Source organism: Streptomyces sp. H27-D2 (assembly GCF_035828615.1).
GTDB lineage: Bacteria > Actinomycetota > Actinomycetes > Streptomycetales > Streptomycetaceae > Streptomyces.
Genome location: NZ_JAYMZR010000037.1, coordinates 1 through 56023, shown reverse-complemented (window position 1 = coordinate 56023; position 56023 = coordinate 1). Strand labels below are relative to the sequence as shown.

General features: G+C 71.5%; 52 protein-coding genes and 1 pseudogene (1 of these 53 cut by a window edge). 24 read left to right on the top strand and 29 right to left on the bottom strand.

Translation table 11 applies throughout. The features are described 5' to 3' along the window. The 4 genes from QMK28_RS16530 to QMK28_RS16515 all read right to left on the bottom strand — a co-directional run. On the bottom strand, positions 1–795 hold the 5' portion of the coding sequence (locus QMK28_RS16530; protein WP_326438563.1) for an MFS transporter. The gene continues 432 nt to the left of window position 1, outside the view; only the first 795 of its 1227 coding nucleotides appear in the window; the start codon lies at positions 793–795; its stop codon lies beyond the left edge, outside the window. A 278-nt stretch (positions 796–1073) separates the two neighbouring features. Then, complete coding sequence (locus QMK28_RS16525) at positions 1074–1991, bottom strand: endonuclease/exonuclease/phosphatase family protein (RefSeq protein ID WP_443050743.1); 918 nt, start codon at positions 1989–1991, stop codon at positions 1074–1076. Between the two features lie 350 nt (positions 1992–2341). Further along, a complete protein-coding gene (locus QMK28_RS16520; RefSeq protein ID WP_326438559.1) occupies positions 2342–2947 on the bottom strand; it encodes a TetR/AcrR family transcriptional regulator in 606 nt (201 codons plus the stop codon). After that, positions 2944–4563 carry an MFS transporter gene (locus QMK28_RS16515; RefSeq protein ID WP_326438558.1) on the bottom strand — a complete coding sequence of 540 codons (1620 nt, stop codon included), beginning with the start codon at positions 4561–4563 and terminating at the stop codon, positions 2944–2946. The genes QMK28_RS16520 and QMK28_RS16515 overlap by 4 nt, the downstream gene beginning before the upstream one ends. A gap of 364 nt (positions 4564–4927) precedes the next feature. On the opposite strand from QMK28_RS16515, the gene panB reads away from it, so the two are divergent. From panB to QMK28_RS16500, 3 genes are all read left to right on the top strand, one after another. Beyond that, positions 4928–5800 (top strand): 3-methyl-2-oxobutanoate hydroxymethyltransferase, encoded by an 873-nt coding sequence (panB, locus tag QMK28_RS16510; protein ID WP_326438556.1) that lies wholly within the window; start codon positions 4928–4930, stop codon positions 5798–5800. A gap of 202 nt (positions 5801–6002) precedes the next feature. Then, positions 6003–7025: an ATP-binding cassette domain-containing protein gene (locus QMK28_RS16505; protein WP_326438554.1), complete on the top strand. Its 1023-nt coding sequence runs from the start codon at positions 6003–6005 to the stop codon at positions 7023–7025. Then, positions 7022–7849 carry an ABC transporter permease gene (locus QMK28_RS16500; protein ID WP_326438553.1) on the top strand — a complete coding sequence of 276 codons (828 nt, stop codon included), beginning with the start codon at positions 7022–7024 and terminating at the stop codon, positions 7847–7849. Before QMK28_RS16505 ends, QMK28_RS16500 begins: the two co-directional genes overlap by 4 nt. A gap of 51 nt (positions 7850–7900) precedes the next feature. On the opposite strand, the gene QMK28_RS16495 is transcribed toward QMK28_RS16500, so the two are convergent. Continuing rightward, the gene (locus tag QMK28_RS16495; RefSeq protein WP_326438552.1) at positions 7901–8911 is read right to left on the bottom strand and encodes a hypothetical protein; all 1011 of its coding nucleotides are present in this window, start codon (positions 8909–8911) and stop codon (positions 7901–7903) included. Positions 8912–9462: 551 nt separating this feature from the next. After that, positions 9463–9889: pseudogene (locus tag QMK28_RS16490) on the bottom strand (AfsR/SARP family transcriptional regulator); the annotation flags it as partial. Between the two features lie 538 nt (positions 9890–10427). Between QMK28_RS16490 and QMK28_RS16485 the strand changes: the two are divergent. Then, positions 10428–11225, top strand: a complete 798-nt coding sequence (locus tag QMK28_RS16485) for a site-2 protease family protein (RefSeq protein ID WP_326438550.1) — start codon at positions 10428–10430, stop codon at positions 11223–11225. A 35-nt stretch (positions 11226–11260) separates the two neighbouring features. Here the strand turns inward: QMK28_RS16485 and QMK28_RS16480 are convergent, their stop codons facing one another. The 6 genes from QMK28_RS16480 to QMK28_RS16455 form a co-directional block, all read right to left on the bottom strand. Continuing rightward, complete coding sequence (locus QMK28_RS16480; RefSeq protein ID WP_326438548.1) at positions 11261–11464, bottom strand: hypothetical protein; 204 nt, start codon at positions 11462–11464, stop codon at positions 11261–11263. A 160-nt stretch (positions 11465–11624) separates the two neighbouring features. Continuing rightward, positions 11625–12383: an NADPH-dependent F420 reductase gene (gene npdG / locus QMK28_RS16475; protein WP_326438546.1), complete on the bottom strand. Its 759-nt coding sequence runs from the start codon at positions 12381–12383 to the stop codon at positions 11625–11627. Positions 12384–12465: 82 nt separating this feature from the next. Beyond that, complete coding sequence (locus tag QMK28_RS16470) at positions 12466–13410, bottom strand: carbohydrate ABC transporter permease (RefSeq protein ID WP_326438544.1); 945 nt, start codon at positions 13408–13410, stop codon at positions 12466–12468. Further along, entirely contained in the window at positions 13407–14303 is an 897-nt protein-coding gene (locus tag QMK28_RS16465) for a carbohydrate ABC transporter permease (protein WP_326438573.1), read from the bottom strand. Before QMK28_RS16465 ends, QMK28_RS16470 begins: the two co-directional genes overlap by 4 nt. Before the next feature lie 245 nt (positions 14304–14548). Then, on the bottom strand, positions 14549–15919 hold the full coding sequence (locus tag QMK28_RS16460) for an ABC transporter substrate-binding protein (protein WP_326438542.1): 1371 nt from the start codon (positions 15917–15919) through the stop codon (positions 14549–14551). Further along, the gene (locus QMK28_RS16455; protein ID WP_326438540.1) at positions 15916–17061 is read right to left on the bottom strand and encodes a sialidase family protein; all 1146 of its coding nucleotides are present in this window, start codon (positions 17059–17061) and stop codon (positions 15916–15918) included. Before QMK28_RS16455 ends, QMK28_RS16460 begins: the two co-directional genes overlap by 4 nt. Positions 17062–17276: 215 nt before the next feature. Between QMK28_RS16455 and QMK28_RS16450 the strand changes: the two genes are divergently transcribed. Both QMK28_RS16450 and QMK28_RS16445 read left to right on the top strand, forming a co-directional pair. Beyond that, a complete protein-coding gene (locus QMK28_RS16450; protein WP_326438538.1) occupies positions 17277–17897 on the top strand; it encodes a hypothetical protein in 621 nt (206 codons plus the stop codon). Positions 17898–18159: 262 nt separating this feature from the next. Next, positions 18160–18927 carry a CAP domain-containing protein gene (locus tag QMK28_RS16445; protein ID WP_326438536.1) on the top strand — a complete coding sequence of 256 codons (768 nt, stop codon included), beginning with the start codon at positions 18160–18162 and terminating at the stop codon, positions 18925–18927. A gap of 92 nt (positions 18928–19019) precedes the next feature. Here QMK28_RS16445 and QMK28_RS16440 read toward each other — a convergent pair whose 3' ends face one another. Genes QMK28_RS16440 through QMK28_RS16430 form a run of 3 tightly spaced genes read right to left on the bottom strand, consistent with a single transcriptional unit; the run spans position 19020 to position 21684 of the window. Next, positions 19020–20459, bottom strand: coding sequence for a sensor histidine kinase (locus QMK28_RS16440; RefSeq protein WP_326438534.1), 1440 nt, complete (start codon positions 20457–20459; stop codon positions 19020–19022). Continuing rightward, entirely contained in the window at positions 20456–21232 is a 777-nt protein-coding gene (locus QMK28_RS16435; protein ID WP_326438532.1) for a response regulator transcription factor, read from the bottom strand. The genes QMK28_RS16440 and QMK28_RS16435 overlap by 4 nt, the downstream gene beginning before the upstream one ends. A gap of 53 nt (positions 21233–21285) precedes the next feature. Continuing rightward, positions 21286–21684 carry a hypothetical protein gene (locus QMK28_RS16430; RefSeq protein WP_326438530.1) on the bottom strand — a complete coding sequence of 133 codons (399 nt, stop codon included), beginning with the start codon at positions 21682–21684 and terminating at the stop codon, positions 21286–21288. Between QMK28_RS16430 and QMK28_RS16425 the strand changes: the two genes are divergently transcribed. After that, complete coding sequence (locus QMK28_RS16425) at positions 21674–21895, top strand: hypothetical protein (protein ID WP_326438528.1); 222 nt, start codon at positions 21674–21676, stop codon at positions 21893–21895. The two genes, QMK28_RS16430 and QMK28_RS16425, sit on opposite strands and share 11 nt — an antisense overlap. A 217-nt stretch (positions 21896–22112) precedes the next feature. Here the strand turns inward: QMK28_RS16425 and QMK28_RS16420 are convergent, their stop codons facing one another. Then, complete coding sequence (locus tag QMK28_RS16420) at positions 22113–22358, bottom strand: hypothetical protein (protein WP_326438526.1); 246 nt, start codon at positions 22356–22358, stop codon at positions 22113–22115. A gap of 84 nt (positions 22359–22442) precedes the next feature. Here QMK28_RS16420 and map point away from each other — a divergent pair, with 84 nt between their 5' ends. From map to QMK28_RS16405, 3 genes are all read left to right on the top strand, one after another. Next, positions 22443–23300 carry a type I methionyl aminopeptidase gene (gene map, locus QMK28_RS16415; RefSeq protein WP_326438523.1) on the top strand — a complete coding sequence of 286 codons (858 nt, stop codon included), beginning with the start codon at positions 22443–22445 and terminating at the stop codon, positions 23298–23300. Between the two features lie 154 nt (positions 23301–23454). Then, positions 23455–24117, top strand: coding sequence for a biliverdin-producing heme oxygenase (locus QMK28_RS16410; protein ID WP_326438522.1), 663 nt, complete (start codon positions 23455–23457; stop codon positions 24115–24117). A 447-nt stretch (positions 24118–24564) separates the two neighbouring features. Then, positions 24565–26025 (top strand): sugar transferase, encoded by a 1461-nt coding sequence (locus QMK28_RS16405; protein ID WP_443050742.1) that lies wholly within the window; start codon positions 24565–24567, stop codon positions 26023–26025. Positions 26026–26039: 14 nt separating this feature from the next. On the opposite strand, the gene QMK28_RS16400 is transcribed toward QMK28_RS16405, so the two are convergent. Beyond that, the gene (locus tag QMK28_RS16400; protein ID WP_326438518.1) at positions 26040–26987 is read right to left on the bottom strand and encodes a GDP-L-fucose synthase family protein; all 948 of its coding nucleotides are present in this window, start codon (positions 26985–26987) and stop codon (positions 26040–26042) included. A gap of 113 nt (positions 26988–27100) precedes the next feature. Between QMK28_RS16400 and gmd the strand changes: the two genes are divergently transcribed. The 4 genes from gmd (at position 27101) to QMK28_RS16380 (ending at position 31843) form a co-directional block, all read left to right on the top strand. Next, complete coding sequence (gene gmd / locus QMK28_RS16395; protein WP_326438516.1) at positions 27101–28114, top strand: GDP-mannose 4,6-dehydratase; 1014 nt, start codon at positions 27101–27103, stop codon at positions 28112–28114. 137 nt (positions 28115–28251) lie between these two features. Further along, complete coding sequence (locus QMK28_RS16390; protein WP_326438514.1) at positions 28252–30462, top strand: LamG-like jellyroll fold domain-containing protein; 2211 nt, start codon at positions 28252–28254, stop codon at positions 30460–30462. Next, positions 30462–31016, top strand: a complete 555-nt coding sequence (locus tag QMK28_RS16385; protein WP_326438512.1) for a hypothetical protein — start codon at positions 30462–30464, stop codon at positions 31014–31016. The genes QMK28_RS16390 and QMK28_RS16385 overlap by 1 nt, the downstream gene beginning before the upstream one ends. Continuing rightward, positions 31013–31843: a glycosyltransferase family 2 protein gene (locus QMK28_RS16380; RefSeq protein ID WP_326438510.1), complete on the top strand. Its 831-nt coding sequence runs from the start codon at positions 31013–31015 to the stop codon at positions 31841–31843. The genes QMK28_RS16385 and QMK28_RS16380 overlap by 4 nt, the downstream gene beginning before the upstream one ends. Here the strand turns inward: QMK28_RS16380 and QMK28_RS16375 are convergent. Then, a complete protein-coding gene (locus QMK28_RS16375) occupies positions 31815–33002 on the bottom strand; it encodes a glycosyltransferase (RefSeq protein ID WP_326438508.1) in 1188 nt (395 codons plus the stop codon). The two genes, QMK28_RS16380 and QMK28_RS16375, sit on opposite strands and share 29 nt — an antisense overlap. Positions 33003–33164: 162 nt before the next feature. On the opposite strand from QMK28_RS16375, the gene QMK28_RS16370 reads away from it, so the two are divergent. Further along, positions 33165–34730: a hypothetical protein gene (locus tag QMK28_RS16370; protein WP_326438506.1), complete on the top strand. Its 1566-nt coding sequence runs from the start codon at positions 33165–33167 to the stop codon at positions 34728–34730. A gap of 117 nt (positions 34731–34847) precedes the next feature. Here QMK28_RS16370 and QMK28_RS16365 read toward each other — a convergent pair whose 3' ends face one another. The 4 genes from QMK28_RS16365 to QMK28_RS16350 form a co-directional block, all read right to left on the bottom strand. Beyond that, the gene (locus tag QMK28_RS16365; RefSeq protein WP_443050741.1) at positions 34848–35969 is read right to left on the bottom strand and encodes an NADH:flavin oxidoreductase; all 1122 of its coding nucleotides are present in this window, start codon (positions 35967–35969) and stop codon (positions 34848–34850) included. A 207-nt stretch (positions 35970–36176) separates the two neighbouring features. After that, complete coding sequence (locus tag QMK28_RS16360; RefSeq protein ID WP_326438504.1) at positions 36177–36533, bottom strand: chaplin; 357 nt, start codon at positions 36531–36533, stop codon at positions 36177–36179. Positions 36534–36681: 148 nt separating this feature from the next. Continuing rightward, positions 36682–37578 carry a hypothetical protein gene (locus tag QMK28_RS16355; protein WP_326438502.1) on the bottom strand — a complete coding sequence of 299 codons (897 nt, stop codon included), beginning with the start codon at positions 37576–37578 and terminating at the stop codon, positions 36682–36684. Positions 37579–37949: 371 nt separating this feature from the next. Then, positions 37950–38453 carry an ATP-binding protein gene (locus QMK28_RS16350; RefSeq protein ID WP_326438500.1) on the bottom strand — a complete coding sequence of 168 codons (504 nt, stop codon included), beginning with the start codon at positions 38451–38453 and terminating at the stop codon, positions 37950–37952. 236 nt (positions 38454–38689) lie between these two features. On the opposite strand from QMK28_RS16350, the gene QMK28_RS16340 reads away from it, so the two are divergent. Beyond that, positions 38690–38947 (top strand): DUF397 domain-containing protein, encoded by a 258-nt coding sequence (locus tag QMK28_RS16340; protein WP_326438498.1) that lies wholly within the window; start codon positions 38690–38692, stop codon positions 38945–38947. Here QMK28_RS16340 and QMK28_RS16335 read toward each other — a convergent pair. The 3 genes from QMK28_RS16335 to QMK28_RS16325 all read right to left on the bottom strand — a co-directional run bounded on the left by QMK28_RS16335 (position 38886) and on the right by QMK28_RS16325 (position 43434). Further along, complete coding sequence (locus tag QMK28_RS16335; protein ID WP_326438569.1) at positions 38886–40205, bottom strand: hypothetical protein; 1320 nt, start codon at positions 40203–40205, stop codon at positions 38886–38888. The two genes, QMK28_RS16340 and QMK28_RS16335, sit on opposite strands and share 62 nt — an antisense overlap. Positions 40206–40378: 173 nt before the next feature. Next, entirely contained in the window at positions 40379–42181 is a 1803-nt protein-coding gene (locus tag QMK28_RS16330) for a lipopolysaccharide biosynthesis protein (RefSeq protein ID WP_326438496.1), read from the bottom strand. After that, positions 42178–43434, bottom strand: coding sequence for a glycosyltransferase (locus tag QMK28_RS16325; RefSeq protein WP_326438494.1), 1257 nt, complete (start codon positions 43432–43434; stop codon positions 42178–42180). Before QMK28_RS16325 ends, QMK28_RS16330 begins: the two co-directional genes overlap by 4 nt. A 177-nt stretch (positions 43435–43611) precedes the next feature. On the opposite strand from QMK28_RS16325, the gene QMK28_RS16320 reads away from it, so the two are divergent. After that, positions 43612–44100: an adenylyltransferase/cytidyltransferase family protein gene (locus tag QMK28_RS16320; RefSeq protein ID WP_326438492.1), complete on the top strand. Its 489-nt coding sequence runs from the start codon at positions 43612–43614 to the stop codon at positions 44098–44100. Here QMK28_RS16320 and QMK28_RS16315 read toward each other — a convergent pair. Next, a complete protein-coding gene (locus QMK28_RS16315) occupies positions 44054–44779 on the bottom strand; it encodes a CDP-alcohol phosphatidyltransferase family protein (RefSeq protein ID WP_326438491.1) in 726 nt (241 codons plus the stop codon). The genes QMK28_RS16320 and QMK28_RS16315 overlap by 47 nt on opposite strands. Before the next feature lie 316 nt (positions 44780–45095). Between QMK28_RS16315 and efeO the strand changes: the two genes are divergently transcribed. From efeO to QMK28_RS16295, 4 genes are read left to right on the top strand one after another with little or no spacing between them, the layout of a single operon-like run. Then, entirely contained in the window at positions 45096–46223 is a 1128-nt protein-coding gene (gene efeO / locus QMK28_RS16310) for an iron uptake system protein EfeO (protein WP_326438489.1), read from the top strand. Positions 46224–46232: 9 nt separating this feature from the next. Further along, on the top strand, positions 46233–47738 hold the full coding sequence (gene efeB, locus QMK28_RS16305; protein WP_326438487.1) for an iron uptake transporter deferrochelatase/peroxidase subunit: 1506 nt from the start codon (positions 46233–46235) through the stop codon (positions 47736–47738). Positions 47739–47744: 6 nt separating this feature from the next. Beyond that, positions 47745–48695, top strand: coding sequence for an iron uptake transporter permease EfeU (gene efeU / locus QMK28_RS16300; protein ID WP_326438485.1), 951 nt, complete (start codon positions 47745–47747; stop codon positions 48693–48695). Then, positions 48646–49563: a hypothetical protein gene (locus QMK28_RS16295; protein ID WP_326438567.1), complete on the top strand. Its 918-nt coding sequence runs from the start codon at positions 48646–48648 to the stop codon at positions 49561–49563. The genes efeU and QMK28_RS16295 overlap by 50 nt, the downstream gene beginning before the upstream one ends. Before the next feature lie 122 nt (positions 49564–49685). Here QMK28_RS16295 and QMK28_RS16290 read toward each other — a convergent pair whose 3' ends face one another. Then, a complete protein-coding gene (locus tag QMK28_RS16290) occupies positions 49686–50426 on the bottom strand; it encodes a bifunctional DNA primase/polymerase (protein WP_326438483.1) in 741 nt (246 codons plus the stop codon). A 150-nt stretch (positions 50427–50576) separates the two neighbouring features. Here QMK28_RS16290 and QMK28_RS16285 point away from each other — a divergent pair, with 150 nt between their 5' ends. Then, positions 50577–51539 carry a glycerophosphodiester phosphodiesterase gene (locus tag QMK28_RS16285; RefSeq protein WP_326438481.1) on the top strand — a complete coding sequence of 321 codons (963 nt, stop codon included), beginning with the start codon at positions 50577–50579 and terminating at the stop codon, positions 51537–51539. Here QMK28_RS16285 and QMK28_RS16280 read toward each other — a convergent pair. Further along, positions 51526–52236, bottom strand: coding sequence for a TetR/AcrR family transcriptional regulator (locus QMK28_RS16280; RefSeq protein WP_443050740.1), 711 nt, complete (start codon positions 52234–52236; stop codon positions 51526–51528). The genes QMK28_RS16285 and QMK28_RS16280 overlap by 14 nt on opposite strands. A 204-nt stretch (positions 52237–52440) precedes the next feature. Here QMK28_RS16280 and ddaH point away from each other — a divergent pair, with 204 nt between their 5' ends. Then, a complete protein-coding gene (gene ddaH, locus QMK28_RS16275; RefSeq protein ID WP_326438479.1) occupies positions 52441–53271 on the top strand; it encodes a dimethylargininase in 831 nt (276 codons plus the stop codon). Between the two features lie 21 nt (positions 53272–53292). Here the strand turns inward: ddaH and QMK28_RS16270 are convergent, their stop codons facing one another. Next, positions 53293–54342: a small ribosomal subunit Rsm22 family protein gene (locus tag QMK28_RS16270; RefSeq protein WP_326438477.1), complete on the bottom strand. Its 1050-nt coding sequence runs from the start codon at positions 54340–54342 to the stop codon at positions 53293–53295. Positions 54343–54660: 318 nt separating this feature from the next. Between QMK28_RS16270 and QMK28_RS16265 the strand changes: the two genes are divergently transcribed. Further along, positions 54661–55974, top strand: a complete 1314-nt coding sequence (locus QMK28_RS16265; protein ID WP_326438475.1) for a hypothetical protein — start codon at positions 54661–54663, stop codon at positions 55972–55974. Positions 55975–56023 lie beyond the last annotated feature (49 nt).

Here is a 56023-nt window from a genome sequence, read left to right as displayed (position 1 = left end):
CGGCCGCAGCGCGCGGTCGGTCAGGGGGCCGGCGGCCAGCGCGCCGAGGGTCATGCCCACGCCGAAGAGTGCGAGCACCACCGGCACCGAGGTCTCCGCGAGGCCGGTCACCTTGGTCATCATCGAGGCGAGGTAGCTGTAGACCGCGAAAACGCCGGCGAAGCCGAAGACCGCGGTGACCAGGGCCAGCACCACCTGGCGGTCCCGCATGGCCGAGAACTCCCGTCGCAGGCCGCCCTTGGCGTCGAGCGGGACGTGCGGCACCAGCCGGGCCAGCGCCGCCATCGCGACCAGGCCGATCGCCGCGACCACCAGGAAGGTGGCGCGCCAGCCGAGCTGCTGTCCGAGCAGGGTGGCGGTGGGGACGCCCACGATGTTCGCGACCGTCAGGCCCAGGAACATCGTCGCGACCGCCCGCGCCTGCCGGCCTTCCCGTACCAGCCGCGCCGCGACCACCGCGCCGACGCCGAAGAACGCGCCGTGCGGCAGCCCCGCGAGCAGCCGGCCGGCGAGCAGCGTCCCGAAGCTGGGGGCGAGCGCCGAGGCGAGGTTGCCGACCGTGAACAGGCCCATCAGCAGCACGAGCATCCGCTTGCGCGGGATGCGGGAGCCGAGGGCGGTGAGGAGCGGGGCGCCGATGACGACGCCGATGGCATAGGCGGACACGAGGTAGCCGGCTGTGGGCACCGAGGTGCCCAGGTCGTCCGCGACGTTGGGCAGCAGGCCCATCATCACGAATTCGGTGGTGCCGATCCCGAAGGCGCTGATCGCGAGCGCGAGCAAGGCCAGGGGCATGTGAGACCTTTCGAAGACAGGAGGTTCCATAAGTTCGTTTACGGAACAAAGTCTCTCAGCTGAAAAGTTCCGCCCCGTCAACGCGACGTTACGACTCGACGCCCGGCGAGCACACGCTCAGCGGCGGGGACAGCCGCCGGCGGCTGTGCTCACGTACACACCAAGCGCCTCTGCACCACTCCCACCAGCGGATTAGGCGACGGCTGGGACGGCAGCCCGGTCGTCGCTCCCCCGCACCGCCCGCCCCATCGCCCCCGCCGCCGCACCGACCGCAGCGCTCAGAGTGTGACCGACGCCGCCAACGGCAGGTGGTCGCTGCCCGTTTCCGGGAGCACCGAGGACGACACCGGCTCCATCCCCCGCACCATGATCTGGTCGATCCGGGCCATCGGCAGCGCGGCGGGCCAGCTGAAGCCGAACCCGTCGCCCGCCGCGCCCTGGGTGGAGCGCATCTGCGAGGTGACCGGGGCCAGCGCGCGGTCGTTCATGGTCCCGTTGAGGTCGCCGAGCAGCACGACCTTGCCGAGCTTCTCGGCCGCGATGGCCTCGCCGAGCGCGTCCGCGCTGTCGTCGCGCTGCTCGGCCGTGAAGCCCGCGTTGAACTTGACCCGTACCGAGGGCAGGTGCGCGACATAGACGGCGACGTCACCGTGCGGGGTCACCACCGTGCTGCGCAGCGCCCGTGTCCAGCCCATCTTGATGTCGACGGGCCGGGTCTCGCTGAGCGGGAACTTGCTCCACACGCCGACCGTGCCGGCCACCGCGTGGTACCGGTACGCGCCGGACAGCGCCTTGGAGTACGCGGGCAGGGCGGTGCTGGTCAGTTCCTCCAGCGCCACCACGTCCGCCCCGGAGGCGGCCAGGGCGTGCGCCGTGCCCGCCGGGTCCGGGTTCTCCGCGTTCACGTTGTGGGTGGCGACCTTGAAGTTGCCGCCGGTCTCCGATTTATCGCTGAGCAGCCCGCCGAAGAGGTTGACCCAGACGACGGCGGGGAGCAGCAGTGCGATCAGCGCGGTCGTCGATCGGCGGAACACCGCGAGGACGAGCAGTACGGGGACGGCCAGTCCGGCCCAGGGCAGGAAGGTCTCCACGAGGCTGCCGAGGTTGCCGACGGTGTTGGGGATCTCGGCGTGGAAGACCATCACCGCCGTGACCAGCACCGCGAGCGCCGCGAGGATCAGGCCCCGTCGCCACATACCTACGGGTCGCCACCAGTCGAGAAAGCGCCTGGCTCGTGAGCCTTTGGGACCAGGGCCGCTGCCCTGGTCCGGCTCTGTGATGTATGCCTGCGCCATCCGTCGTCCTCACTGCCTCACACGCCGCACCCCCGCCCATGACCATAAGCGACGGTCGGCACCGTACTGAAAAACACCACCCCCGCCGACTGCGCCGGGGGTGTCGGTAGGGAGGACGAGACGTCGGCCACCGGAGGTTCCTGGCAGCAGGGCTCAGCGGCTTGCTGTGACACAACGGGCACACTGAGCGGGCCGCTGGAAACGGCCGCTACCGAGGCTCCGCCGGGCCACCGCCCGGCCGCCGCAGGCCGTCAGCCGCTCGGGCGGACGCCTTCGAGGACCGTGTCGACGATCTGCGCGGCGAGCTGCTCGGGCAGTTCGCGCCACTCGTGCATCAGCGCGCGGGAGAGCATCGGCCCGACGAAGAGGTCCGCGAGGAGTTCCAGATCACGATCGGCCCGGATCTCGCCAGTCGTCACGCCCCGGCGCAGCACGGCGAACACCGCCTCCCGCCGGGCCCGCACGACCGTGTCGTGGTACTCCTGCCACAGCTTCGGGTGCGCCTGGACCTGGGCGATGACGGTGCGCAGCAGCGCCGAGTTGCGTTTGGCGAGGCCGCGCCGGCGCAGGAATTCGAGCATGACGACGAGGTCGTCGCGGACGGACTCGCCCAGCATCAGCGGGGTGCCGTCGTCGAGCGAGCGCATCACGTCGAGCATCAGCTCGGCCTTGCCTGGCCAGCGGCGGTAGACGGTGGCCTTGCCGACGCCCGCCTCGCGGGCGATCCGTTCCATCGAGAGCTCGGCGATGTTCACGCCCTCCTCCAGCATCCGCAGCACCGCCTCGACGATCGCGGTGTCGGCGGTGAGGCTGCGGGGCCGCCCGCGCCGTTCGGCGGCCGGCGCGGCGTCGGTCATCGCTCAGCCCCCGCGGCCTCCGCCTGCCGGGCGTCGTCCTCCTGCCGCTCGGCGGCGGCCTTGCCCGGCAGGAACAGCACGACGATGACCGCGCCGATCAGCGCGACGGCGGCGGAGCCGATGACCGTCATATGCATGGCGTGCACAAAGGCGTCCTGGGCCGGGCGGACGAGCGCCTTGCCCGCCGGGCCCATCTTCTCGGCGAGGCCGAGCGTCCCCTCGATGGATTCGCCGGCCGCGTGCTGGGCGGTGGCGGACAGGCCGGGGACCTTGTCGAGCGTGCCGTCGATGCCGGCGCGGTAGCTCGCGGACAGCACCGAGCCGAGGACCGCGACCCCGAGCGCGCCGCCGACCTGCCGGAAGGTGTTGTTGATGGCCGAGCCGGAGCCGGCCTTCTCGCGCGGCAGGGACTGCATGATCGAGACGGTGACGGGCGGCATGATGTGCGCCATCCCCGCGCCCTGGAGGAAGAACAGCACTTCGAGCACCCAGATCGGGGTGTCCCGGTCGAGGAGCAGGAATCCCAGCATGGTCACGGCGATGAGCAGCATGCCCGCCGTGCAGACCACCCGGGCGCCGAACCGGTCGACGACGAGCCGGGCGCGCGGCGCGAAGACCATCTGGGCGACGGCGAGCGGCAGGATCAGCAGGCCGGTCTGGAGCGGTGTGAAGCCGCGCACGCTCTGGGTGTAGAAGACGGTGAAGAAGGTCACGCCCATCAGCGCGAAGAAGACCAGCGCGACGGCGGCGACGGCGGCTGAGAAGGCCGGCTTGCGGAAGTACGAGACGTCGATGGCCGGGTGGTCGCTGCGCTTCTCGTGCAGCACGAAGAGGACGAGTACGAGCAGCCCGCCGCACGCCGTGGCGAGGACCTCGGGGTCGGTGAAGTCGGCGAGTTGGCCGCCCTTGATGATCCCGTAGACGAGCAGCACCAGGCCGACGACGGACAGCAGCACGCCGACCGGGTCGAGCCGGCCCGGCTTGGGGTCCTTGGAGTCGGGCACGAGCAGCACCATGGCCAGCAGGCCCAGCAGCACGATGGGGACATTGACGAGGAAGACCGAGCCCCACCAGAAGTGGCTGAGCAGCACGCCGCCGGTGATCGGGCCGATCGCGATGGCGAGGCCGACGCCGCCGACCCAGATGCCGATCGCCTTGGGCTGTTCGTCGCGGTCGAAGACGTTCATCAGGATCGCGAGGGTGGCGGGCATCACGAAGGCGCCGCCGAAGCCCATCAGCGCCCGGAACGCGATGAGCTGGCCGGGCGAGTCCGACATCGCGGCGAGCACCGAGCCGATGCCGAACACCGCCATGCCGAAGAGCAGCACCTTCTTGCGGCCGAGCCGGTCGCCGAGCAGTCCGGCGGTGAAGAGGATGCCCGCGAAGACCAGCGTGTAGGAGTTGACGGCCCATTCCAGCTGGCTCTGGGTGGCGCCCAGGCCGGTGGGCGCGGGGGTGGCGATCGTCTTCATCGCCACGTTCAGGATCGAGTTGTCGAGCACCACGATCAGCAGGCTGAACATGAGGACGGCCAGGATCGCCCAGCGGCGGCGGTGGACCGCCTCGGGTATGCGGGGGGCGGCTGCGGAGCCGGAGGAGCCGGAGGGAATCGCCATGCGGTCCAGGCTAGACCTATTCCGATACGAGACCGTCTCGTATCGCTGAAATATTATGCGGCGCGCGCCCTGGCGCGGGATGTTGGGCGCGGGATGGCGCGCGCCCTGACGCGGGACGTTGGGCGCGGGATGGCGCGCGCCCTGACGCGGGACGTTGGGCGCGGGATGGCGCGCGCCCTGACGCGGGAGCCGCCACGCCCGTACGCCGCAAGTCCCGCGCCGCGAGCGCCATGCCCGTCCCCGTCCGCCGCTGTCGCACCATTCACGGCGGAGTCCCCTTCCCCCCGCGCGGCGGCAGGTGCCACCATGGAGGTGATCCGGGGACGCCGTGAGGGCGCCTCGAGATGACGAAGGAGCGGTTGTCATGACGAACGTTTCGCCTGCCCCGAAGCAGCCCCAAGCCGACAGCAGCACCGCGCTGTACGGCGGCAAGGGCACCCGGCGCGTCACCGTCCGCGACATCGCCGACGCCAAGCAGCGCGGCGAGAAGTGGCCCATGCTCACCGCGTACGACGCGATGACCGCCTCGGTCTTCGACGAGGCCGGCATCCCCGTCATGCTGGTCGGCGACTCGATGGGCAACTGTCACCTCGGCTACGAGTCCACCGTGCCGGTGACCATGGACGAGATGACCATCCTGTCCGCCGCCGTCGTACGCGGCACCAAGCGGGCGCTGATCGTCGGCGACCTGCCGTTCGGCTCGTACCAGGAAGGCGCGGTCCAGGCGCTGCGCAACGCCACCCGGCTGGTCAAGGAGGCGGGGGTCGGCGCGGTGAAGCTGGAGGGCGGCGAGCGCTCGCTGCGCCAGACGGAGCTGCTGGTCGAGTCCGGCATCCCGGTGATGTCGCACCTCGGCCTCACCCCGCAGTCCGTGCACGCCCTCGGCGGCTACCGGGTGCAGGGCCGCGGCGACGAGGCCGCGCACCGGATGCTGCGGGACGCGAAGGCGGCGCAGGACGCGGGCGCGTTCGCGGTCGTGCTGGAACTCGTGCCGGCCGAGCTGGCCGCCGAGGTCACCCGCTCGCTGGAGATCCCCACGGTGGGCATCGGCGCGGGCCAGGAGTGCGACGCGCAGGTGCTGGTGTGGACGGACATGGCGGGGATGACGGGCGGCCGGATGCCGCGCTTCGTCAAGCAGTACGCGCAGCTGCGGCAGACCCTCGGCGACGCGGCGAAGGCGTTCGCGGAGGATGTCGTGGGCGGGGCGTACCCGGCTGAGGAGCACAGCTTCCACTGAGCGCGGCTTCCATCGAGCGCGGCTTCCATCGAGCATGGCGGCGGGATCGGTGAACGGGCGGGGGAGCGGCCGAAGCCGCGCCCCCGTTCGCGCCCCCGCCCGCTCCTCCGACAGGCCCGCCGCCCGCGCCTGTCGGCGGCCTGTCGGCGGATTGTCGGCGGATTGTCGGCGGATTGTCGGTGGTGCCTGGCATCTTGGGCACATGACGCGATACGAGAACCTCAACAACGGCAACCGCGCCGTCGAGGTCCGGGGGCTGGTCAAGCACTACGGCGAGACCAAGGCTCTGGACGGCGTGGACCTGGATGTACGCGAGGGCACCGTCCTCGGCGTGCTGGGCCCCAACGGCGCCGGCAAGACAACCTTGGTCAGGGTGCTGTCCACGCTCGTGCAGCCGGACGCGGGAAGCGCCCGGGTGGCCGGATACGACGTGCTCAAGCAGCCCCGGCAGCTGCGCCGGGTGATCGGCCTCACCGGCCAGTACGCCTCGGTGGACGAGAAGCTGTCCGGCTGGGAGAACCTCTACATGATCGGCCGGCTCCTCGACCTGTCCCGCAAGGACGCGAGGAAGCGCGCGGACGCCATGCTGGAGCGCTTCACCCTGACCGAGGCGGCCAAGCGGCCCGCGATGCAGTACTCCGGCGGCATGCGCCGCCGGCTGGACCTCGCGGCGTCGATGATCGGCAGCCCGGCGGTGCTGTACCTCGACGAGCCGACCACCGGGCTCGACCCGCGCACCCGCAACGAGGTGTGGGCGGAGGTCAAGCGGATGGTCGCCGAGGGCGCGACCGTGCTGCTCACCACGCAGTACATGGAAGAGGCCGAGCAGCTCGCGAACGAGCTGACGGTCATCGACCGCGGCAAGGTGATAGCCAACGGCCGGGTCGACGAGCTCAAGGCCAAGGTCGGCGGCCGGACCCTGCAGATCCGCCCGGCGGACCCGAGCGAGCTGCCCCGGATGGTCGGCGCGCTGGCCCAGGCCGGTCTGGACGGAGTCGCGGGCGCGACCGCCGACCAGGCCGAGGGCCTGGTGTACGTGCCGATCCTCAGCGACGAGCAGCTGACCGCCGTGGTCGGCCTGCTCGGTGAGCGCGGCTTCCAGATCGCCGGGATCAGTACGCACCTGCCCAGCCTCGACGAGGTGTTCCTGGCCATCACCGGCCAGAAGGCATCCGTCGTCGAGCAGTCCGAGGACGAGAACGAGCTTGAGGGGGTCGCGGCATGAGCGCGGCAACACTTACCGCACCGACGACGACGAAGGTGACCGACGAGGGCCGGATCGGCGCACGCGCCAACCTGCGGCACATCGGCGCGCTCGCCCGCCGGAACATGCTGCAGATCAAGCAGGACCCGGAGTCGATGTTCGACGTCCTGCTGATGCCGATCGTCTTCACGCTGTTGTTCGTCTACGTCTTCGGCGGCGCGATCTCCGGCGAGGGCAACCAGCAGGCGTACGTCAACTACCTGATCCCCGGTCTGATGGCGATGATGGGCATGAACATCGCGATGGCCGTCGGCACGGGCGTCAACACGGACTTCAAGACCGGCGTGATGGACCGCTTCCGCACCATGCCGATAGCCCGGTCCTCGGTGCTGATCGCCAAGATCGTGGTCGAGATCGGCCGGATGCTGATCGCCAGCTGCGTCCTGCTGATCATGGGCTTCATCCTGGGTCTGACCATCTCGACGTCCGCGCTGCATCTGCTCGCCGCCGTGGCGCTGGCGACGGTCTTCGGCGCCTCGCTGATGTGGATCTTCGTCCTGCTCGGGCTGGCCATGAAGACCGCGCAGGCCGTGCAGGGGGTGGCCATGCTCGTCCTGATGCCGCTGCAGTTCGGCTCCTCGATCTTCGCGCCGACGAAGACGATGCCCGGCTGGCTGGAGACCTTCACGGACTTCAACCCGCTGTCGACCCTCGCGGACGCCTCGCGCGGCCTGATCAACGGCGGCCCTGTCGCCCACTCCGTATGGATCACCCTCGCCTGGTCCGTCGTGATCACGCTGGTCACGGCCCCGCTCGCGGTGGCCAAGTTCCGGAAGAAGGCCTGACCCGAGTGCCCGCCCGGTCCGCGCCGACCGGCTCACGGCACTCGCGTCACGTCATACGAGAGCGGTGGCCTCCTCCAGCGAGAGGCCGCCGCCCTCGGCGTACGCGCTCTGGTAGCCCGCGTCGCCCAGCGCGGCCCGCGCCGCCGCCTCGGTCCACTCCCTGCTCTCCCGCTCCATCGCCGGCTTGCCGGAGGAGGGCGGGCGCAGCGCGTCGTACGCGCCGATGAGCCGCGCCGCGAGGCGGAACCGCGCTGCGCGGTCCTTCCCGTCGTCCTCCCGGTCGTCCTGGCCGTCCTCCCCGGCCAGCAGTGCCCACGCCCGCGCCCCGCTGAGCAGTTGGGCGGGCGCCATCTGCGGCGCGACCAGCCGCGCCATCGGCTCCAGCGACTTCGCGAGCGCCCTGGGCAGTGCCTCGGCGGGCAGCCCGTCGAGGATGTCCAGCCAGCCGAGCAGACCCTCCACCAGCCCCTGGAACAAGGCGAGTGCGCGATGCGCGAACTCCTCCGTCAACAGCTCCAGATGGAACCGCGCCTCCTCCGTACGCCCGGTGGAGCCGCACCGCAGACCCAGCTGGATGCGGACGTACGACAGGGCCTCCGCGTTCACCCGGCGCTCCTCGGCGAGGATGTCCCGCAGTATCCGCTCGCCGTGCTCGCCTTCCCCCATCTCCATGAGCACGCCCGCCAGCCGGCAGTTCAGCAGCACCCCTTCGCCCAGCGCGCCGAGCTCCGCGACGTAGCGGATCGCCTCCCGTTGAAGCTGCCAGCGCAGGAGCTTGGCCCGTTCCTTCTCGTTCAGCCAGTCGTCGTGTTCGAGCATGCTGCCGTCGGACAGCGCCAGGGGCACGCTCACACCTACGTCCATGCCGACCTGCGGCCCGCTGTGCTGGGCTGGTTCGGGGACGAGGGCTTCGGTACGGAACACGATGTGCCAACCCAGCGCGTCCTTGACCAGCCGTGCGCCGGTGATCCTGCCCTGAGGGGAACCTTTGGTGACGCCGGGCAGGTCCTTGGTCCAGCGGAACCGGACCGGCCCAGCTTGGGAAGGTTGACCTCGCCCCACCGGCGGTGCACCCGTTGGACCTTCAAGTCGCGCCCCTGCGGCACATCCACCGACGGCACCGCCCGGAACCTCCCTTTGAAGCCCGGCGCGTCCGCCCGGCCCTCCCAGCAGTTCACCCACGCACGGTGATACGCCTTCAACACCTGCTGCGCGGCCTGCGCCGGAAGATCGGCGAGCCAGGGAATCTCCTTGCGGGCCTGGCGGATGGCCGCGTCGGCGTCAGACAGGGACGGGCGACGGCACGCCGGAGCCATCGTCCACCAGTCGTGCAGCAGATTCCACAACGCCCGCGCGGCGTGCGCCTGATCCTCCAACCTGGCCTCCTGGACCGGAGACAGCACGAGCAGCGCGCGATGCCCGCGCTACCGCTTCACCAACCTCCGCCCCAGCTCCATGCCAGTGATCGTACCGTTGCTTTAAGTCACATCGCTGGGAAACGGATCCAGTCGTACGCACAGGCCGTCACGTCGTCCACCTCCTCCGCGCCCGCTCGGCCTTCCTCGCCAAGTACCGCCGGAAAGCGTTCACCGACGACATGCTGACCCGCTGCGCTCGGCTCGGGCCGCCGCGCCCGTACGGTCCGGGAGGTCGGCCAGCGCCGGGCCGCGCCACAGCGCAGAGGGCCTCGTCGAGGAGCGCGGCTGCGTTGGCCGGGTCGCCGTCGGCCAGCGCGCGGGCGCCCTCGTCCGCGAGGCGCTCGAAGCGGTACAGGTCCACGTCGTCGCGGTCGGCGTTCAGCCGGCAGCCGCCGCCGTTCGCGGAGCCGACGGCCGCGTGGCCAAGCGCTCGCCCGAGCCTGCCGATGAGGGCCTGGAGCGCGCCGGACGCGTCCGCGGGCGGCTCGGCGTCCCAGACTTCATCGATGAGCGCGTCCACGCCGCGCGCCCGGCCGGGGTGCAGGGCGAGTGCGGTCAGCAGTGCGCGCAGCCGGGTCCCGCCGAGGGAGACGGGCGGCGGCGGGCCGATCGGCCGAGGGATGGGCGGTCCGCCTCGCCGTAGCGACGGTCGTCCCGCCGTGGCCGGGCGACCGGCGCCGGCCCGAGCGGACCGATCGCTCGGCACGAGCCGCATCGGCCGGGATGGACCACCTGATCGACGCGGATCGTCTCGCCGTGGCGACAGCCGTCCCTGCCATGGCCGGGACCCCCGCATCAGCCGGAGCAGGCCCCTCGGCCGGGACGAGCCCCAGCAGCCGAGCCGGCCGGCATCGGTCAGGTCAAGCCGCCGCAGGGCTGCCGGCGGCGGGCGAGCCCCGCCCGCCGCCGGGAACCCCCACGCTCCCCCGCCGCGTTGTCGGGACGCGGGTGTTTGTCCCGCGCGAGGTGGGCCAGACATGCTGTGCTGCCTCGGGCGACTCGCCGAGCTGCCGACCGGCGGCCCGTCAACGGCCGATCGCCGCCGATCCACGTCCCAGCCACCGCCGCCCCCCGTAGAACAGCCGACGCCCCAACCCCGGATCACCCAAGCCGTCCGGACCCCGGCCCCGGCTGGCCCCGCACCCCCAGGAGCGACCCCTATGTCCGCGACAGCGACCCGCAGCGACCGGCGGATCAGCCCCGTTTTTCTGGCCCTGGTCGCCATCATGCTGGTCTCGGCCTATGCCGTGTGGTCGGGGTTCTCGGCGAGCGTCGGCTTCGCCGTGTTCCTGTTCGTGGTGTCCGGCTGGGTGGTGTCGCTGTGCCTGCACGAGTACGCGCACGCCCGCACGGCGCTGCACGGCGGGGACATCTCGATCGGGGACAAGGGATATCTCACCCTTAATCCACTCAAATACACCCATGCGCTGCTCAGTATCGTACTGCCGGTGCTCTTCGTGATCATGGGTGGCATCGGGCTGCCCGGTGGCGCGGTCTTCATCGAGCGGGGCCGGATCAAGGACCGCTGGCGGCACAGCGTGATCTCGGCGGCGGGGCCGCTGACCAACGTGCTGTTCGCGGTGCTGCTGACCGCGCCGTTCTGGCTCGGGATGATGGACGGCGTCCCGGACGCGTTCCGGTTTGCGCTCGCGTTCCTGGCGCTGCTCCAGGTGACCGCGGCGATCTTGAACTCACTGCCGGTGCCGGGTCTGGACGGCTACGGGGTCGTCGAGCCCTGGCTCTCGCACAGCGTGCGGCGGCAGGTCGAGCCGTTCGCGCCGTTCGGCCTGATCGCGGTCTTCGGGCTGCTGTGGGTCCCGGAGATCAACCTTGTGTTCTTCGACGCGGTCGACGCGATCCTGCGCGGCCTGGGCGTGACGGAGTGGGACACGTACTGGGGCCAGGAGTACTTCCGGTTCTGGCAGGGCGAGCCGCAGGTGCCCTCGATCGGCGGCTGAACCCCGGCTCGGCCGGCGCCCTCGGTCGCGACCGGTCAGCCGGCGGCGGTCTGCCGCCGGGTCTCCGCCGCCGCCCGGCCCGCCTTCGCCCTGCGGGCGTAGTACCAGGTCATGTTGGACGCGAGGCCGGCGATCAGAATCCAGACGACGCCGAGCCAGCTGCCGTTCACGAAGGACACGACGGCCGCGGCGACGGCCAGCGTGCAGACGACGAGGGCAAAGACCGCGAGGCGGGGCATGGGGGTCGGCTCCTGTCCGGGGACACGGGGGACATCACGGGGACGTCATGGGGGACATACGGTCCGGCCATTGTCCCCCACGCCCCCGCATCCCCGGTCCCCGCACCCCTGTCCCCGCACCCCGCGCCCGTCACCACCGCGCCCCGCGCGCCCGTACCGCTCAGACGTCGGTGATGCGCAGCCCCGCGTGGGCCTTGTAGCGGCGGTTCATCGAGATCAGGTTGGCGACCATCGACTCGACCTGGTGGGCGTTGCGCAGCCGGCCCGCGAAGACGCCGCGCATGCCGGGGACGCGGCCGGCCAGCGCCTGCACCAGGTCGGTGTCGGCGCGCACCTCGCCGAGGACCATGACGTCCGTGTCGATCTCGTCGATCTCCGGGTCCTGGAGCAGCACGGCGGACAGGTGGTGGAAGGCGGCGGTGACCCGCGCCTCGGGGAGCAGCGCGGCGGCCTGCTCGGCGGCGCTGCCCTCGTCCGGCTTCAGGGCGTACGCGCCCTTCTTGTCGAAGCCGAGCGGATTGACGCAGTCGATGACGAGCTTGCCCGCGAGGTCGTCGCGGAGCGAGGCGAGGGTCTTGGCGTGGCCCTCCCACGGCACGGCGACGATCACGATGTCACTGCGCCGCGAGCACTCGGCGTTGTCCGCGCCCTCGACGCCGAGGCCCAGCTCGCCGGCGGCGGCCTGGGCGCGCTCGGCGCTGCGCGAGCCGATGATCACCTTCTGGCCGGACTTGGCCAGCCGGTAGGCGAGGCCGCGGCCCTGGTCGCCGGTGCCGCCGAGCACGCCGACCACCAGGCCGGACACGTCGGGCAGCTCCCAGGGGTCCTTGGCGGGAGCCTTCGCGGGGGCCGCGGTGGAAGCCCGGGCTTCCGTAGCAGCCGGTGTCTGGGCCTTGTTCGCATCGTCGGGAGAAGTCATACGGCGATCCTGCCAGCAGCGGCGCTCCGCCGCCCTACCGGGTGGTAACGCAGCCCGGGCCGCCAACGGCCCGCGCCCCCGCTCACGCCTTCACGCCGCCCTCCGCCAGGCCCGTACGCCAGTAGCGCTGGAGTACGCCCATCAGGACCATCAGCGGCAGTACGGAGAGGAACGCGCCACCGACCGTGTACTGGTACAGCTCCGGCTGCCGGTCCGCGTAGCCCTGCCAGGCGGTCAGGCCGAGCTGGATGGGGTAGAGGTCGGAGTCGGAGAGCATGACCAGCGGCAGGAAGAAGTTGTTCCAGATGTGCACGAACTGGAACAGGAAGACGGTGACGAGCGCGGGCGTCATCAGCCGCAGCCCGAGCACGCCGAAGATCCGCGCCTCGCCGGCCCCGTCGATCCTGGCCGCCTCAAGGAGCGAGTCCGGTACTGCGGCTGCGGCGTAGATCCGGCAGAGGTAGACGCCGAAGGGGCTGACCATGCTGGGGATCAGCACCGCCCAGTAGGTGTTGGACAGGCCCAGGTCGCTGAAGAGCAGATAGAGCGGGAGGGCCAGCGCCGTGCCGGGGATGAGCACTCCGGCCAGGACGACGTTGAAGACGCCTTCGCGGCCGGGGAACGGGAACTTGGCGAGGGCGTAGCCGGCGGCGGCGGCGAACAGGGTCGCGACGAGCGCCCCGGCGCCCGCGTACAGCAGGCTGTTGCCGAACCAGCGGACGTAGACGCCGTCGTCGTAGGTCAGCACCCGGTGCAGGTACTCGATGGGGTGCGGGTCGGAGAACCAGAAGCCGAAGGTGCCGAAGAGGTCGCTGGTGCTCTTCGTCGCGGAGATGGTGAGCCAGTAGACCGGCAGCAGGAAGTAGACGGCGGCGACGGTCAGCAGCGAGAGCGTGATGACGCGGTGCCGCAGCGGGGCGCGGTGGAGCGCCCGGGGCGGCTCGGGCGCGCGGCGGCGGAGCACCCGGCTCCGCTCGGGCAGGGGCGGCGGCGGGGCCCCGAGCAGGTCCGGCGGCCTGGAGCTCATCGGCGGTCCTTTCCGCGCTGTCCCACGAGCCGCAGGAAGGTGAACGACAGCACGCAGGCGACGAGCGCGAGCAGCACCGCCTCGGCCGCCGCGACGTGCTGGTTGTTGCTGGTGAACGCCTCGTTGTAGGCGTGCAGGTTGGGCGTGTAGCCGGAGTCGATGGAGGTCGAGAGCGGGCGCAGCACCATCGGTTCGGCGAACAGCTGGAGCGTTCCGATGATGCTGAAGACGGTGGTGAGGACGAGCGCGGGGCGGATCAGCGGCAGTTTGACGTGCCGGGCGATCTGCCAGGCGCTCGCGCCGTCGATCCGGGCGGCTTCGTACAGCTCCTGCGGCACGGCCTTGAGCTGGGCGATCAGGACCAGCATGTTGTAGCCGGTGAACTGCCAGGTGACGATGTTGGCGATGGCCCACAGGACGGTGCCGCGGGAGAGGAAGTCGACGTCCCAGCCGATCCCTCCGGCCATCTCGACGAGCGGGCTGATGCCCGGTACGTACAGGAAGCCCCAGAGGATGGACGCGATGACGCCGGGCACGCCGTAGGGCAGGAAGAAGGCGGTACGGAAGAAGCCGACCCAGCGGGCGGAGGCCGCCTCCAGCAGCAGCGCGAGGCCGGTGGCCAGGGCGATCATCAGCGGGATCTGCACCGCGCCGAAGAGCAGGACGCGGCCGAAGCCCGTGGTGAAGCGGTCGTCCTGGAGGGCGTGCGTGTAGTTGCCCAGGCCGGTGAAGACCTCGCGGGTCTCGCCGCCGAGGCCGAGCGGGCCGGTCCGTTCGATCCGCAGCAGGCTCTCGTAGAGGGCGTAGCCGATGGGCGCGAGGAAGCAGAGTACGAAGAGGGCGAGGAAGGGCAGCAGGAAGCCGGCCGCCGCGCGGGCGTTGCGGGCCTCTATCCCGGAGCGCCGCCGCCGGTCCGGGCGCGGGGGCGTTCCGGACCGGGCCGCCGCTCCGGACGGACCCGGCGCTCCGGCGCCAGGCGCCGCTCCGGACGGAGCGGCGACTCCGGCCGGCGGCGGACCGTCGTACGGAGGGGGACCGTCGTACAGGGACGGGCCGTCGGGGGCGTACGCCTCCCCGGTGCCGAGCCGCTCCGCGCGCCGCCGGGCGCCGTGCCCCGTCCTGTCGTCCTCCTGCTCCGTCACCCCGCTTCCGCCTTGAGCCCCTTGTCCTTGAGGTCGGCGAGGGTCTGCCGCTGCACTTGCTTGAGTACGGACCGGAAGGAGCTCGCCGAGCCGCCGTCGGAGATCGCCTCGGTGAAGGAGTCCCCGAGCCGCTGGTAGAGCGTGTCGACAGCCGGGCCCCACTTCCAGCTGGTGTCCACGGCCTTGCCCGCGGCGGCGAAGATCTCGCTGTAGTGCTGGCCGCCGAAGAAGTCCTTGCGGCTCTCCAGGTCGGCGGTGCTGTAGCCGGACTTGGCGCTGGGGAAGCCGTAGCCGCCCTTGATCAGCAGCTTGACCGACGCGGGGTCGGAGTTGAGCCAGACGGCGAAGTCGAGGGCGTCCTCGGGGTAGTCGGTCGCGGCGAAGACGGCGGTGGTGGAGCCGCCCCAGTTGGCGTGGGCGTTCTCGCCCTTCTTCCACTGCGGCATCGGGGCGACCCGCCATTCGCCCTCGGTCTTGGGCGCGTTGCCGACCAGCAGCGCGTCGCCCCAGCTCGCGCCGAGCCAGGAGACCATGTCGCCGGTCTGGATGTCCTTGTACCAGGCGTTCTGCCGGTCCGGGATGGTCCTGATCAGCTTCCGGCCGACCAGCGATCCCCAGAAGTCGGCGACCCGGCGGGTGGCGTCGTCGTCGATGCTGACGGTCCAGGTGTCGCCCTGGGTGCCGAACCAGCGGGCTCCGGCCTGCCAGGCGAGGCCGGCGAAGCGGTTGCCGTTGGTCGCCGAGAAGGTCTCCAGGTAGGCGCCCTTCTTACGGACCGCCTTGGCCGCGGCCTCGTAGTCGTCCCAGGTCGCCGGGGTCTCGATGTTCCAGCGGTCGAGCAGGTCCTGGCGGAGGAAGAGCCCCATCGGCCCGGAGTCCTGCGGGATCGCGTAGACCGCGTCGCCGAAGACGGACTGTCCCCACTGCCAGCCGACGAACTTGCCCTTCTGCCGGCTCGCGCCGTGCTTCGCGAGGTCGAGGAGCCCGCCGTCGAGCAGGAAGCTCGGCACGATCGCGTACTCGATCTGGCCGAGGTCCGGCGGGTCGCCCGCCTTGATGGCCGCGTGCATCTTCGCGTACTGCGCGCCGTTGACCGCCGAGACCTTCTCCAGCTTGATCTGGACCTCGGGGTGCCGGCTGTTCCACAGGTCCACCGGCTTGTCGATGCCCGGCACCCAGGACCAGAAGGTCAGGGTGATCTTCTGGCCCTTCTTGCGTTTGCGCCCTTCGGGCTTGCCGCTCCTGCCGCCGCTCTTGTCGTCGCCGGAGTCACCGCAGCCGGCGAGCGCGATTCCGGCGGCGACGGCGGCGCCCGCGCCGAGCACGGAGCGACGGAGCGGGGCGGGTAGGGCTGGGGACGGCGTCATAGCAGCTCCTGCACGGGAATCCGCCGGAAGGCGATGGTCGAGTACGCGCTGAAGTCGCCCGTCTCGTAGAGCAGTCCGACGGTGTCCGCGTCGATCCGTACGAGATCGGAGTAGGCGGCCGGAAGCCCGCTCGCGGTGTGTGCGACCCGCCAGGTCAGCCCCCGGTCGCGGCTGGCCCGTACGGTCATCAGCGCCCGGAACTCCGGGTCGGCGGGTCCGGCGAAGAGCAGCACGTCGGGCTCGTCCGGCTCGCCGAGGTGCAGCACGCTGCCCTCGACGACGGGCCCGACGAGCCCGGCCTGCGGGCGGAACGGTTTCACCAGGGTCAGCCCGCCGTCGGCGGAGTAGGCGTCGGCCCGGCGCCCGGGCGAGGTGGCGTCGTTGCGGGTGTTGAAGTAGATCCGCCCGTCGGGCAGTTCGGCGCCGGTCGTCTCGTTGACGTTGACGTAGCCGTTGGGGTTCTCGTCCAGATAGCCGATGCGCCAGCTCTCGCCGTCGTCGTCGCTGTAGATGGAGTGCCCGCTGTTGTACTTGGCCTCGGTGCCGTTGTCCGCGCCGGTCGGCGCGATGGTGTGGTTGGCGGGCACCACGATCCGCCCGGCGCACGGGCCGTGCCGCAGCCGCATCGCGTGGCCGGGGGTGGTGGCGTACCAGCGCCAGCCGGCCATCTTGGTCGTCGCGGTGATCTCGCGGGGCTCGCTCCAGCTCTCGCCGTCGTCATCGCTGTGCTGCACCCACACCCGCCGCCCGTCGGCCGCCGACACCTCCCCGCGCAGGATGCGCTGCTCGGTCGCGACGGCGGCATTGCGCACCTGCGGCAGCACAACCCGGCCGCTCTCCAGCACCACCGGGGCGGGGTTGCCCACCGTGTCCGGGCCGTTCTGCGCGACCACGCTCAGCGGGCCCCAGCTGAGCCCGCCGTCGGTGGACCGCTTGAGCACGATGTCGATGTTCCCGGTGTCGGACGCCGACCCGAGGCGGCCCTCGGCGAACGCCAGCAGCGTCGCCCCGTCCCGGCTCAGGACCACCGCCGGGATACGGAAGCTCGCGTACCGGTCGGCTCCCGCCCGGAACGGCACGGAGTTCTCGTACGCCCCGCTCGCGTACGGCACCTTCTCGTACGCGACATTCCCGTGAGCCACGGCCCGACCCCCAAGCCTCGACGAACCGGACGTAGGACGTCCCTTGTCCTGTGGCGACCATAGGGAGGGGCCAGGGGAGCGTCAAGGCATGGAACCCGAACAGCGGACACGGGCGCGTCCACCGGGCGGCGCGGTCCATCCCGTCCCCGCTCCCGTACGGGTGACGGACCGGCCGGCCCCTGGGCCGCGCCCCGGGCGTGCGGCAGGATGCCCCCATGGACGCCGTACGGGTCGCGCTGCTGCGCGAAGTGCTCGCCGGGACCGAGTGGTTGCAGGCCACCCGCCGTTTCGCCGGGTCGCTGCGCGCTTCACTCGCGCCGCACGGCGGCGGGCTGCTGCTGGTCGGCAGCCGGACGTACGAGCCGTGGCATCTGGCCGCGCATCTCGACGACGAGGCGGCCTGGTCGGGGCTGCCCGAGCTGTCGCCCACGCTCGTGCGGCACCGCGTCGCGACCGGCTCCGGCGTGCCGGCGCATCTGGGCGTCGGGCTGGGGCGGCTGGCGGCGGCGAAGCGCGGGGACACGCTGCTCGTGGTCACCCCCGAACGGCTCGGCGAGGGCCTGTTGGAGCGGGTGCACGACGCGCGGCGCGGCGGGGCGACGGTGCTCGCGATGGACGGCTCACCCGCCGGAAGCTGCCCCGACCTCCACTCCCTCGCGCACGACGCGCTCGCGGTGCCGCCTGGGCCCGATCTCGACCTCGACGTCGTGCAGCATCTGGTCAGCGCCGCCGCGGGCGAGAACAGCCTGCCGGCGGTCGGCGGCCGGCGGCGTTTCAAGGACCGACTGTCCTGGATCGCCGAGCAGTTGACCGCACCGCCGCCCGTCCGCTGGTGACCGAAGGCGGGGGCCGGGGCAGGTATCGGGTCGGGGACCGGCGTGGGGACTGAGCCGGGGATCGCCCCCGCTCGAACGCCTTTATGCCGAAGCCTTTATGAGGGAAGTCTTATGGGTTCTTGAAGATCTCTCGCTACGGACGATCGGCCGCCGCCTCGCACATAGAGTCGAAGCAGCCGGTCCACTTCGGGCCGCCGCCCCCACCCCCGTACGGCCGGCGCGCCCCGGTCGTCGGACCGTCGCGCCCGGAGGTTCCTTCACCATGAGCTCCAACAGTTCCCGCCACGGCAGACGCCGCTCCTTGCCGGTACGCAAGCTCGTACTGGCGGCAGGAGCGCTCACCGTGGTGGCGGGTGCGGGTGTCGCCATCGCCATGCCGGACGATTCGTCGCCGGCCGCGCGGACGACACGGACCGCCGCGAACCGCGTCGCTTCCTCGGCGTCCCCCATGGCCGAGGAGGCGACGCGCACATCATCGCCCTCCGCCTCCGCCTCGCCCTCACGATCCTCCACGAAGCCGACCGCCGCGAAGAAGTCCGCTTCCGCGACCCGGAACGCGGCCCCGAGCACGCCCCCGAAGCGTACGAAGCCGGTCGCCCCGCCGCGCCGTACGACCAAGGCGGCCCCGGCCGCCGCCCCCGTCGCGACCGGCGAGGTGGCGCGAATACTCCAGCTGGTCAACAAAGAGCGGGCCACGGCGGGTTGCCGCCCGCTCAGCGCTGACGCCCGTCTCAACAGGGCCGCGCAGAGCTACACCGACTCCATGGCGGCCACCGGCGAGCTCTCGCACACCGGCCCGGACGGGGTGGAGCTGCCCGAGCGGGTGAAGCGGGTCGGTTTCACCTGGTCGGCGGTCGGCGAGAACATCGCGCGCGGCCAGACGAGCGCCGAGTCGGTCATGGACAGCTGGATGAAGAGCCCGGGGCACCGGGCGAACATCCTGAACTGCGACTACCGCGATCTGGGCGTGGGCGTGCACCGCGGTGACGGCGGCCCGTGGTGGACGCAGGACTTCGCGACGGAGAGGTAGGCCCTGTCCGAGCCCAAGCCCTGTCCGAGCCCAGGCACCTCCCGGCCCGCCACCCCCGCTTCCTCGTGGATTCCCCCGCGCCGGGGCCCCGCTCACCGCTCCCCGCCCGCCGCCGCCCTGTCGCGCCGCCGTCCCCGGCGTGCCGCGCGGGCCAGGCCCCGCTTCGGCTCGGCGGCCAGGCCCAAGGTGACCTCCACCCTGGCCCCGCCCAGCGGCCCCCGGGTGATCCGCACCCGCCCCCTGGTCGCGCGGGCGGCCCGGTCGGCGATGTCCAGGCCGAGGCCGGTCGATCCGCCCACGCTGACGCCGCGCGCGAGCGCGCGCTGCGGGTCGTCGATGCCAGGGCCCGCGTCGTCCACCGTCAACACCACGGACTGGGCGGTCCGTTCGACCCGTACGGCGAAGGCCGTCCCCTGGCCGGTGTGCTGGAAGACGTTGCCGATGAGGGCGTCGACGACCGCGGCGAGATCGTCGTGCGCCAGCAGCACCGGGGTCGGCTCGGCGGTCGCCACGAGGCGGCAGTCGCGGCCCTGCTGAGCAGCCAGTACGGACCAGAAGTCCACCCGCAGCCGTACCAGTTCGGACACTTCGGACAGCTCGCTCTGCTCGGCCGCGCCCTGCGGGCCGGAGCTGTTCGGAGCGTCCCGGCGCGTTGCCGGGGAGCCGGCCGCCCCCGGTGCGCCGCCCAGCGCGCCCACCGCCAGCGGCATCCGCGCGGCCGAGATGATCGAGTCCAGCTCGGTCTCCAGGTGGGTGATCGCCGCCGTGATGCGGTCCGCGCCCGGCGCGGAGCCCATCCGTTCCGCCTCCAGGTGCAGCGCGGTCAGCGGGGTGCGCAGCCGGTGCGAGAGGTCGGCGACCAGTTCCCGTTCCATCGCGAGCAGTTGGACCACCCGGTCGGCCATCGAGTTGAACGCCGCACCGGCCTCCTTCAGCTCCGGTGGCCCGGCGGGCTCGACCCGGATCTCCAGATCGCCCGCGCCCAGCGCGTTCGAGGCGCGCGAGAGGGTCTTGGAGGAGCGCACGACCCGCGCCCCCAGCCGGTCCGCGACCAGCACGGACCCGGCGACCAGGCCCAGCGCCAGCAGCGACATCACGCCCCAGGACAGGCCCACTCCGCGGGTGAGGTCCGCGCGCGGCACGAACGCCTCGACCACCGCGACCCGGTTCTGCGCCAGGATCACCGGCTGGAGGTAGACCCAGCCGCTGTCGGTGTCGAGCGCGAGCGTCTCCCGCTCGCGCTCCGCGCGGGCCAGCGCGCCGGCCGGGGCGTGTTCCGCGCCGATGACGTCGCCGTCCGGGAGGTGCACCCCCAGCCGGTCCCCCGGGCCGAGTCCGGCGACGGCCTGCTGGACGTCGGCGGGCTTGGTGGTCAGCGCCAGTACGGGGGCCAGCGCGGCGGCCCGCTGCTCGGCCTCGGTGGTGGTGCGGCCCCGCGCCTCGGACTGGACGAGCAGCGCGAGCGGGATCAGGAAGGACAGCGCGACCATCGAGGTCACCGCGAGCGCGACGCCCGCGAGCGCGCGTCTCATCGCGGCGCCACCAGCTTGATGCCGATGCCGCGCACGGTGTGCAGATAGCGCGGCTGCGCGGGCCGCTCGCCGAGTTTGCGGCGCAGCGCGGACAGATGGACGTCGATGGTCTGGTCCTCCACGTACGGCTGCCGCCAGACGTCGGCCAGCAGCCGTCGCCGCGAGACGACCTGGTCGGCGTGGGCGGCCAGATAGGCGAGCAGGTCGAACTCCCGCCGGGTCAGCCGCAGCTCCCGCCCGGCCAGCCGGGCGCTGCGCGCCCTCGGGTCCACGACCAACTCGCCGACCTGGAGCGTCGTCGGCTGCGGCGGGGCCTCGCCGGGCCCCGCACCGGGAGCGCCCGCGTGCTCGCCGCGGGACGGGTAGGGGCCGCCGGGCTGATACGGGCCGCCTCCCGGGTACGGGTCGGCGGGGGCGCTGCGGCGCAGCACCGCGCCGAGCCGGGCGGCGAGCTGGCCGCCGGAGAAGGGCTTGACGATGTAGTCGTCCGCGCCCGCGTTGAGCAGTTTGATGACTTCGGCGTCGTCGTCGCGCGCGGTGGCGACGACGACCGGCACCCGGGAGATGCCGCGCAGCATCCGCAGCACGTCGGTGCCGTCCAGATCGGGCAGCCCCAGGTCCAGCACCACGACGTCCGGCGGTTGCTGGGTGACTTCGCGCAGCGCCTCGAAGCCGAGCGCGGCGCTGCGCACCACATGGCCGTGTGCGGAGAGCACATCGATCAGCGCGGCGCGTATCAGGGGGTCGTCCTCGACGAGGAGCACGGAGGCCATGGGCCAGCACGGTAGTCGGTCGGTCAGTATGGTGTCGTGTCCCGGTACCTGCGCTACCTGCTCATATGGCTGTCCTGCACCGCGGTCAGCGTCACGGCGGTCGTCCTGACCGTCCATTTCGTGGTGGGTTCGACCAAGCCGACCCCGCCGGTGGCCCGTTCGGCTCCGACCGTGTTCGCGACGCGTGCGTCCGGGATCGCGAAGTCGACGCGGTCGCCGAAGCCGAGCCGCCCGGCGAAAACCGGAACCCCCACCTCCGCACCGCCTTCGCCGCGTCCCTCCCCCACTCCGAGCCCGTCCACCCGTACGCCGAAGCCCTCGAAGAGCACGTCCGACGCGGGCGGCGACCAGGGCGCGGGCGGGTCAGCGGGGGCCGGCGGGTCAGCGGAGAACGCCGGGACGGCCGGCGATTTCACCGACTGCGGGGCGGGCGGCTCCGGGGTGCAGACCATCCAGTCGGCCGGCGGCCACGCCTCCGTACGCTTCGGGAGCAACGGCGTCTGCCTGGTCTCGGCGGTGCCGGAGCGCGGTTTCACGGTACGGACGGCGCAGAGCGACCCGGACACGCTGGAGGTGACCTTCTCGGGCGACCGGCGGAAGTCGGAGATCACCGCCACCACCACGCCGCAGGACGGGGCCACGGTCCGCGAGACGTCCTGGTAGCGGTCCCTTGCCGGGCGGTCGGTCTCCGGTGGTCAGTTTCTGCCCGGTGATCGGCCTCTGCCCGGTGGTCAGTTTCTGCCCGGTGGTCAGCCTCTGCCCGGCGGTCAGCCTCTGCCCGGTGATTGGCCCCTGCCCGGCGGTCGGCCCCTGCCCGGCGGTCGGCTCCCGCTCGTGGTGACTTCCGTCTCGTGGCGACCCGCGGCAGAGGCCTCCGAGGTCACTCCTCCGTCTTGTTTCCGGTGCCCCTGGTCCCCTTCTGCGGGTCGTGCCAGCGCGGGTCGGTCTCCCATTCGAGATTGCGCTCCGCCGCCGTCCGCATCGCCTGCTCGGCGTCCGCCTGGCTGGCGTAGGGGCCGAAGCGGTCGGCGGCGCGACACTGCGGACCCTCCTCGACCCGGTGATGCTCCAGGCAGTAGTACCACTCGCCGGGCTTGCCGACCGTCCTGCGCTTGAACAGCGCCATCATGTGCTCCTTCTCGTCCGTGCGTCTCGTCCGTGCGTCCTCTGACGCCATGCTGCCCGAAGCGCCACGGATACACTCGCTGGCATGTCTGGCCAGTCGCTTCTCGCACCGGGGACGCTGTCCCCCACCCGTCATGTACCCGCTTCGATCCCGCGCCCCGAGTATGTGGGCAAGGACGCACCGACCCCGTACGAGGGACCGGCGGTGCAGGACGCCGAAACCATCGAGCGGATGCGGTTCGCCGGCCGGATCGCCGCGCAGGCGATGGAGGAGGCGGCCCTGCGCATCGCACCGGGGGTGACCACGGACGAACTGGACCGGGTCGCCCACGACTACATGTGCGATCACGGCGCCTATCCCTCCACGCTCGGTTACCGCCGCTACCCCAAGTCCCTGTGCACCTCGGTCAACGAGGTCATCTGCCACGGCATTCCGGACTCCACCGTCCTGCGCGACGGCGACATCGTGAACCTCGACGTCACCGCCTTCATCGGCGGCGTGCACGGCGACACCAACGCCACCTACCTGTGCGGCGAGGCGGCGGACGAGTCCCGGCTGCTGGTCGAGCGGACCCGTGAGTCGCTGAACCGCGCCATCAAGGCGGTCAAGCCGGGCCGCCAGATCAACGTCATCGGCCGGGTCATCGAGTCGTACGCCAAGCGCTTTGGCTACGGCGTCGTGCGTGACTTCACCGGGCACGGGATCAACACGGCCTTCCACTCCGGCCTGATCGTCCCGCACTACGACAGCCCGCACGCGACCACCGTGATCAAGAAGGGCATGACCTTCACCATCGAGCCGATGCTGACCCTGGGCGGCTACGACTACGGCCAGTGGGACGACGGCTGGACCGTGGTCACCAAGGACGGCAAGCGGACGGCCCAGTTCGAGCACACTCTCGTGGTCACGGACACGGGTGCGGAGATTCTCACCCTCCCCTAGGGTTTACGACCCCTTCAGGTTTTACCGACGCGGCGTCGGGAAAGAGTTGACTTAGGTAAGCCTAAGTAGGAAGAATCGGCGGCGGCGGCGGGATTCACGGCACTGCCGTCCGCTGCACGCTCTTTCCCGACCCACCGGTCCCCGGAGGCCCGCCTTGGACGCATCCAGCCCGACGTCCTTCTCCCAGCTCATCCGCACCGCCTCGCAGGAGCAGCACACCCAGGCGCAGAACGCGACGTTCATGAGCGACATGCTCGGCGGCAGGCTCGGGGTGGACGCGTACGCCCGCTACACCGAGCAGTTGTGGTTCGTCTACCGGGCCCTGGAGGGCGCCGGCGCGAAGCTAGCCGACGACCCGGTCGCCGGCCCCTTCCTGCGGCCCGAGCTGCCTCGCGTCGAGGCTCTGGAACGGGACCTCGCCCATCTGCGCGGTCCCGACTGGCGTACTGACCTGGAGCCGCTGCCCGCCACCGCGGCCTACGCCGGCCGCATAGCCGAGTGCGCCCGCGACTGGCCCGGCGGCTATGTCGCCCACCACTACACCCGCTACCTCGGCGACCTCGCCGGCGGCCAGATCATCCGCGGCACGGCCGAGAAGACCTGGGGCTTCGAGCGCAAGGGCGACGGGGTCCGGTTCTACGTCTTCACCGACATGGCCAACCCGGCCGCCTTCAAGCGGGAGTACCGGGAGCTGCTGGACGCGCTGCCGCTCGACGACCTGGAGAAGAAGCGGGTGGTGGACGAGTGCAAGCGCGCCTACGCGATGAACACCGCCGTCTTCCAGGGCCTGGGCGCGGAGTTCCCGCTGAGCGCCTGACGGCGCGCGGGCGGCGGCGCGCGCGCCCTCCGGCGATGAGCTCCGGCGCGTGACCTGAGGCCCGTACCGGCGTGATGCCGGTACGGGCCTCAGTGCGTCCCGCGACAGGGCTGGGTGTACGACCTCGGGGCGTACGGGTTCAGTACGCACGCCCCGAGGCGTACGTCGCGGCAACTCCTGTCCCACGTCTACCGGCAGCCCGTCGACGTGGTCCCACACCCCAGGACCGGCGAGATCCTGGTCACACCGTGTCGTGCGTGAATGCCGTACCACCAGCGCCCGAAGGTGAACCTGTGGAAGATGCCCCCGCAAACTTCGGCAAACCGCAGCGGGCGCACAGCTGTTTGACATAGCGTCACCCGAACTGTTGCGCACCACCGCTTGGGGAAGCAGTGGGTGCGCTAATTCGGTCGCGATGTGCCAGGGGGGTCCATGCGGCGTGTCGGTATGCCTGAATCCAATGTTCTTCACCCGTTATCCGAGCGGAAGACTGTTCCGCGCGGGCGAAGCGACAAGGCGACGTGGTACCTACCGGTGGCTGTGGCCACCGACATCCTCGGTATCGCACTGCCCGTCTTTCTCGTTTTCGAAACCACCCGTCAGCCCTATCCGCGGCTGGCGGCGCTCACCGCCGGCGCTGTCTGGCTGACCATAAGAGCCGCTCACCGCCGCTACCCGACCCAAGTCCTGGGCGAGTCGCGGTCGGTGGCGCCGGTGCTGCGCGACTGGCTGACCCTGCTCGGGGTGCTGGGCGTGCTGCGCGCCGTCGTCGACGAGCGTTCCGAAGTGCTGCTCGCACTGCTGGCGGTCGCGCCCGCGCTGCTGCTGGCCACGGCCTGCCGCAAGCTGACGCATCGTCATTTGACCGCACAGCGCAGGGAAGCCCAGTCGGTGCACCGAGTGCTGGTGGTCGGGGAGCCGGGCACCGCCGACGACGTGGTCGAGCACCTCGCCGGGAGGACCGATCACGCCTATGTGGTGATCGGCGTCGTCCCGGTGGGCGACGCGGCCATCGCCTCCGGCGTGCCCGCGCTGACCCGGCTGGGCAGCGCCCCGCCGGCCGCCTCCAGCGAGGACTGGGGGCCGGTGCTCGCGGCGGCCGGTCAGCACGGAGCGGAGCTGGTGCTCGTCGCACCAGGCCCGCGGATGACCGGCGAGCGGCTGCGCAAGCTCTCCTGGGCGCTGCACGACGCGGGGCTGCCGCTCGCGGTGGCGCCGGGGCTGAACGACGTCTCGATGCGGCGGGTGCAGGTGGCGACGACCGCCGGGCTGTCCCTGCTGCACATCGCCCCGCCCACCCGGCACGGCACGCACGTCGTGCTCAAGGCCGCCCTGGACCGGGCGTCCGCCGGGCTCGGACTGGTGCTGCTGGCACCGCTGTTCGGGCTGCTCGCGGCAGCGATCCGGTTCGGTTCGAACGGGCCGGTCTTCCACCGGCAGGTCCGGGTCGGCCAGGACGGCGCCCCGTTCACCATGTGGAAGTTCCGCACGATGGTGGTGGACGCGGAGCGCAGGCGCGCCGAGCTCGCGAGCGCCAACGAGCAGGACGGGCCGCTGTTCAAGATCCGGCACGACCCGCGGGTGACCCGGGTCGGCCGCTTCCTGCGCCGCAGTTCGCTGGACGAGCTGCCGCAGCTGCTCAATGTGCTGCGCGGCCATATGTCGCTGGTCGGGCCGCGTCCGCCGCTGCCCGAGGAGGTCGCCCAGTACGACGAGGTCGAGCTGCGACGGCTGTCGGTCAAGCCCGGGGTGACCGGGCTGTGGCAGATCAGCGGGCGCTCCGACCTGTCCTGGGACGAGAGCGTGGCCCTGGATCTGCGGTACGCGGACAACTGGTCGTTCACCGGCGACCTGGACGTGCTCGCCCGTACGCTCCGCGCCGTCGTCGACGGTCGCGGGGCGTACTAGGGGTGAGTGTGTGCTCAGCGCATCCCGGCGAGCCACGACTCGTAGGTGTCGCGCACTCCTTCGGTCAGCGCGATGTCCGGCTTCCAGCCGAGGCCGGACATCCGCGACACGTCCAGCAGTTTGCGGGGCGTGCCGTCGGGCTTCGAGGTGTCGAACGAGATCTCGCCGGCGAAACCGACCACCCGCCGTACCGTCTCGGCGAGTTCACGGATGGTCAGGTCGCTGCCGCAGCCGACGTTGACCGGCTCGTCGCCGTCGTAGCGCCGCAACAGCAGCGCGCAGGCGGCGGCGAGGTCGTCGACGTGCAGGAACTCCCTGCGCGGCGTGCCGCTGCCCCACAGCACGACCTGCTCGCGCCCGTCGCGCTTGGCCTCGTGGAAGCGGCGGATCAGCGCGGGCAGGACGTGCGAGGTCTCCAGGTCGAAGTTGTCTCCGGGGCCGTAGAGGTTGGTCGGCATCGCGGAGATGTAGGCGGCTCCGTACTGCCGCCGGTAGGACTGGATCTGCACGATCCCGGCGATCTTGGCGAGGGCGTACGGCTCGTTGGTCGGCTCCAACGGGCCGGTGAGCAGCGCGTCCTCGCGGATCGGCTGCGGCGCGAGCTTGGGGTAGATGCACGAGGACCCGAGGAAGAGCAGCCGGCCCACGCCGGCCGCGTGCGATCCGGCTATCACGCTCAGCTGGATCCGCAGGTTGTCCTCGATGAACTGCACCGGGTACGTGCTGTTCGCCATGATGCCGCCGACCTTGGCGGCGGCGAGCACCACGGCGTCGGGGCGGGTGTCGGCGAGGTATCGCCCGGTGGCCGCCGCGTCGCACAGGTCGAGTTCGGCGCGGCCCCGGGTGAGCACCGTGTAGCCGTCCGCGCTCAGACGGCGGGTGATCGCGGACCCGACGAGGCCGCGGTGGCCCGCGACGAATATTCGGGCCTTGGGCGGCAGAAGCTCGGTCGTTGAGGTCATGGCACCGGATTCTGTCAGGGCTCATAGGCCCGTAGTTACACCATCGCTGTTCAAAGCATGATTTCTGGATGGATAGCGGGGCTTGACGGCCCCGTCCGAGGGGGGGATGACTCATGGGCAAGAGCGCGCTCATTACCGGTGTGACCGGCCAGGACGGCTCGTATCTCGCGGAGCTGTTGATGTCGAAGGGGTACACGGTGCACGGATTGGTGCGCCGGTCCTCCTCGTTCAACACCGAGCGGCTGGACCACATTTACCAGGACCCGCAGGAGCCGAACCGCAGCCTGGTGCTGCACCACGCGGACCTGACCGACGGGGTCGCGCTGGTGAACCTGCTGCGCGACCTGCAACCGGACGAGGTCTACAACCTCGGCGCGCAGTCGCATGTCCGGGTCTCGTTCGACGCCCCGCTCTACACCGGGGACGTGACGGGCATGGGCGCGCTGCGGCTGCTGGAGGCGATCCGGGCGAGCGGCATCGACACCCGCATCTACCAGGCGTCCTCGTCGGAGATGTTCGGCGCGACGCCGCCGCCGCAGAACGAGGGCACGCCCTTCCACCCGCGCAGCCCGTACGGCTGCGCCAAGGTCTTCGGCTACTGGGCGACGGTCAACTACCGCGAGGCGTACGACCTGTTCGCGGTCAACGGCATCCTGTTCAACCACGAGTCGCCGCGCCGCGGTGAGACCTTCGTGACCCGCAAGATCACCCGCGCGGTGGCCCGGATCAAGGCCGGGCTCCAGGACCGGCTCTATATGGGCAACCTGGACGCGGTCCGCGACTGGGGGTACGCCCCCGAGTACGTCGAGGCGATGTGGCGGATGCTGCAACGGGACACCCCGGACGACTATGTGGTGGCCACCGGTGAGGCCGGCTCGGTGCGGGAGTTCCTGGAGGTCTCCTTCCAGGCGGCGGGTCTCGACTGGGCGGACTATGTGCGCTTCGACCCCAAGTACGAGCGCCCCAGCGAAGTCGACGCGCTGATCGGCGACCCGAGCAAGGCCGCCTCGCTGCTCGACTGGCGGGCCGAGGTGAAGTGGGCCGAGCTGGCGAAGATCATGGTCGAGGCCGATGTGGCCAAGCTGGAGGCCGAGTTGGCGGGCACGACCGTGCGCATAGACAGATGAGCAACGAACAAGTGATGTACGGGTATCGGTTTGGCCAACGGGGTTACCGGGGTTTGCGGGACGCCCTACTCTGCCGAGCACAGACGGGCCGGTGGTCCGTCGTTCACGTTTTTGGCCTGGGGGGGCTCATGAGATCAATGGGGTCACTGACCGCTGCGCTGATTTTGGCGGCGGCATCTTTGGTGGGGGCGGGGGTGGCCGCCGCGCCACCGGCGAACGCACTCACACCGCCTGTCGGGATGACAGCCGACGACCTTTCGACCTGGCAGACCAACGGCATCGTCTGGGCGATGGCCGAAGCGGAGGGTGTGGTCTTCGCCGGCGGCACCTTCTCGACCGTACGGCCTCCGGGGTCCGCCCCCGGAAGCGGCGAGCGCTCAGCCGTCAACTTCGCCGCGTTCCACGCCGCGACGGGCGCGCCGACCAATTGCGAGCTGTCCTTCACCACGGGTGACGGGAGCGCCACGGTGCGGGCGCTGGCCGTCTCGCCGGACCGTAAGACGCTCTACGCGGGTGGATCGTTCGGCGCGGTCAACGGCGTCGGGGTCAGCAATGTCGCGGCCATCGACATAGCCACCTGCTCGCCCAAGAGTTTCCCGGTCGCGGTGAACGCCACCGTGCGGGCGCTCGCGGTCACTGATGACACCGTCTACCTCGGCGGCGACTTCAGCACCGTGGAGGGACAGGACCGGGTGCGCTTCGGCGCGGTCACCACCGCCGGCGCCCTCAAGCCGTGGACCGCTGACGCCGATGAGCCGGGGCGGGCCATCGAGGTCACCCCGAATGGGCAGAACGTGGTGCTCGGCGGCGACTTCTTCCGCGTCAACGGCGCCGACTCGCACGCGCTGGCCGTGGTGAACGCGACCAGCGGCTCGGTCGTCAAGAACTATCCGCTCGGCTTCATCGAGCGCAATTCGGTGGTCAAGGACATCACCAGCGACGAGACCGGCATCTACACCGCCAACGAGGGCTCGGGGGGCGGCGTCTTCGACGGCCGCATCGCGCTGAACCTCAGCGACTTCAACCAGCGCTGGCGTGACACCTGCCTGGGCGCGACCCAGGGCCTGGCGGTCTACAAGTCCGTGCTCTACAGCGCCTCGCACGCGCATGACTGCGGCAGCATGGACGAGTTCCCGAATCAGCCGCGCAAGCACCTGCTCGCGGAATCGGTCAACGACCCCAAGCTGCTCGGCTGGTTCCCGGACACCGACGACGGCCTCGGCGAGCAGGTCGGCCCGCGCGTCCTGCAGACCTCCTCGGTCGGCGGCAATGACTACATGTGGGTCGGCGGCGGCTTCACCCGTGCCACCGGAAACCGGCTCCAGCAGGGCCTGACCCGCTACGCGAGCGACCCCGACACGGGCGCGCCCGCCGTGCCGCAGGTCAACGTCACCAGCACGAAGCCGGGCGAGATCCAGGTCCGCTGGCAGTCCAGCCTGGACCTGGACGACAGCAATCTGACCTACCGGGTCTACCGGGACGGCGCCGCCACCCCGGTGCGCACCGTCAGCGGCGACTCGCTGCCCTGGTCACGCCCGCAGCTGACCTACACCGACACCGACGTGGCCGCGGGCTCGACCCACTCCTACCGGGTCACGGCCAGTGACGGCACCAACACCAGCGCCCGGTCGCTCACCCAGACCGCCACCGTGGCCGGATCGCCCGAGGCGTACCCGAACCGGGTGCAGGCCGACGGCGCCAGCCTCTACTGGCGCTTCGACGAGGCGTCCGGCTCCTTCGCGACGGACGCCTCCGGCACGAACAACAACGGCGTCAACCGCAACGGTCCGCTGCTCGGCGCCACCCCGCCCGCCGTCCCCGGCGGCAGCGCCATCACGTACAACGGCAGCAACCAGTACACCAACAGCGACCGCAAGACCACCCGTCCCGCCGCGTACAGCCTGGAGACCTGGTTCAAGACCACGACGGGCTCGGGCGGCAAGCTGATCGGCTTCGGCGACCGCTTCCTGGAGAACAGCGGCACCGTCGACAAGCACATCTACATGACCAATGACGGCCGTCTCATCTTCGGCGTCAACAGCGGCTGGAACCGCACCATCAGCACCGGCCGCGGCTGGAACGACGGCCAGTGGCACCACATCGTCGCCACCCAGGGCAACAACGGCATCCGGCTGTACGTCGACGGGTCGCTGCGCGCGAGCGACTTCACCGTCACCTCGGGCCGTAACTACACCGGCTACTGGCGCGTCGGCGGCGACACCATCGGCAGCTGGCCGAGCCGCCCGTCGAGCAACTACTTCGCCGGACAGATCGACGAGACCGCGGTCTACCCGAGCGTGCTGTCCCCGTCGCAGATCTCCCAGCACTACTCCTTGGGGTCCGACTGATGATCAACCCGATACCCCGGGGCTGGGCCGCCGCCGCCGTCGTCATGACGGCGGCGGCGGCCCTGCTGTCCGGCTGTGCGAGTGACGACGGGCAGCGGGACAGCGGGACCCCCGCCGCGAGCGGCAGGCCCGCGGCCTCCCCGAGCGCGCCGGCGAGTACGCCGTCCGCGGGGGCCGACAAGAAGCCCGCCGAAGACAAGCCCGCCAAGGGCGACAAGAAGTCCGGCGGCAAGGGCGGCACCGGCCCGAACGCCGCCGGGCCGACGGTCCCCAGCTCCGGACTGACCCCGGCGACGGGCTCGTTCACCAAGAAGCAGAAGACGTATCTCGCCGACCGGGTGCCCCAGGGCGACGACCCGGCGGCCGTGCTCGACCTCGGCAACGAGACGTGCGAGCGGATCGCCCGTACCGCCAAGCAGGACCGCAAAGCCGCCGTCAGCGCGATCCGGGACGACGAGATGGAAGGCGCCGCCGACGCGGTGACCCACCTGTGCCCGAAGTACAAGTACCTGCTGGAAGCAGCCGGAGTGAGCGGAAAGGGAGGCACCGGATGAGCGGGCCCAAGAAGCTCCCCATCGTCGTGGCGATACCGACGAAGAACGAGGCCGAGAACATCGAGACCACCGTCAGGTCGGTCATCGGCCAGTTCGAGCACGTCGTCGTCATCGACTCGAACAGCACCGACGACACCCAGGCGCTGGCCGCCGCGCTGGGCGCCGAGGTCGTCCCGTACGAGTGGGACGGCAAGTACCCCAAGAAGAAGCAGTGGTGCCTGGACAACGTGCACCCCGAGACGCCCTGGCTGCTCTTCCTGGACGGCGACGAGACCCCCAGCCGCGAGCTGATCGCCGAACTGCGCCGGGTCTTCGCCCGGCCGGTCGCGGTCGCGGCCTTCGACATCCCGCTCGGCTACTGGTTCGCGGGCAAGCGGCTGCGGCACGGCTACACCATCGTCAAGCGCGCGCTGATGGACCGCACCCGCTGCCGCTTCCCGGAGCTGGGCGACCTGGACGCGCCCGGCATGGGCGAGCAGGAGGGCCACTACCAGCCGGTGGCCGAGTCGTCCGCGACCCTCAGCTCGGCCATCGAGCACGAGGACCTCGACCCGGTCCGCACCTGGTTCGAGCGGCACAACCGCTACTCCGACTGGGAGGCGTGGCTCGAACACCACCCGGAGGTCAAGGAGGAGATCCGGCGGATCAAGACCCGGCAGGGGCAGCTCTTCCACAAGGTGCCCTTCAAGCCGCTGGTCTCCTTCGGCTACGCCTACCTCTACAAGCGCGGCTTCCTCGACGGCCGGGCGGGCTTCGACTACGCGCTCGCGATGAGCTTCTACCGCTGGCAGATCGCGCTCAAGACCCGCGAACAGCCGTCGTCGTGACGCGGCCGGCGACCTCCTCGTAGACCCCGGCCAGCTTCTCCACGACGGCGTCGATGGTGAAGGAGTCGCGGATCAGCTGCCAGGCCGCGTCCGAGGCCTTCTCGTGCTCGGCGGGGTCGAGCAGTTCGAGCACCGCCCGTGCGATCCGCGGGCCGTTGTCGTTTTCGCTGTCAGGGCGGCTGTCGACGACACGGCCCGCGCCCGCGCCGGCCACATCCGGGGCCAGGCCGCAGGTCCTGGTCACCACCACCGGCGTGCCCACCGACATGGCCTCCAGCGCGGAGACACCCAACGCTTCCTGGATCGAGGGCAGTACGTAGACGTCCGCGCGCCGCAGCTGCTCGTAGACCTCGTCGCGGTCGAGCGCGCCCAGGTACTCCAGGGAGTCCGACACGCCCAGTTCGCGGGCGAGTTCGAGGGTCGCGGCCAGCCCTCCGGTGTCGGGCCCGGCGAGCAGGAAGCGGGTGTCGGGGCGCTGCGCCAGTACGCCGGGGATGGCCGCGACGAAGTCCTCCGGGCGCTTGCCCGCCTGCACCCTGGCCAGGTACAGCACGGTCGCCGGGCGCTCGGCGCGGGACTCCCGCGTCGAGGGGCCGCGCTCCTGCGGCGCGACGCCGTTCACCAGCCGTACGGAGCGCCGCAGCCGCCCCGGCGCGACGACCGCCTCGACGTCGGCCCGCTCCTTGTCCGTCAGGCACAGCACCGCGTCCGCCTTGCGCAGCACCCGCCGGATGCCCAGCGCGTCCACGATCTTGGCGACCTTCTTCTCGGTCGGGTCGACCATGCCGTGCGTCTGGATCACCAGCGGACGCCCGCAACTCAGCGCGATCAGCGCCATCGGCAGCGTGATCAGATCCCGCATCAGGTGCACATGCACCACATCGGCCGACATCACCAGCTTCCGGGCCCGCGCCAGCATCGCGCCCGACGTGATGCCGCTGACCTCGAACCTGGCCAGTACGTGCCGGGCCTGGAACAGCCGGGCGGGCACCCCCTCGACCGTGGTGGGCAGCGGCCCCTCGAAGCCGTCGCCGAGCGTGACCAGCGCCGCTTCGACGCCGCGGGCCCGCAGGCCGCGCGAGAGATTCAGCGCGACCCGGGTCGGACCGCCGAACGCGTGGTCCGGTGTGTGCAGCGTGACGACATGCAGAACCTTCACGTGAGCCCCCTCAAGATGATTTCCCCCCAACGGCCCCGACCGGCGGACCGTGCGGTCAGATTAGCCTCGGTCGGACCGGTGGGGAGCCCGATCTATAGACTGCCGGAGGGGCACGCGGGGTACGGGGACGGGTCGGTCGACGACCTAACGGGGGCGGGAACCATGGCAGTTGATATACAGGACGCGGACAACGCGACGGCGCGGAGCGGCGCCTCCGGCGATCTCGGCCCGCCCGATGGCGGCCCGCCCGATGGCGGCCCGCCCGATCTCGGCCCGCCCGCCGCCGCCCCCCGGGACAGCACCGCGCCGCGCGCCGTACTGTCCCGCGCGCTGGCCGTCCCGCTGGTGCTGGGCCTGGTCGGGTTCCTGCCGCTGATGGTCACCGTCCAGCCCGGCGCGGGCGTCCGCGACGAGGCGTACTGGCTGCAACTCGCCCTGACCTGCTACTCCGGGGCCCGGCTCTCCGCGATGGTGCTCACCGCCCGCCGCCGCCTCGTCCAGGGCACCTTCTGGCTGTTCGTGTACGTCGCGATGGGCGTCGCGCCGCTCGCGCAGGCCGTCCTGGGCCAGGTCCCGACGCCGGTCGTCGGCCCGCGCGCGGATCTCACCCTCGCCACCGCGCTGGTGCTCATCGGCTGCGTCGCCTTCGACGTCGGCGCGCTGCTCGCCCGGCACCGCCCGGCGCTGCGCCGCCGCCGGGTCTCCCGTACGGCGTCCGTCAGCCGCCGCCGGCTCTATCTGCTGGTGGTGCTGGCCTACGGGGCCGGCGCGCTGCTCATCGTCAAACTCGGCGGCCCCTCCGTCTTCTTCAGCAGCCGCCAGGAGATCACCGAGGGCATCGAGGCCAGCGGCATCCGCGATTCCGGCTCACAGGCCGGCACCGCGTTCCTGCGCGGCTTCGGCACCGTACCGCCGCTGCTCGCGCTGCTCTTCCTCACCCGCTGGCTGGTCACCTCGCGCACGGCCCGCCGCAGCCCGGTCGCCATTCTGATGTGGATCGGCCTGCTCGGGCTCAACGGGATCGTCAACAACCCGATCTCCAACCCGCGTTACTGGTTCCTGACCGTACTGTTCTCGTCCCTCTTCACGGCCTTCCCGAAGAGCCCGGTGATGTACCGCTCGGCGCTCGCCCTCGGGGTGATCGCCGCGCTGGTCCTGTTCCCCTTCATGGACAAGTTCCGCTACGACGAGGACGGCCGCCGCCCCGTCGAGTCCACTTCGCTGCTGGAGCCGCTGGCGCTCAAGGACTACGACCAGATGGGGATGTTCGCCAACACCATCACCCACGTCGACAGCGGCGGCAGCAGCCACTCCTACGGCCGCCAACTGTCCGGCGCGGTCCTCTTCTTCGTGCCGCGCAACATCTGGCCGAACAAGCCCCGCGACACCGGCATCCGGATCGGCGAGTGGATGGGCACCAACAACACCAACCTCTCCTCACCCCTCTGGTCCGAACTCTGGCTCGACTTCGGCTCCATGGGCATGACCGGCGGATTCATCGGCCTGGGCTATCTCGCCGCGCGCGGCGACCGCCGGTACGCGCTGCGCACGATTGTGGGGGCGCGGCCCGGCAGTGTGATGGCGATTGTCGTGCCGGTGATCGCCGGCTACTCGTTCATCCTGCTGCGGGGGTCGCTGTTGCAGGCGACGGGGCGGATCGGGATCGCGCTGGTGTGTCTGGCGCTGGTCACGACGTTCCGCTCTGACGATCGGAAGTTGTTGCGCTAACCGCGAACGGCCGGCTCGCGCCGGGGGAAACTACACGTGTGGAGTATTCGACAACTTCAAGTTGTCGAATACTCCACACGTTGCTGGAGCGCCCCGCGCCCGGCCGATCGGGTCGGATCAGCTCAGCGAGCGCAGCATCGACGCGTCGAACGGGACGAGGTCGCCGTCGCGGCCGTCGAGGACCTTGGCGACCCACTGCGGGTCGCCGAGCAGCGCGCGCCCGACGGCGACGAGGTCGAACTCGTCGCGCTCCAGCCGGTCCAGCAGCCCGTCGATGCCGCTGACACCGGCCGGCTCACCCTTGAAGGACCCGATGAACTCCTTGTCGAGGCCGACGGACCCGACGGTGATCGTGGGCTTGCCGGAGAGCTTCTTGACCCAGCCGGCGAGGTTGAGGTCCGAGCCCTCGAACTCGGGCAGCCAGTAGCGGCGCGTCGAGCAGTGGAAGGCGTCCACGCCGGCCGCGGCGAGCGGGTCGACGATCGCGTCCAGCTCCTCCGGCGTCTCGGCGATGCGGGCCTCGTAGTTGCCCATCTTCCACTGGGACATCCGGAACAGGATCGGGAAGCCGGCCGAGACGGCGGCGCGGCAGGCGGCCACGATCTCGACGGCGAAGCGGGTACGGGCGTCGAGGTCGCCGCCGTAGCCGTCGCTGCGCCGGTTGGTGCCTGACCAGAGGAACTGGTCGATCAGGTAGCCGTGTGCGCCGTGCAGCTCAATGCCGTCGAATCCGAGGCGTTCGGCGGCGGCGGCGCCCTCGGCGAAGGCCGCCACGACGTCATCGAGGTCCTGCTGCGTCATGGTGTGGCCTTCGGGCCCCTCGCTGAGGGAGACGCCGGAGGGGCCGGACGGCGGGGCGTCCGGGAACGGCGGCGCGCCCACGGCCCGGGCCATGCCGACGTGCCACAGCTGCGGCATGATCCGGCCGCCCGCCGCGTGCACGGCCTCGACGACGCGTCCCCAGCCGGCCAGCGCGTCCGCGCCGTGGAAGCGCGGGACGTTCGCGCTGGTCCCGGCGGCGGCGTGGTCGACGTAGGTGCCCTCGGTGATGATCAGGCCGACGCCGCCGGCCGCGCGGCGGGCGTAGTAGTCCGCGACATCCGCGCCGGGGACGCCACCTGGCGAGAACTCGCGGGTCATCGGCGCCATCGCGACCCGGTTCGGCACGGTGAGGCCGCCCAGCGAGAACGGGCGGGAGAGAACCTGTGCCGCGCGGGCGGCGGAGTCGCTGGATATCACTGAAATTCTCCTAAGCCGGTACGTGGGCGAGGACCGCTGCCCGAAGGCAAGGGGTCCGCTTGGCGCAACACGGCCGAGCGGCGCTCTCTTCCGGCTCACGGTGTCTGCTGCGCCACACGCGGCTTCCCCTGACATGACTGCGGCCTCCCGCGAGAGGCGGGAGGCCGCAGTCATGGTGGTGCGGGATGTCCGTGGCAGAGCGGACTACTAGCCGCGGTGGCCGTGGTGCTTGCCGTGGTGCTGCTTGCCGTGGTGGCCCTCGTGCTTGCCGTGGTGCTGCTTGCCGTGGTGCTGCTTGCCGTGGTGCTGCTTGCCGTGGTGGCCGGAGGAGTTGATGCAGGTGTTGCCGAACGTCGGGTTCAGCAGCCCGACGATGTTGACGGTGTTGCCGCAGATGTTGATCGGGATGTGGATCGGGGCCTGGACCACATTGCCGGACAGCACGCCCGGGGAACCGATGGCGGCAGCGTCGGCGCCGGCGTCAGCGGAAGCGACACCGGCGGAGCCGAACATCGCCATACCGGCCACGGCGGTGAGAGCGGCGCTCTTGAGGAAACGGGACATGGAAACTTTTCTCCTTCTTGTATGTTTCGCCGACCACTCGCGATAGCGGGGGAGGCACGTCCTCAACGCCCTCAACGCGACTTGGTCACTGTCATTACGCCGCCCGGGTGAACGTCGGTTTCGGCGCGGATCGGCCGAGAGGCCGGCCTCAGCTCAGCACGACGACTTTGTGCATGCCTTCGAAGGCATGCGGCACGCCCTTCTTGTCGTCCGGGATGAAGCAGAGCAGCGCATACGTGCCGGGCGGCAGGCCGTGAGCCCGCAGCAGCGCGGTGCGGCCGTGGGAGATGGCGCCGAGGCCGAGGGCGGGCCCGGTGAAGGGCGGCGGGCCGGACGCGGCGCTGTCGAAGAACTTCTTGAGCTTGGCATCCGTGGTACCCGGCGCGACGGGCTGGAGCTGCATCTCGTGGAGCTCGTCCGAGGCGTTGTGGACCAGGATCGCGTCCTTGGCCTTGTGCAGGCCGTTCACGTCGAAGCGTGGGCCGGCTGCCGTCTCCTGCGTGATCACGATGCTGTCGGGGAACTCCGCGAGGTCCCCGTCCGACCCGCCGCGGAGATTCAGGGTGCGGAAGACCGGGTGGGCCTGGTCCTTGAAGAAAGCGGTGAAGTCGAGCAGGACCACCCGGCCGGCCGTGATCGAGGTGGTGAAGGTCTCCGGGACCGCCGGGGTGACGAAGGCGCCGCCGAGCGCCTCCGCCTCGTCGGTGAAGGCCGAGATGCCCTTAGCGGTCCGCTTCGGGTCCTTGCTGCTGACGGCCTTGGTGAGGTCGGCGAAGACGGTGTCCAGCGAGACCCCCGCGTGCGGGCGGAAAAGCTGGAGCTGACGGCCCTTCGGGTCGTCGGTGCGGACATGGAAGGCGGCCAGGCCGCCGGGGGCGCTCTCCGGGGCGTCGATGCCCGAGGCGCCGATGCTGACCTCGATCGGCTTCGGGGCATGGTCGTGGTGACCGCCGTCGGCGGTGGCCACGCCGCCGAGCACGGTGGCGAAGGCGAGCGCGGTGACGGCCGCCACTCTGGCCCCTCGTCGTAGCAGTACGGTGCGCATGAAACTCCTGCCGTTGTGTGATCCCCCCAGTCGCACAGGGCACCACCTCACGGTCCGACGCGCCGTCAGCCACGCGGGCGACAGCGCCGATCGGAGCATCGGCCGACACGGTCGGCGGGCAACCGATCGGCCAGGAGGGACGTCCTCCACCTCACGGACCTGCTTGCGCGGCCGGGCGATCTCGGCGTCCTTCGACGACTCGGCCGCTGCCGTGCAGCGGCACCGCTCCGCGACGAGGCGTTACGAGAAAGCCTCACTGAGCATTTGCGATCCCGACCGGTTCAGGTGATGTCGGAGAGCCGCCGAGGCCCGTCACGGACGAATTCGCGCGACACGGCGGAGTGGCGCTGTCCTCCACCTCCCGGTGTCTGCTACGCAACACGCGGTGCCGGGAAGTCAATCTCGGCGCGGACGGTCTTGCCGACCGGGTGCCGGTCGAGGACGGTCCAGCGGGTCGCGAGCGCGCTCACGAGCAGCAGGCCGCGCCCCGTCTCGGAGTCGTCCGACGGCGGCGCGACCCCCTCAGGGCCCGGTGGCCGGCTCTCAGCGCGGGTGTCGCTCACCTCGATCCGCAGCGTTCCGGGATACCGCGCCCCCGGCAGCAGCGCGAGCCGCAGCTCTAAGTCCCGCCCCGGAACCCGGCCATGCGTGGCGGCGTTGGCTGCGAGTTCCGCGACGATCGACGCTGCGGAGTCGGACAGGACGGAGTCGTACGGGAAGCCCCACACATCGAGCCGGTGCGGGGCCAGATGCCGGGCGAGGCGCGCGCCGAGCCGGGTGGAGCTGAAGCGCTGCGTGAACACACGTACAGTGACGGGGATTTCTGGGTGGACTCGGACTGGCCACCTGCTTGGGTTCACCGGAGCACACAACATCGAACTCCAGATCATGCCTCTCCGCCAGGAGTCACACGCCGGAATCAACGGCCCCATGCACCTCGCTGAGGGCTCCGATCACCGATGGTTGGGTATTTCGAGGGCCAGCGCGGAAGTCTGCTGATCTCCGAGCCAAAAGAGGTCAGCATCATGCTCCAACGATATGCCAAGATGCGTTCACGGGCTCTTACCCTCGAGGATTCCGTGAGCCTGATGGAGCGGATTCGAGGAGCGCTATGAGCACCAGTGAACTTGCCTGGTTCAAGAGCAGCTACAGCGGGTCGGACGGCGACCACTGCCTCGAAGTAGCCCTCACCTGGCACAAGTCCAGCTACAGCGGCTCACAGGGCGACAGCTGCGTAGAGGTCGCCACCTGCCCAGACACCGTCCACGTCCGCGACTCCGAGCAAACCCAGGGCCCTGCGCTCACCCTCACCCCGACCGCTTGGGCGAACTTCGTCGCGTACGCCACGGAATCCGCCCGACCGGCGTAGGCGCTCCGGGCTCCCCCGCCGCCATCAGCTCCCGCCGGACAAAGGCGATCCGCGTCCACGCCGCAATCGCCTTGAGCGCCGACCCGAGGCCCAGTCCCCACGCCGCGCCGAGCGCTCCGCCCAGCGCGTAGCCGGTGATCATGAAGGCGACCGAGGCGAGCGAGAAGACCACCTGGATCGGCAGCGTCGTACGGGGCCGCAGCACGCGCAGCGTCAGCAGTGCGCAGGTGCCCAGGGCCATGAAGGCGTACTGGGTGCCGCTCGCGGGGAGCAGGTGGGAGGCCGCGGGCCAGGTGTCGCCGAGCAGTTGGCGGCCCACGCGGTCCGGGAGCAGGTACAGGACGGTGCCCCAGAGCGCGGCCAGCAGGGCCAGCGTGCCGGCGAGTGCCGCCGTCGCGCGGACCTTGCGCCGTACGTCGCCCGCGCGGTTGAGGAGCGGGGGGCCGAAGCCCGTCGCGGAGTTGAACAGGACGTTCATCGGGCCGAAGAGGGTCGTGACGCCGCGCAGCGCGCCGACCGCCAACTGGTTGGCGAACAGGCCGAGTCCGACGATGGCGAGCTGGCTGGAGGCGTTGCCGACGGCGAACTCGACGATGAAGCGCTGCCCGAGGTGGCCGCGCCGTACGAAGCGCCGCAGGTCGAGGGGAGCGCCGCGCAGCCGGGGTGCGAGCAGCGCCGCGCCGACCAGCAGGGCGGGCAGCGCGGAGAGGCCCCAGACGGCGACGAGGCGGGCGGGGCCCGCGCCGTGCGGCTGGAGGGCGAGGGCGGGCACCGCCACGGCCAGCCGTACGAGGTCGCTGGTCAGCGCGTGGTGCGGCAGCCGCAGGGTGGAGAAGCAGTACCGCATGCCGTCCTGGGTGAGGACGATGGGCAGTACGAGGCCCAGCACGGCGAGGCCGCGCGCGGTGTCGCCGGGGACCAGGAACAGCGCCGCCGCCGCGCCGAAGCCGATCAGCGTCGAGGCCAGCGCGGTGAAGGACACCGCGGAGCGGCACGCGCCGAGCAGCCGCGCCTCGCCGGCCCCCGTATCGGCGCCGGCCGCGCCGCCCGGCTCGTCGCCGCGTTCCAGGACCAGCGCCTGGCCCACGTACGAGACGGCGAGGCCGAGCAGCACCGTGAAGATCATGTAGACCATGGAGAAGACGGCGAACCCGGCCGCGCTGGACAGCCGGGCGGCCACGACCAGCACGATGATGTTGGTGAGGGCGGCCACCCCCTGGTCGGCGACCGAGCAGACTATGGCGGTGCGGGTGCGCAGCCCGGGCTTGCCGGCTGCGGGGCCGCCGCTCCCCTTGCCGTCCGGGTCGCCAGGCCCCATGCCGTCCGGGTCGCTGCTCCCCTTGCCGGCGCGGCCGCCAGGCCCCGTACCGCCCGGGCCGCCGGACCCCTTGCCCTCCGGGCCGCCGGACCCCGTACCGCCGTCCGCCGCGCTCACCGCGAGGACCGCTCCGCCGCCTCGTCGAGCCGCAGGCCCAGCGTCTCCGGGCCGCCGTCGTCCACGGCCGGAGCCGGAGCCGCCGCCGTAGTCACAGCCGTGGCCGCTGCCGGGTCCGCTGCCGCGTCCGCCGTCGCCGGCTCGGCCGGTTCGTTCTTCTGCCGGTCGTCCTCGGTCGGCTCCTCGGAACCCGTGCGCCGCCGGGCGCCCGTCGCGCCGCGCTTGGGGCCGCTGCCGTTGGAGTGCAGCACCGCGCCGAGCACCGAGCCGCCCGCGCCGCTGATCAGCTCGCGGACCCGGTCCAGGTCGTCGCGGTGCACCTCCTTGGGGTCGCAGACGACCAGCACCCCGTCGACCCGGTCGGCCAGCGCGATGGCGTCGGCGTAGGAGAGGACGGCGGGGGCGAGGACGACGACGACCGAGCCGGGCGCGTCCGCGTGATCGATGAGCTGGGTCGCGGGGGTGGAGGTCAGCGCGCGGGCCACATTGCGCACCCGGCTGCCGGGGATCAGGTCGAACGCGCCCGACTCCCCCGCGTCGATGGGCACTTGCAGCCCGGTCGGCCAGCCGTTGTCGCCACGCGCGGGGGTGCGGGCCCAGCCGGGCCGGATGCCGTCGGCGGAGCGCAGCTTGGCGGACAGGCTCGGGGTGCGCAGGTCGGCCTCGACGAGCAGCACCTCGCGGCCCATCTCCACGAAGGACGCGGCGAGGTTGACGGAGACCGCCGAGGCCGTCTCGCTGTTGCCGCGCGGGGCGACCACGAGCAGCCGCCGCCGCTCGGCGAACCGCTGGTCGTAGGCGAGCCGGAAGGCCACCGAGCGGTACTCCTCGGCGAGCCGTCCCTCCGCGAGCAGCGCGTTCGGGTCCTGGCGGCGGCGGGAGCGCGGCAGCGTGCCGAGCACCGGCGCGCGCAGGGCGCGCACCACGTCGCCCTCGGAGCGGACGGTGGGGTCGAAGACCAGCCGCACCCAGGCGGCCAGCAGTCCGAGGCCGAGGCCGACGGCCGCGCCCATGCCCAGCGTCATGACCAGGCCGGGCCCGGCCGGCGCGGAGGGCGGCACGGCGGTGCGGACCACGAAGCCCGGTGTCGCGTCGAGGGCCTTGAGCTTGCTGATGCTGCTGTTCAGCTCGGAGATCTTGCCGATCAGCGTGGACTGGAGGGAGAGCGTGGAGTCCAGCGCCCGCCCGTCGCTCAGGCCCGCGATCTCGTCGGCGATCTCGTTGCGCTGCTTGACCAGCGGCGCGAGCTGCTTCTCGTAGCCCTTGACCATGTTGTCGATGAGCGACTGGGTCTGCTTGCGCCGGTTGTCGAGGTAGGCCCTGGTGACGGCGTTGGCCCGGTCGGACGCGGCCTTGGGCGAGGTCGCGGTGAACGCGAAGCGCAGCACGAGGGTGTTGGGCGGGTTGGTGACCTGGAGGCCGGCCTGAAGCTTCTCGGTGTCGCCGGGGACGCCCAGGCTGTTGGCCGCGCGCGCGGCGACCGTGTTGCTGAGCGCGGTCTGCCGCTCGGAGCCGATGCTGACCTGCTTGTCGGGCGCGGTGCCGCCGGGCGCGAAGGGGTCGACGGTCGCCGAACGGACCGTGACCTCGCTGGTCGCCACGTAGGCGTCGGCGCCGGTCACCCCCATCCAGGCGCCGCCGAGCAGCCCGAGCAGCACGCCCGACACCAGCAGCACGCGGTAGCGCAGCAGCTGCCGGAACTGGTCGCGCAGCAGGTCCGGTTCGTCCTGCGCGTGCTGGGTGTGCTGGGTGTGCTGTGCGATCCGCGGCTGCTGCGCAGCGTGCGGTTGTTCCGTCATGTATGTGCCCCCCTGTGCGGTGCGCGCCGTGCCAGCGCTTCGTCGAGCAGCCCGTCGATCCGGGCGAGTCCCGCCTCCTTGCCGAGGCAGGCGTCGACGTACGCCGGTCCGCAGGCCCCCAACTCGGCTGCGGCGCGCGGGTCTTCGGCAAGCTTACGGACCGCCGCGATGAGCTCTTCGGGGGCTTCCGGCGGGACGAGCACGCCCGCCTGGGAGCGCCGTACCTCCTCGGCCGTGCCGCCCTCGGCTGCCACCGAGGCGACGACGGGACGGCCCGCGGCGAAGTACGAGGTGAGCTTGGAGGGGATGCTCATGTCCAGCACGGAGGCCCGCTGGGTGACCGCGAGGGCGTCGGCGGCGGCGAGCACCTCGGGGAAGTCGTCCGTGTCGGCGGGGGCCGCGAAGTCGAGGTTGGGCAGCGAGCCGGCCAGCGAGCGCAGATGCGCGCGCTGGTTGCCGTCGCCCATCAGCACGAACCGGATGTCCGGGGCCAGCCGTGCGGCGTCGACCAGGATTTCCAGGCCCTGCTTGAGGCCCATGTTGCCGGAGTGCAGCACCACGATCTCGTCCTCGCGCCAGCCGAGCCGGGCGCGCGTCTCGGCGCGCGGGCGCGTCGGACGGGCCACGTGCGACCAGTTGGGCACCAGCCGGATGCGCTCGCGGTCCACGCCCATCGCGGCAACCTTGTCGACGAACGATTCGTGGATGACGCCGACCAGCTCGGCGCGGCCCAGGATGTACGCCTCGACGGAGGCCGCGGCGGCGGCGGCCCGGTCGCCGCCCCTGATGCCGCTCTGCGCGGCGGCGGCGCCCATCAAATCCTGGACGATGGGGATGTACGGCACCTGATGCCGCCCGGCTATTCGCGCGCCGATCAAACCGCCCGCGAGGCTGGGAAGTTGGGCGATGACGGCGTCGGGCGGCCCCATCCTGGGCGGTACGGCCAGTCCGTGGGCGAGGATCGACGCCTCGTAGAGCGCGCGCCGCAGGGCGGTCTGCCGCGGCGGCACGGTGTGCCGGCGGCGGTGCACGCGCACCCCGCCGCGCAGCTCGGCCGTGCGCCACGTGCCCCGGTAGCCGGGGTCGGTGCGCCAGGCGGGGTAGTGCGGCATCCCCGCCAGCACATTGACCTCGGTCAGTCCGTCGGCCGCCCAGTGTTCGGCGATCTGTGTCGCGTACGGACCGATGCCAGCCTGTTCAGGAGCGTAATTGGTGGATACCAGCAGCAGACGCCGACCGCCGAAGTCCGGCATGACGCATCTCCTCCCCCCAGAGTCGATCAAATCCCCACCCTAGCTGTTCATAGGCGCAACATCCGGTCGATCCCCGCCAGTTGAGCTTTCGCAATTCACCGCATTCGACCGGTGCGCACGGCTATCGTCGTGGTTTCTGGTGCGCTGGGGGGCGCACCGCGAGTGGGGGGATACCGCATGGCACACACCGTCGGCTACGCACCAGGGGTCTACGACCTCTTTCACGTCGGCCACCTCAACATCCTTCGGCACGCCCGCAGCCAGTGCGACTACCTGGTCGCGGGCGTCGTCTCGGATGAGATGGCGCAGCTGGCCAAGGGGCGCGCGCCGGTGGTTCCGCTGATCGAGCGGCTGGAGATCGTCCGCAGCATCCGCTTCGTGGACGCCGCGTTCGTGGAGACCGTGCCGGACAAGCTGGAGACCTGGCAGCAGGTCCGCTTCGACCGGATCTTCAAGGGGGACGACTGGCGGGGCACCGGCAAGGGGGCCAAGCTCGAAAGCGACTTCCGCACCGTCGGCGTCGAGGTCGTCTACTTCCCCTATACGGTCCACACCTCCAGCACCCAGCTGCGCCGCGCGCTCGACACGCTCAGCGCGCCGGCCCAGCAGCCCGCGTCGGTCACACAGGCCGTATCGCTGCCAGCTCCCGGAACCATTTCGCCATGAACGCGACCAGGAAGAGCATATTGACCGCGAACAGCGCCAGATAGCCGCCGAGGAAGACCCGCTCACTGCCCAGCAGCAGAAAGATGGCGCAGAAGACGCCGTAGTCGACCGGCAGCAGCGCGACAGCGCGCAGCCGCGAGGGAGCCGGGGGCGGGACGGGCCGCCCGTCGGTCACCACCGCCTTCGGCTTGAGCTTGTCGGCGAGCAGGCCGCCGAAGAAGATCAGCACCGCGGCGAACTGGAATCCGAGCGGCAGCAGCAGCCAGCCGTCCCCGGGCAGTTTAAAGAATCGGTAAAAGGACACCAGTACGGCGGCGTGGATCGCGGTGATCTTCGCGCAGTCCACGACGTGGTCCAGCCACTCCCCCGCCGGACTGCTCTCCTTCCGCAGCCGCGCGAGCTGGCCGTCCGCCGAGTCGAAGGCGAAGCCGACCGCGAGCGCGAGATAGACGAGCACCGCGAGCTGCCAGGACGGCCGGGCCAGCATCAGGGCTGCGATCGCGGAGAAACTGAAAGCGCCGCTGACCAGCGTGACTTGATTCGGCGTCATGCCCAGCCGGTACGCACCCGCGGCGAGCACCCGGCCGACGGGCCGGTTGACGTGACGTGAGTAGAGCGAGACGCCCTTCGACGTTTTCTGCGCGCCGCGCAGCTCGCGTAAGGCCGTGCTGAATGCCATGGTTTGCACCATCATCCCCCCAGATGACCCTCTCCCCTTATGCATCCGCACAGAGGCAGCTGAATGATGGCACGCGCGCGCGAACCGCATACAAAAGAGCGGCCGGTGAGAGCGGGATCACGGGACATCCAGGGAATCGTTAAGGTAAGCCTCAGGTAAGTTAGGGCGGCCTTAGTGAGTCGTCCCCATCGAACCCGATTCAGACTTCTTGCCCGGCTTGACCGATTTGGTCATCCTGGCGGGGCTTTGAGTCTTCGTACTCACTTGCATCACCTGCACCATTGCCTTCTTTGTTCACGCATCCTTGGAGTTCGTTATGCGAGCCGTCCGCCTCTCCGCCTCTATCGCTGCCGTCGCGGCGCTCACCGCCGTGTCCGGCTGCGCCGAGAAGAGCGACGCCAAGGGCTCCGACGTCATCCAGGTGACCGCGTCCGACGACAAGTGCGCGGTGTCCAAGAAGGCGTTCCCCGCCGGTCACGTCAAGCTCGCGGTCGAGAACAAGGGCTCCAAGGTCACCGAGGTCTACGTCTTCGCGCCGGGCGATCGGATCGTCACCGAGCGGGAGAACATCGGCCCCGGCACCAAGGCCACCGTCACCGCCGAGATCAAGGCCGGTTCGTACGAGATCGCCTGCAAGCCCGGCATGAAGGGCCACGGCATCCGGCAGACGGTCAAGGCGACCGGCAAGGGCGCGCCGAAGAAGTCCGACCCGCGGCTCGACAAGGCCGTCGCCGCCTACCGCACCTACGCACAGGCGCAGGCCGACGAGACGATCCCCAAGGTCAAGGTGTTCGCCGCCGCGATCGAGAAGGGCGACCTCGACGCCGCCAAGAAGGCGTACGCGCCCTCGCGCATCGGCTGGGAGCGCACCGAGCCGGTCGCCGAGTCCTTCGGCGACATCGACCCGAAGGTCGACTTCCGGGCCGACGGCCTGGAGAAGGGCCAGAAGTGGACCGGCTGGCACCGGCTGGAGAAGGCCCTCTGGCAGGACAAGAAGATCGGCCAGAAGGACAAGGACCTGGCCGCCCTGCTCGTCACCGACCTGAAGGGCTGGCAGAAGCGGGTCGGCACGGCGGACATCAACCCGACCGCCATGGCGAACGGCGCCAAGGAACTGCTCGACGAGGTCGCCACCGGCAAGGTCACCGGCGAGGAAGAGCGCTACAGCCACACCGACCTGGTCGACTTCCAGGCCAACCTCGAAGGCGCGCGGAAGTCCTACCAGTTGCTGCGGCCCGTCGCCGCCTCGAACGAGCCGGCGCTCGCCAAGGACCTGGACCAGGAGTTCGCGGCGCTGCAGAAGCAGCTCGACGGCTACCGCAAGGGCGAGGGCTTCGTCTCGTACGACACCGTCGACAAGACGGACCGCAAGGAGCTGTCGGACGGCGTCAACGCGCTCGCCGAGCCGCTCTCCAAGCTCGCCGCCGCAGTCGTCTCCAAGTAGGGGGATCCAATGACAGATTCCACTGGTCCGGTCGGTCCGACCGGTTCCGCCGATCCGACCGATCTGACCAACCCGGCCGACCCGACTGACCCGGCTGCCTCGATCGATCCCGCCGATCCGGCGGTCTCGACCGACCCGACCGGTCCGACTGGCTCGACCGGTCCCACCGCCTCGACCGGTCCGGCCGGCAAGAGCGATGGCCCCGCCGCCCAGGCGACCCGTTCCGCCGCCGCGCCCTCGCGCCGCGCGCTGATCGGCTGGGGCGGCGCCGGGCTCGCGCTCGGCGCCGTCGTGGCCGGCGGCACCGCCGCCGCGCTGCGCACCGGCGAGGACGCGCAGCCCGCGGCGAGCGGAAGCGCGGCCGTGCCCTTCCACGGCGTCCACCAGGCCGGCATCGCCACCGCCGTCCAGGACCGGCTGCACTTCGCCGCGTTCGACGTCACCACCGACGACCGCGCCGCGCTGATCGATCTGCTCAAGGAGTGGACGGCGGCAGCGGCCCGGATGACGGCGGGGCACGCGGTCGGCGAGGGCGCGGTCGGCGGGCTCGACGAGGCTCCGCCGGACGACACCGGCGAGGCGCTGGGCCTGCCGCCGTCCCGGCTCACCCTCACCTTCGGCATCGGCCCCGGCCTCTTCGAGGACAAGAAGGGCAAGGACCGGTTCGGCATCGGCTCACGCCGCCCGGACGCCCTGATCGACCTGCCGAAGTTCCCCGGCGACAACCTCGACGCGGCGCGCAGCGGCGGCGACCTGTGCGTCCAGGCGTGCGCCGACGACCCGCAGGTCGCGGTGCACGCGATCCGCAACCTCGCCAGGATCGGCTTCGGCAAGGTCGCCATCCGCTGGTCGCAGCTCGGCTTCGGCAAGACGTCCTCCACCACCCCCAACGCGCAGACGCCGCGCAATATGTTCGGCTTCAAGGACGGCACCCGCAACATCGCGGGCACCGACACCGACTCGCTCGCGCGGCACGTATGGGTCCCCGGCAAGGACGGCCCCGGCTGGATGACGGGCGGCTCCTACCTCGTCGCGCGGCGCATCCGGATGCACATCGAGACCTGGGACCGCACCTCGCTCAAAGAGCAGGAGGACATCTTCGGCCGCAACAAGGGCGAGGGCGCCGCGTACGGCAAGCAGGCCGAGCACGACGCCCCGAACCTGCGGGCGATGCTGCCCACCGCGCACGTACGGCTCGCCCACCCGGACACCAACAGCGGCACGAAGATCCTGCGCCGCGGCTACTCGTTCACGGACGGCACGGACGGACTCGGCCGGCTCGACGCCGGGCTGTTCTTCCTCGCCTACCAGCGGGACGTACGGTCCGGCTTCGTCCGGGTGCAGCGGCAACTGGCGCGCGGCGACGCGCTCAACGAGTACATCCAGCACGTGGGTTCGGCGGTTTTCGCCGTCCCGCCGGGAGTCCGGGACAAGGGCGACTGGTGGGGCCGTGAGCTCTTCGAAGGACCGGGCGGCGACAAGGCCGGCGAAGCCGACAGCTCTGAAGGACAGTGATCAACCGTGTTCGGTAACTATCTGATCGGCCTGCGCGAGGGCCTGGAGGCCAGTCTGGTCGTCTGCATCCTCGTCGCCTACCTGGTCAAGACCGACCGCAAGGAGAAGCTGCCGCCGGTCTGGATCGGCATCGGCGTGGCCGTGCTGCTGAGCCTGGCCTTCGGCTTCATCCTGCAGTTCGGCACCCAGACGCTGACCTTTGAAGCGCAGGAGCTGCTGGGCGGCACACTGTCGATCATCGCGGTCGGGCTGGTCACCTGGATGGTCTTCTGGATGCGGCGCACCGCGCGGCACCTCAAGCGCGAGCTGCACGGCAAGCTGGACGCCGCGCTCGCGATGGGCACCGGCGCGCTGGTGCTGACCGCCTTCCTCGCGGTCGGCCGCGAGGGCCTGGAGACGGCGCTGTTCATCTGGGCGGCGGTGCAGTCCACCGACGACGGCGCGCGCCCGCTGGTCGGCGCGCTGCTCGGGCTGCTCACCGCGGTGCTGCTGGGCTGGCTGTTCTACCGGGGCGCGTTGAAGATCAACCTGGCGAAGTTCTTCACCTGGACCGGCGCGATGCTGGTGATCGTCGCGGCGGGCGTGCTGGCGTACGGCTTCCACGACCTCCAGGAGGCGCGCTTCCTGCCGGGCCTGGCGAACAAGGCGTTCGACATCACCGCGCAGATCCCGCCGGACAGTTGGTACGGCACGCTGCTCAAGGGCGTGTTCAACTTCCAGGCTGACCCGACCTGGTTGCAGGTCGCCGTCTGGGCGCTGTATCTGGTACCCACGCTCGTGTTCTTCTTCTCCCCCGGTAAGGTTGCGCCGACCCCAGCCGCCCCGAAGGAGCACGATGACGCGCAGGTTGCCCTTCCGGGTGTCCACAGCCCTGGCGACCGCAGCACTGCTGACGCTGACGGGCTGCGTGACGGTGCACGGCGAACGGGAGATCATCCCGTCGGTGACGAAGCCTGAGGCCCGACGGGTCCTCACCGAGTTCACCAAGGCCAACAACGCGGCGAGCCGCGCGCACGATCCGAACCTCATCGCCGCGACCGAGACCGGCCCGTACGGCGCGATCGACCAGGGGCGGCTGAAGTCGGCGCACGCGCTCAGCCCCGGCGGCAACCCGAACTACGCGCCGCTGGAGCTGACCGACGCGCGCTTCGCGATCCCGCGGCAGGCGGGCTGGCCGAAGTTCTTCGTCGCGGACACCGACAGCAACCGTGACGTGGACAAGTACCGCTGGCTGCTGGTCTTCCGGAAGGACAGCGCGGACGCGCCGTGGAAGGCCGCCTACCTCTCGCTCCTGAGCAACGAGGAGATGCCGGACTTCGCGACGGACTCGGAGGGTTACGCCGAGCCCGTACCGCTCGGCCGGAAGTCGGACCTGGCGATCGCGCCGAACGCGCTGAGCCGGGCGTACGCCTCGTATCTTCAGGACGGCGAGGGAGGGCTCTTCGCCGACGGCCAGCAGACCTCGCAGGAGCGTCTCAGGCGCGCGAAGCTCGCCAACCGGCCCGGCTCCTCGAACCAGTACATCGACCTGCCCGCGCGCGGCGACACGTTCGCGCCGGTGGCGCTGCGCACCGCGGACGGCGGGGCGCTGGCCTTCTTCAGCGCGACGCACCACCAGCGGCACACGGCGGCGCGCGGCCTCAAGCTCCGGGTCAAGCCGGAGGTCGAAGCGATGATGACGGGCACGGCGAAGCAGTCGGTGACGTTCATACGGGTCTCGGACGCGGCAGTCACCATCCCGCCACGGAGCGGGGGCGCCGGGGGCGCCGGCCAAGTGGTGTTCCTGAACCGGCTCGAAGGCATCACGGCGGCGCGCGGGTCCTAGCCACGCGGGCGGGGCCGTTCGGTACGGGGCGGGGCGTTACGGGGCAGGGCGCGGCGGGCCGCTGAGCTGGGCGGCGAGGCCGTTGCGCTGAGGGGTGGGGCCGTTGCGCTCAGGGGCGGGGTTCAGCGCCCCGTCGGCCAGGCCGTCGTCTCGTAGTCGTGGTCCGGCTCGGAGATCGCGAACCGCGCGCACGCGTCGGTCAGCGTTTCCAGCAGGGTCAGCGGGTCGGGCAACTGCCGCTCGGGACCGTGTCCTGCGAGCCAGGCCACGACGCCGTCACCCGGCAGTACCGCGGGCGGTACGAGCACATAGCTGCCCCGGCAGTGCCAGCGCAGTCCGGGGTGCTCGTCCATCGTCTCGGGATGGCAGTCCAGCTCGCAGGGCCACCACTCGTCCTCGTCGTCCGGAGTGCCGCGGCTGGCGGTGAAGAACAGCATCCGGTCGGGACCGGACTCGGCGATCGGGCCCACATCGACACCCGCGGCCTCCAGCCGCTCCAGCGCGACGCGCCCCACCTCGACGGGGACGTCCAGCACATCGTGGGCGATGCCGGTGGCGGTGATGAAGTTGGCCTGCGGCTGGCTGCGCAGCCAGTAGCCGACCTTCTCCGGGTCGGTGGTGGCCTGATGGGTCTGCCAGGCGAAGGAGATGGGGTGCCGGCCGGGGGTCGGACAGCCGACCCGGTCGCAGGAACAGCCGTATCCGGAGGGATAGGCGGCGGGCGCGAGGGGGAAGCCGGCCCGAGCGGAGGCGAGCAGCAGGTCCGCACGGCCTTGCGCGGCCGCTGCCCCCGTGTCCGTATCGCCGCCCGTTCCGCTGCTCGGTCGGCGTAGCCACTGGGAGAACCTGCTTTTGCGTTCCATCTATCCCCTCACCTCACCGTTGTCCGCTCAATGCTGCCACCATCCTGCGCCTGAGGTGGCCAGTGTCCACATCCGGGGTACATGGGCGCTTCCCTCCATCGGACCGCCACCGCAGGGAATATCCGGGCAATTACCCCTAGCCTGTCGTCTATGGCCAAAAAGCCTCTCATAACGGGCGCGCTCACCTTGGCACTCCTGGTGGCGGGGGCCGCCCCAGCGGTCCCGACAGCTCCGGAGACCGCCGCCGCCGCGAGGACCCCCGTCTTCCTCGCCCGCCACCCGGTGACGGCGGGGGCACTGCCCCCGGTCACCTATACGGCGCACCGCGGCGGAGCGCTCGAAGCCCCCGAGAACAGCATGTCCGGGCTGGCGGCGGCCTTTGCGAGCCGTACCGCACAGGTCCTCGACTTCGACACCCGGATGCTGCGGGACGGGACGCTCGTGGTGATGCACGACGCCACCCTGGACCGCACGACCGACAGAACGGGCCCGGTGCGCGCGCTGACCGCCCGGCAGTGGAAGGCCGTACGGCTGCGGCCCGGCGTGCTCCGGCGCGGCAAGGGCGGCGCGGCCGGCGCGGTTGGCGGGTCCAAGGGCGGCTCGGGGCCTGGCCACGGCAAGCGTGACAAGGCTCACCACCGGAAGGGCCACCCCAGGAGAGCCGAGCACCCGCCGACCGTCGCCCAGGTGCTGGACCGGTTCGGCGGCCGGTCCGTGCTGCTCCTGGAGGCCAAGGACCCGTCGAGCATCCACAAACTGGCCCGCTTGATACGGGCCCGCCATCTCACCGAGTCCGTCTTCGTCAACACGAACCACCCGTGGCTGGCCCGCGTCGCGAACCGGATGGGCCTGCTGGCGCAGCTGTGGCGCTCGGCCCGGCAGCTGCGCGGGGACCGGCCGGAGGACTGGCGGACCTTCGTGACGACGCTGGACGTGGACTACCGGGCGCGCGCCCGGGACCTGCGGCGGGCCGTGGCCTCCGGCATACCGCGGGTGTGGGCGCACACCGTGAACACCGTGAAGGACCGCGACCGGGTGCTGCGGCTGGGCTGCGACGGCATCATCACGGACGCCCCGAGGCTGCTCAGGGCCGCCCTGCCTACCGTTCGCTGACGCCGGGACCGCCGGTGAGGCCGTCACCGGGACCGTCACCGGGACCGCTGTCGAGCCCGCCGCCGAGGCCGCCGCCGAGGCCGCCGCCGAGGCCGCCGCCGAGGCCGCCGCCGAGGCCGCCGAGGGTCAGGTCGACGACGGTGTCCGCGTAAGCGTGGGTCAGCGGCATGGTGCGGGTCAGCCAGCGGTGGAAGAGCGGGCCGACCAGCAGCTCCAGCGCGATCCGCAAGTCGACGCCCTCGGCGACCTGACCGGCCCGCTGCGCCGCGCCCAGCCGCCGCGTATAGGCCGCGAGCTGCGGCTCCAGCACCTTGGCGGTGAGCGCGGCGCCCAGCTCCGGGTCGTTCTGCGTCTCGGAGATCAGCGCCCGGGTCGGCCGGTCGAGCCGGGAGTCGTTGAGTTCGTCGACGGTGGCGCGCAGCACGGTCTTGAGGTCGGCGGCCAGGTCCCCGGTATCGGGCAGCTCGACCTCCTCCGCGCCGGCGTCCGGCGGCAGGCACGCCTCGAACAGCACCGCGGCCTTGGAGGGCCACCACCGGTAGATCGTCTGCTTGCCGACCCCCGCACGGGCGGCGATGGCCTCGACCGTGAGCTTCGAGTAACCGATCTCGCCGACGAGTTCGAGGGTGGTGTCGAGGATCGCCCGGCGGGAGTGTTCGCTGCGGCGGGTGGAGTCGGGTGCGCGGGTGTCGGCCATGGGGCGAATGTACCAACGGGGTGAGGCGAGACGTATCGTCTTGACGGGCCTCGACGGGGCCTTGGCTGGACGCCGCGCCTGATCGTGTCAGGTGCGAACCACCCGAACGGTTCACTGCACGGCGCGGCTTCAGGGTGGACTATTCGGGGACGTACGTAACCCCGTACACGCACCCGGCGTCACCGTCACCGTGAGGAGCTGTCCTTGCGTACATCGCAGCGTCGCGCCACCCCCCGCGACTACCTGATGTGCCCGCCGACCCACTTCCGGGTCACGTACTCGATCAACCCCTGGATGGACCCGGACAAGCCCGTGGACCTGCGGTTGGCACTCGCCCAGTGGGAGGACCTGCGCGACCGCTACCGTTCGCTGGGCCACACCGTCCAGGAACTCACGCCGCACCCCGAACTGCCCGACATGGTCTTCGCCGCGAACGGCGCGACCGTCATCGACGGCCGGGTGCTCGGCGCCCGCTTCGCCCACTCCGAGCGCACCGCCGAAGCGGCCGTGCACCGCGCCTGGTTCCGCGAACACGGCTACCCCGAGGTGCGCGAGCCGGACCACATCAACGAGGGCGAGGGCGACTTCGCCGTCACCGCCTCCTGGCTGCTGGCCGGCCGCGGCTTCCGCAGCAGCCCGCTCTCCAACCCCGAGGCGCAGGAGTACTTCGGCCGCCCGGTGATCGGCCTCGATCTCGTCGATCCCCGCTACTACCACCTCGACACGGCCCTGTCGGTGCTCGACGACACCACCGACAGCGACGTCATGTACTACCCGCCGGCCTTCTCGCCGGGCAGCCGGGCCGTCCTCGCCCGGCTCTTCCCCGACGCGATCATCGCCGAGGAACCGGACGCCGCCGCCTTCGGCCTCAACGCGGTCTGCGACGGCCGCCATGTGCTGCTCCCCCAGGCCGCGTTGGGGCTCTTCGAGCCCTTGCGGGAACGGGGGTACGAGCCGATAGGCCTGGATCTGTCCGAACTGCTCAAGGGTGGCGGCAGCGTCAAGTGCTGCACGTTGGAACTGCGTTCGGCGTAGGGGGTGGCGGGGGCCGGCCTCTCAGGCATCCCCGGCCCCCTCCCGCCCCGGCTCCGCCGACTGCTCCGGCGGCCACGCGTCGCCCCAGGCCGCGTCGCGCGCCGCCCGGTAGAGCGGGCCGTGCCGCTTGGTCACCGTCTCGCGGCGGAGCTTCTCGTCCGTGCCGCACAGCTCCAACAGGACCTGGCCCTTGCGCAGTTGGGGACGCCGTACGATCCGTCCGGCAGCCGGCGTCGCCGGGAAGCGGACCGCCGCTACGTAGCTGAACTTCTCGTCCTCGTAGGACAGCTCGCCGCCCTTCACCTTCCGGTGCAGCGAGGAGCGGTTGACCCTGGTCGCGAAGTGGCACCAGTCGTTGCCCGGCTCGATCGGGCACTCGGCGCTGTGCGGGCAGGGCGCGACGACCCGCAGGCCGGCCGCGATCAGCTGGTCGCGCGCCTGGCGGATGCGGAGGTAGCCGTCCGGCGTGCCCGGCTCGACGATCACGACGGCCTGCGCCGCGCGGGCCGCCTCGTCGACGACCGAGCGGCGGTCGGCCGCGGTCAGCTCGCCGAGCACGTAGGAGACCGTGACCAGGTCGGTGTCGTCGGGCAGCGCGATCCCCGCGCCGATGGTCTGCCGCTGCCAGCGGGCGTCCCGCAGCGCGGCGGAGCCGGCCTCGCGAGCCAGCTCGCCGCCGAGTGTCAGCGCGGGCTCGGCCCAGTCGAGGACGAGGGTCGTACGGGGGGCGGCCGGCCCGGTGGGCCAGGTCGCCTCGACCGCCCAGCTCGCCGAACCGGTCCCGCCGCCCACGTCCACATGCCGGGCCGGCGACCAGTCGGGCACCCGCAGCCGGAAGGCCGCGAGCGCGGCGCGCGCCGCCTCGAAGGTGGCGGGCATCCGGTAGGCGGCGTACGCGGCCACGTCGGAGCGGTCGCGCAGCACGGGCACGTCGGTGGGGGTGTCCCCCCGGTACGTGGCGATCAGCCGCTCCACGGCCTGGGCGGCCCGCTTCGGCGGCAGCCCGTCGAGCAGTCCGGCCAGGGCGGCGCGGAGCTGGTCGGCGGTTCGGGGTGATTCGGGGGCGTGCATTCGAAGAATTCTAGGCCCTGTGGGAGCACTGTCCGGCGGACGCCGTCGCGGCCCGTATCGGCGGGGCCGGGGCGGTGGCCGTACGGGCGGCGACCGGCGGCGGTCAGCCGGGGCTGCGACCGGGAAGTGACGCGAGCGGCGACGCGGGACGACGCTCGGGGCGGCCTCCGGCGTACGGGAGGGCCCGCGAGGGGCCGGACCGCCGCCCGCCTCCCGTGCGCTCTTCCGCCCCTCCCCACGCCCGCTCCGGAACTGCCGGGGCGTCAGGGCATGTTGCTACGCTGGCGGCCTGCGGGACTGGGGATGCTCGGGGGGGAAATGACCAGAAAGGTCGGGCGGGCGGTGCTGGCCGCCGCACTGCTGGTGGCCCTGTCGCTGGGGGTGCTGGCCGCCTTCGGCGGGGGCGATTCGTTGCCCGCTCCCCCGAAACCGCCCCGTAAGAGCGCGGACGCCACCGCGCCGCAGACCCGGCTCCAGGTCGCGGGCGCGTACGACACCCGGCGCGGCTGGGAGATCGCCGGCGCTTCCGACCGCTACGCGACCGCGCCCTCCGCCGGGCTCATCGGGTATCTGGCGCGGGTCTCGGAGACGACGTACGTGCTCAAGGCCGTCGACGCGCGCACCGGCGAGCAGCGGTGGCAGAGCCGGGAGTGGCAGCCGCTGTCCGACCCGCTGTACTTCCCCCGGCTGTTCGGCGTCGCGAAGGACGGCCGGGAGTACTTCGTGGCCTCCTCGCACGGCGACACCGGCGACGACGCGCTGACCAGGGGAAAGGCGGTCGTCGCCCTCGACATCCACGAGGCCGGGACCGGTTCGGTCCGGCACCTGGAGGTGCCGTGGGAGGAGAGCCCCGAGGTCTCGGGCGGCGGCGCGGGGGTGCTGATCGGCCGGGACGGGCCGGAGGCCGCCGTCGTGGACCCGGCCGACGGAACGGTCAAGCGGACCGGCGCGAAGCAGCTCAAGCCGCCGAAGGGCTGCGCCGCCTGCGGCCGGCTGACCGAGGTGAAGGGGCTGACCGAGCGCGGGCTGCTGGCCGCCGGGACCAAGGGGTTCTGGGTGCGCGGCGGCTGGTACAGCGCGCGGGTGGCGCCCCGGGGCGCCGACCGCGGGAGCGGGGTGCCGACGGCCGTGGCGGACGGCCAGGTGCTGGCCCGCTGGGAGAAGCGCAAGGGCACGGCGCACGCCCGCGACAACGACCTGTGGGCGGTGCACGACGCCTCGACCGGCGCGGTGCGGACCACCGTGGAGTGCGAGAAGCCCTTCCTTCAGCCCGGCGAGTACCCCGAGGCGGTGCTCTCCGCCGGGGGCCGCTACCTGGTCGCCGGACAGCTGGCCTTCGACCTGCGGGAGAAGAAGGGCTACTGCTTCCAGGAGAAGGGCCTGACCAAGGGGCTCAACCTGGCGTCGGTGACGGACGACGGGATCGCGTACGGCGCGGTGGGCGCGCGCTCGGCCGGCGAGGCCATAGAGGGCGGCGGCGCGCCCGTCCAGGTGGCCCTGGCCACCGGAGAGCCGGAGGCCCTGTCGGCCAACACGCGGGTGCCTGCGGCGGACCTGGGCGGGGTCGGCCTGTTCAGCTACGTCGACGCCAAGGAGCGGTCGCATTTGATCGGGTACGCCCGGCGGCGTTGAGGGGCGCGTGGGAGTGCGTGGGTGCGGGGGGCGCGGGGCGCGGGGGGCG

What these genes read in the sequence shown, in the direction of transcription:
- QMK28_RS16440 (WP_326438534.1), bottom strand. Translation starts at nt 20,459, where the DNA reads ATGAGACGCGCGCTCGCGGGCGTCGCGCTCGCGGTGACCTCGATGGTC.
- QMK28_RS16325 (WP_326438494.1), bottom strand. Translation starts at nt 43,434, where the DNA reads ATGCCGGACTTCGGCGGTCGGCGTCTGCTGCTGGTATCCACCAATTAC.
- QMK28_RS16385 (WP_326438512.1), top strand. Translation starts at nt 30,462, where the DNA reads ATGATCAACCCGATACCCCGGGGCTGGGCCGCCGCCGCCGTCGTCATG.
- QMK28_RS16485 (WP_326438550.1), top strand. Translation starts at nt 10,428, where the DNA reads ATGTCCGCGACAGCGACCCGCAGCGACCGGCGGATCAGCCCCGTTTTT.
- QMK28_RS16470 (WP_326438544.1), bottom strand. Translation starts at nt 13,410, where the DNA reads ATGAGCTCCAGGCCGCCGGACCTGCTCGGGGCCCCGCCGCCGCCCCTG.
- QMK28_RS16315 (WP_326438491.1), bottom strand. Translation starts at nt 44,779, where the DNA reads ATGGCATTCAGCACGGCCTTACGCGAGCTGCGCGGCGCGCAGAAAACG.
- QMK28_RS16515 (WP_326438558.1), bottom strand. Translation starts at nt 4,563, where the DNA reads ATGGCGATTCCCTCCGGCTCCTCCGGCTCCGCAGCCGCCCCCCGCATA.
- map (WP_326438523.1), top strand. Translation starts at nt 22,443, where the DNA reads ATGTCTGGCCAGTCGCTTCTCGCACCGGGGACGCTGTCCCCCACCCGT.
- QMK28_RS16420 (WP_326438526.1), bottom strand. Translation starts at nt 22,358, where the DNA reads ATGGCGCTGTTCAAGCGCAGGACGGTCGGCAAGCCCGGCGAGTGGTAC.
- QMK28_RS16390 (WP_326438514.1), top strand. Translation starts at nt 28,252, where the DNA reads ATGGGGTCACTGACCGCTGCGCTGATTTTGGCGGCGGCATCTTTGGTG.
- QMK28_RS16265 (WP_326438475.1), top strand. Translation starts at nt 54,661, where the DNA reads ATGACCAGAAAGGTCGGGCGGGCGGTGCTGGCCGCCGCACTGCTGGTG.
- QMK28_RS16430 (WP_326438530.1), bottom strand. Translation starts at nt 21,684, where the DNA reads ATGGTCTGCACCCCGGAGCCGCCCGCCCCGCAGTCGGTGAAATCGCCG.
- QMK28_RS16350 (WP_326438500.1), bottom strand. Translation starts at nt 38,453, where the DNA reads ATGTTGTGTGCTCCGGTGAACCCAAGCAGGTGGCCAGTCCGAGTCCAC.
- QMK28_RS16525 (WP_443050743.1), bottom strand. Translation starts at nt 1,991, where the DNA reads ATGTGGCGACGGGGCCTGATCCTCGCGGCGCTCGCGGTGCTGGTCACG.
- panB (WP_326438556.1), top strand. Translation starts at nt 4,928, where the DNA reads ATGACGAACGTTTCGCCTGCCCCGAAGCAGCCCCAAGCCGACAGCAGC.
- QMK28_RS16480 (WP_326438548.1), bottom strand. Translation starts at nt 11,464, where the DNA reads ATGCCCCGCCTCGCGGTCTTTGCCCTCGTCGTCTGCACGCTGGCCGTC.
- QMK28_RS16435 (WP_326438532.1), bottom strand. Translation starts at nt 21,232, where the DNA reads ATGGCCTCCGTGCTCCTCGTCGAGGACGACCCCCTGATACGCGCCGCG.
- QMK28_RS16500 (WP_326438553.1), top strand. Translation starts at nt 7,022, where the DNA reads ATGAGCGCGGCAACACTTACCGCACCGACGACGACGAAGGTGACCGAC.
- QMK28_RS16280 (WP_443050740.1), bottom strand. Translation starts at nt 52,236, where the DNA reads ATGGCCGACACCCGCGCACCCGACTCCACCCGCCGCAGCGAACACTCC.
- QMK28_RS16405 (WP_443050742.1), top strand. Translation starts at nt 24,565, where the DNA reads ATGCCTGAATCCAATGTTCTTCACCCGTTATCCGAGCGGAAGACTGTT.
- npdG (WP_326438546.1), bottom strand. Translation starts at nt 12,383, where the DNA reads ATGACTTCTCCCGACGATGCGAACAAGGCCCAGACACCGGCTGCTACG.
- QMK28_RS16330 (WP_326438496.1), bottom strand. Translation starts at nt 42,181, where the DNA reads ATGACGGAACAACCGCACGCTGCGCAGCAGCCGCGGATCGCACAGCAC.
- QMK28_RS16380 (WP_326438510.1), top strand. Translation starts at nt 31,013, where the DNA reads ATGAGCGGGCCCAAGAAGCTCCCCATCGTCGTGGCGATACCGACGAAG.
- QMK28_RS16340 (WP_326438498.1), top strand. Translation starts at nt 38,690, where the DNA reads ATGAGCACCAGTGAACTTGCCTGGTTCAAGAGCAGCTACAGCGGGTCG.
- QMK28_RS16370 (WP_326438506.1), top strand. Translation starts at nt 33,165, where the DNA reads ATGGCAGTTGATATACAGGACGCGGACAACGCGACGGCGCGGAGCGGC.
- QMK28_RS16360 (WP_326438504.1), bottom strand. Translation starts at nt 36,533, where the DNA reads ATGTCCCGTTTCCTCAAGAGCGCCGCTCTCACCGCCGTGGCCGGTATG.
- QMK28_RS16460 (WP_326438542.1), bottom strand. Translation starts at nt 15,919, where the DNA reads ATGACGCCGTCCCCAGCCCTACCCGCCCCGCTCCGTCGCTCCGTGCTC.
- QMK28_RS16400 (WP_326438518.1), bottom strand. Translation starts at nt 26,987, where the DNA reads ATGACCTCAACGACCGAGCTTCTGCCGCCCAAGGCCCGAATATTCGTC.
- QMK28_RS16505 (WP_326438554.1), top strand. Translation starts at nt 6,003, where the DNA reads ATGACGCGATACGAGAACCTCAACAACGGCAACCGCGCCGTCGAGGTC.
- QMK28_RS16270 (WP_326438477.1), bottom strand. Translation starts at nt 54,342, where the DNA reads ATGCACGCCCCCGAATCACCCCGAACCGCCGACCAGCTCCGCGCCGCC.
- efeB (WP_326438487.1), top strand. Translation starts at nt 46,233, where the DNA reads ATGACAGATTCCACTGGTCCGGTCGGTCCGACCGGTTCCGCCGATCCG.
- QMK28_RS16320 (WP_326438492.1), top strand. Translation starts at nt 43,612, where the DNA reads ATGGCACACACCGTCGGCTACGCACCAGGGGTCTACGACCTCTTTCAC.
- efeO (WP_326438489.1), top strand. Translation starts at nt 45,096, where the DNA reads ATGCGAGCCGTCCGCCTCTCCGCCTCTATCGCTGCCGTCGCGGCGCTC.
- QMK28_RS16445 (WP_326438536.1), top strand. Translation starts at nt 18,160, where the DNA reads ATGAGCTCCAACAGTTCCCGCCACGGCAGACGCCGCTCCTTGCCGGTA.
- QMK28_RS16290 (WP_326438483.1), bottom strand. Translation starts at nt 50,426, where the DNA reads ATGGAACGCAAAAGCAGGTTCTCCCAGTGGCTACGCCGACCGAGCAGC.
- QMK28_RS16520 (WP_326438559.1), bottom strand. Translation starts at nt 2,947, where the DNA reads ATGACCGACGCCGCGCCGGCCGCCGAACGGCGCGGGCGGCCCCGCAGC.
- QMK28_RS16285 (WP_326438481.1), top strand. Translation starts at nt 50,577, where the DNA reads ATGGCCAAAAAGCCTCTCATAACGGGCGCGCTCACCTTGGCACTCCTG.
- QMK28_RS16355 (WP_326438502.1), bottom strand. Translation starts at nt 37,578, where the DNA reads ATGCGCACCGTACTGCTACGACGAGGGGCCAGAGTGGCGGCCGTCACC.
- QMK28_RS16450 (WP_326438538.1), top strand. Translation starts at nt 17,277, where the DNA reads ATGGACGCCGTACGGGTCGCGCTGCTGCGCGAAGTGCTCGCCGGGACC.
- gmd (WP_326438516.1), top strand. Translation starts at nt 27,101, where the DNA reads ATGGGCAAGAGCGCGCTCATTACCGGTGTGACCGGCCAGGACGGCTCG.